The organism is Anabaena sp. UHCC 0187, from assembly GCF_009712035.1.
GTDB lineage: Bacteria > Cyanobacteriota > Cyanobacteriia > Cyanobacteriales > Nostocaceae > Dolichospermum.
In genome coordinates this window covers 744,294-800,837 of the sequence record NZ_VILB01000011.1, presented here as the reverse complement: position 1 = coordinate 800,837, position 56,544 = coordinate 744,294, and the positions used below count along the sequence as shown (strand labels likewise).

At 38.4% G+C, this 56,544-nt stretch carries 47 protein-coding genes, 1 tRNA gene and 1 pseudogene (1 of these 49 cut by a window edge); 29 read left to right on the top strand and 20 right to left on the bottom strand.

Features of this window, described 5'->3' with window-relative positions; translation table 11 throughout:
- Positions 1 to 243: 243 nt before the first annotated feature.
- From FJR11_RS12715 to FJR11_RS12705, 3 genes are all read left to right on the top strand, one after another.
- On the top strand, positions 244 to 1,554 hold the full coding sequence (locus tag FJR11_RS12715) for a hemolysin family protein (protein WP_168504123.1): 1,311 nt from the start codon (positions 244 to 246) through the stop codon (positions 1,552 to 1,554).
- 171 nt (positions 1,555 to 1,725) lie between these two features.
- Complete coding sequence (gene dxs, locus FJR11_RS12710) at positions 1,726 to 3,633, top strand: 1-deoxy-D-xylulose-5-phosphate synthase (RefSeq protein WP_168504121.1); 1,908 nt, start codon at positions 1,726 to 1,728, stop codon at positions 3,631 to 3,633.
- Positions 3,634 to 3,841: 208 nt separating this feature from the next.
- A complete protein-coding gene (locus tag FJR11_RS12705) occupies positions 3,842 to 5,695 on the top strand; it encodes a serine/threonine-protein kinase (protein WP_168504119.1) in 1,854 nt (617 codons plus the stop codon).
- 111 nt (positions 5,696 to 5,806) lie between these two features.
- On the opposite strand, the gene FJR11_RS12700 is transcribed toward FJR11_RS12705, so the two are convergent.
- Positions 5,807 to 5,880: transfer RNA gene (locus FJR11_RS12700), tRNA-Arg, on the bottom strand.
- 356 nt (positions 5,881 to 6,236) lie between these two features.
- Here FJR11_RS12700 and FJR11_RS12695 point away from each other — a divergent pair.
- The 3 genes from FJR11_RS12695 (at position 6,237) to FJR11_RS12685 (ending at position 8,922) form a co-directional block, all read left to right on the top strand.
- Complete coding sequence (locus FJR11_RS12695; protein ID WP_168504117.1) at positions 6,237 to 6,899, top strand: Npun_F0813 family protein; 663 nt, start codon at positions 6,237 to 6,239, stop codon at positions 6,897 to 6,899.
- A gap of 142 nt (positions 6,900 to 7,041) precedes the next feature.
- The gene (locus FJR11_RS12690) at positions 7,042 to 7,893 is read left to right on the top strand and encodes a hypothetical protein (protein WP_168504115.1); all 852 of its coding nucleotides are present in this window, start codon (positions 7,042 to 7,044) and stop codon (positions 7,891 to 7,893) included.
- Between the two features lie 18 nt (positions 7,894 to 7,911).
- A complete protein-coding gene (locus FJR11_RS12685) occupies positions 7,912 to 8,922 on the top strand; it encodes a transposase (RefSeq protein ID WP_371417518.1) in 1,011 nt (336 codons plus the stop codon).
- 52 nt (positions 8,923 to 8,974) lie between these two features.
- Here FJR11_RS12685 and FJR11_RS12680 read toward each other — a convergent pair whose 3' ends face one another.
- Positions 8,975 to 9,910 (bottom strand): ADP-ribosylglycohydrolase family protein, encoded by a 936-nt coding sequence (locus tag FJR11_RS12680; protein WP_168504113.1) that lies wholly within the window; start codon positions 9,908 to 9,910, stop codon positions 8,975 to 8,977.
- 194 nt (positions 9,911 to 10,104) lie between these two features.
- Here FJR11_RS12680 and sir point away from each other — a divergent pair, with 194 nt between their 5' ends.
- Positions 10,105 to 12,018 carry a sulfite reductase, ferredoxin dependent gene (sir, locus tag FJR11_RS12670; protein ID WP_168504111.1) on the top strand — a complete coding sequence of 638 codons (1,914 nt, stop codon included), beginning with the start codon at positions 10,105 to 10,107 and terminating at the stop codon, positions 12,016 to 12,018.
- Positions 12,019 to 12,083: 65 nt separating this feature from the next.
- Positions 12,084 to 12,578 carry a DUF427 domain-containing protein gene (locus tag FJR11_RS12665; RefSeq protein ID WP_168504109.1) on the top strand — a complete coding sequence of 165 codons (495 nt, stop codon included), beginning with the start codon at positions 12,084 to 12,086 and terminating at the stop codon, positions 12,576 to 12,578.
- 83 nt (positions 12,579 to 12,661) lie between these two features.
- Here the strand turns inward: FJR11_RS12665 and FJR11_RS12660 are convergent, their stop codons facing one another.
- Both FJR11_RS12660 and FJR11_RS12655 read right to left on the bottom strand, forming a co-directional pair.
- Positions 12,662 to 14,191, bottom strand: a complete 1,530-nt coding sequence (locus FJR11_RS12660) for a glycine betaine ABC transporter substrate-binding protein (RefSeq protein ID WP_168504107.1) — start codon at positions 14,189 to 14,191, stop codon at positions 12,662 to 12,664.
- 32 nt (positions 14,192 to 14,223) lie between these two features.
- A complete protein-coding gene (locus tag FJR11_RS12655) occupies positions 14,224 to 14,982 on the bottom strand; it encodes an ATP-binding cassette domain-containing protein (RefSeq protein ID WP_168504105.1) in 759 nt (252 codons plus the stop codon).
- A 349-nt stretch (positions 14,983 to 15,331) separates the two neighbouring features.
- On the opposite strand from FJR11_RS12655, the gene FJR11_RS12650 reads away from it, so the two are divergent.
- Positions 15,332 to 17,593, top strand: a complete 2,262-nt coding sequence (locus tag FJR11_RS12650; protein ID WP_168504103.1) for an amylo-alpha-1,6-glucosidase — start codon at positions 15,332 to 15,334, stop codon at positions 17,591 to 17,593.
- A 168-nt stretch (positions 17,594 to 17,761) separates the two neighbouring features.
- On the opposite strand, the gene FJR11_RS12645 is transcribed toward FJR11_RS12650, so the two are convergent.
- From FJR11_RS12645 to gndA, 4 genes are all read right to left on the bottom strand, one after another.
- Entirely contained in the window at positions 17,762 to 18,319 is a 558-nt protein-coding gene (locus FJR11_RS12645) for a Uma2 family endonuclease (protein WP_168504101.1), read from the bottom strand.
- A 123-nt stretch (positions 18,320 to 18,442) separates the two neighbouring features.
- Positions 18,443 to 18,685, bottom strand: coding sequence for a hypothetical protein (locus FJR11_RS12640; protein ID WP_039203610.1), 243 nt, complete (start codon positions 18,683 to 18,685; stop codon positions 18,443 to 18,445).
- Positions 18,686 to 18,729: 44 nt separating this feature from the next.
- Positions 18,730 to 18,912, bottom strand: a complete 183-nt coding sequence (locus FJR11_RS12635; RefSeq protein WP_168504099.1) for a pyridoxine 5'-phosphate synthase — start codon at positions 18,910 to 18,912, stop codon at positions 18,730 to 18,732.
- Between the two features lie 276 nt (positions 18,913 to 19,188).
- Positions 19,189 to 20,619, bottom strand: coding sequence for an NADP-dependent phosphogluconate dehydrogenase (gene gndA, locus FJR11_RS12630; protein WP_168504097.1), 1,431 nt, complete (start codon positions 20,617 to 20,619; stop codon positions 19,189 to 19,191).
- 315 nt (positions 20,620 to 20,934) lie between these two features.
- On the opposite strand from gndA, the gene FJR11_RS23890 reads away from it, so the two are divergent.
- Complete coding sequence (locus FJR11_RS23890) at positions 20,935 to 22,008, top strand: Ycf66 family protein (protein ID WP_168504095.1); 1,074 nt, start codon at positions 20,935 to 20,937, stop codon at positions 22,006 to 22,008.
- 50 nt (positions 22,009 to 22,058) lie between these two features.
- Here the strand turns inward: FJR11_RS23890 and FJR11_RS12620 are convergent, their stop codons facing one another.
- Positions 22,059 to 23,153, bottom strand: coding sequence for a phosphotransacetylase family protein (locus FJR11_RS12620; RefSeq protein ID WP_168504093.1), 1,095 nt, complete (start codon positions 23,151 to 23,153; stop codon positions 22,059 to 22,061).
- 383 nt (positions 23,154 to 23,536) lie between these two features.
- Between FJR11_RS12620 and FJR11_RS12615 the strand changes: the two genes are divergently transcribed.
- From FJR11_RS12615 to FJR11_RS12590, 6 genes are all read left to right on the top strand, one after another.
- Positions 23,537 to 24,865, top strand: a complete 1,329-nt coding sequence (locus FJR11_RS12615) for an adenylosuccinate synthase (protein ID WP_168504091.1) — start codon at positions 23,537 to 23,539, stop codon at positions 24,863 to 24,865.
- 69 nt (positions 24,866 to 24,934) lie between these two features.
- Entirely contained in the window at positions 24,935 to 25,234 is a 300-nt protein-coding gene (gene rplY, locus FJR11_RS12610) for a 50S ribosomal protein L25 (protein ID WP_168504089.1), read from the top strand.
- Positions 25,235 to 25,471: 237 nt separating this feature from the next.
- Positions 25,472 to 27,010: an AAA family ATPase gene (locus tag FJR11_RS12605; protein WP_168504087.1), complete on the top strand. Its 1,539-nt coding sequence runs from the start codon at positions 25,472 to 25,474 to the stop codon at positions 27,008 to 27,010.
- A gap of 150 nt (positions 27,011 to 27,160) precedes the next feature.
- Entirely contained in the window at positions 27,161 to 27,670 is a 510-nt protein-coding gene (locus tag FJR11_RS12600) for a hypothetical protein (RefSeq protein WP_168504085.1), read from the top strand.
- Positions 27,671 to 27,896: 226 nt separating this feature from the next.
- The gene (locus FJR11_RS12595; protein WP_168504083.1) at positions 27,897 to 28,688 is read left to right on the top strand and encodes a YdcF family protein; all 792 of its coding nucleotides are present in this window, start codon (positions 27,897 to 27,899) and stop codon (positions 28,686 to 28,688) included.
- A gap of 50 nt (positions 28,689 to 28,738) precedes the next feature.
- A complete protein-coding gene (locus FJR11_RS12590; RefSeq protein ID WP_168504081.1) occupies positions 28,739 to 28,960 on the top strand; it encodes a hypothetical protein in 222 nt (73 codons plus the stop codon).
- 8 nt (positions 28,961 to 28,968) lie between these two features.
- Here the strand turns inward: FJR11_RS12590 and FJR11_RS12585 are convergent, their stop codons facing one another.
- Positions 28,969 to 29,190: a ferredoxin-thioredoxin reductase variable chain gene (locus tag FJR11_RS12585; protein WP_168504079.1), complete on the bottom strand. Its 222-nt coding sequence runs from the start codon at positions 29,188 to 29,190 to the stop codon at positions 28,969 to 28,971.
- A 129-nt stretch (positions 29,191 to 29,319) separates the two neighbouring features.
- On the bottom strand, positions 29,320 to 31,251 hold the full coding sequence (locus FJR11_RS12580) for a protein phosphatase 2C domain-containing protein (RefSeq protein ID WP_168504077.1): 1,932 nt from the start codon (positions 31,249 to 31,251) through the stop codon (positions 29,320 to 29,322).
- Positions 31,252 to 31,472: 221 nt separating this feature from the next.
- Here FJR11_RS12580 and FJR11_RS12575 point away from each other — a divergent pair, with 221 nt between their 5' ends.
- Together FJR11_RS12575 and FJR11_RS12570 are read left to right on the top strand one after the other, a co-directional pair.
- Positions 31,473 to 31,904, top strand: a complete 432-nt coding sequence (locus FJR11_RS12575; RefSeq protein ID WP_168504075.1) for an NfeD family protein — start codon at positions 31,473 to 31,475, stop codon at positions 31,902 to 31,904.
- A gap of 40 nt (positions 31,905 to 31,944) precedes the next feature.
- Positions 31,945 to 32,922, top strand: a complete 978-nt coding sequence (locus FJR11_RS12570; protein WP_168504073.1) for an SPFH domain-containing protein — start codon at positions 31,945 to 31,947, stop codon at positions 32,920 to 32,922.
- A gap of 33 nt (positions 32,923 to 32,955) precedes the next feature.
- On the opposite strand, the gene FJR11_RS12565 is transcribed toward FJR11_RS12570, so the two are convergent.
- Complete coding sequence (locus FJR11_RS12565; RefSeq protein WP_168504071.1) at positions 32,956 to 33,342, bottom strand: Fur family transcriptional regulator; 387 nt, start codon at positions 33,340 to 33,342, stop codon at positions 32,956 to 32,958.
- 135 nt (positions 33,343 to 33,477) lie between these two features.
- On the opposite strand from FJR11_RS12565, the gene purS reads away from it, so the two are divergent.
- From purS to FJR11_RS12545, 4 genes are all read left to right on the top strand, one after another.
- Positions 33,478 to 33,756 (top strand): phosphoribosylformylglycinamidine synthase subunit PurS, encoded by a 279-nt coding sequence (gene purS, locus FJR11_RS12560; protein ID WP_168504069.1) that lies wholly within the window; start codon positions 33,478 to 33,480, stop codon positions 33,754 to 33,756.
- A 112-nt stretch (positions 33,757 to 33,868) separates the two neighbouring features.
- Positions 33,869 to 34,540, top strand: coding sequence for a phosphoribosylformylglycinamidine synthase subunit PurQ (gene purQ, locus FJR11_RS12555; RefSeq protein ID WP_168504067.1), 672 nt, complete (start codon positions 33,869 to 33,871; stop codon positions 34,538 to 34,540).
- Between the two features lie 120 nt (positions 34,541 to 34,660).
- Positions 34,661 to 37,675: a hypothetical protein gene (locus tag FJR11_RS12550; protein ID WP_168504065.1), complete on the top strand. Its 3,015-nt coding sequence runs from the start codon at positions 34,661 to 34,663 to the stop codon at positions 37,673 to 37,675.
- A gap of 70 nt (positions 37,676 to 37,745) precedes the next feature.
- On the top strand, positions 37,746 to 41,351 hold the full coding sequence (locus FJR11_RS12545; RefSeq protein WP_168504063.1) for a helicase-related protein: 3,606 nt from the start codon (positions 37,746 to 37,748) through the stop codon (positions 41,349 to 41,351).
- 247 nt (positions 41,352 to 41,598) lie between these two features.
- Here the strand turns inward: FJR11_RS12545 and trpE are convergent, their stop codons facing one another.
- From trpE to cysH, 6 genes and pseudogenes are all read right to left on the bottom strand, one after another.
- Complete coding sequence (gene trpE / locus FJR11_RS12540; RefSeq protein ID WP_168504061.1) at positions 41,599 to 43,110, bottom strand: anthranilate synthase component I; 1,512 nt, start codon at positions 43,108 to 43,110, stop codon at positions 41,599 to 41,601.
- A 121-nt stretch (positions 43,111 to 43,231) separates the two neighbouring features.
- A complete protein-coding gene (locus FJR11_RS12535) occupies positions 43,232 to 43,648 on the bottom strand; it encodes a photosystem I reaction center subunit II PsaD (RefSeq protein ID WP_168504059.1) in 417 nt (138 codons plus the stop codon).
- 112 nt (positions 43,649 to 43,760) lie between these two features.
- Positions 43,761 to 45,749 (bottom strand): DICT sensory domain-containing protein, encoded by a 1,989-nt coding sequence (locus FJR11_RS12530; RefSeq protein WP_168504057.1) that lies wholly within the window; start codon positions 45,747 to 45,749, stop codon positions 43,761 to 43,763.
- Positions 45,750 to 46,044: 295 nt separating this feature from the next.
- A complete protein-coding gene (gene sbcD / locus FJR11_RS12525) occupies positions 46,045 to 47,304 on the bottom strand; it encodes an exonuclease SbcCD subunit D (RefSeq protein ID WP_168504225.1) in 1,260 nt (419 codons plus the stop codon).
- 10 nt (positions 47,305 to 47,314) lie between these two features.
- Positions 47,315 to 47,515 (bottom strand): annotated as a pseudogene (locus tag FJR11_RS23565) (four helix bundle protein); the annotation flags it as partial.
- 54 nt (positions 47,516 to 47,569) lie between these two features.
- The gene (cysH, locus tag FJR11_RS12515) at positions 47,570 to 48,274 is read right to left on the bottom strand and encodes a phosphoadenosine phosphosulfate reductase (RefSeq protein ID WP_168504055.1); all 705 of its coding nucleotides are present in this window, start codon (positions 48,272 to 48,274) and stop codon (positions 47,570 to 47,572) included.
- Between the two features lie 202 nt (positions 48,275 to 48,476).
- On the opposite strand from cysH, the gene psb32 reads away from it, so the two are divergent.
- From psb32 to FJR11_RS12490, 5 genes are all read left to right on the top strand, one after another.
- The gene (gene psb32, locus FJR11_RS12510; protein WP_168504053.1) at positions 48,477 to 49,220 is read left to right on the top strand and encodes a photosystem II repair protein Psb32; all 744 of its coding nucleotides are present in this window, start codon (positions 48,477 to 48,479) and stop codon (positions 49,218 to 49,220) included.
- 267 nt (positions 49,221 to 49,487) lie between these two features.
- Positions 49,488 to 50,342: a DUF4388 domain-containing protein gene (locus tag FJR11_RS12505; RefSeq protein ID WP_168504052.1), complete on the top strand. Its 855-nt coding sequence runs from the start codon at positions 49,488 to 49,490 to the stop codon at positions 50,340 to 50,342.
- Between the two features lie 246 nt (positions 50,343 to 50,588).
- A complete protein-coding gene (locus tag FJR11_RS12500; RefSeq protein WP_168504050.1) occupies positions 50,589 to 51,053 on the top strand; it encodes a hydrocarbon-binding protein in 465 nt (154 codons plus the stop codon).
- Between the two features lie 98 nt (positions 51,054 to 51,151).
- On the top strand, positions 51,152 to 51,523 hold the full coding sequence (locus tag FJR11_RS12495; protein WP_168504048.1) for a roadblock/LC7 domain-containing protein: 372 nt from the start codon (positions 51,152 to 51,154) through the stop codon (positions 51,521 to 51,523).
- A gap of 323 nt (positions 51,524 to 51,846) precedes the next feature.
- A complete protein-coding gene (locus FJR11_RS12490; protein WP_174763011.1) occupies positions 51,847 to 53,046 on the top strand; it encodes a response regulator in 1,200 nt (399 codons plus the stop codon).
- 5 nt (positions 53,047 to 53,051) lie between these two features.
- Here the strand turns inward: FJR11_RS12490 and FJR11_RS12485 are convergent, their stop codons facing one another.
- Positions 53,052 to 54,206 carry a hybrid sensor histidine kinase/response regulator gene (locus FJR11_RS12485; protein ID WP_168504046.1) on the bottom strand — a complete coding sequence of 385 codons (1,155 nt, stop codon included), beginning with the start codon at positions 54,204 to 54,206 and terminating at the stop codon, positions 53,052 to 53,054.
- 60 nt (positions 54,207 to 54,266) lie between these two features.
- Positions 54,267 to 55,772, bottom strand: a complete 1,506-nt coding sequence (locus FJR11_RS12480; RefSeq protein WP_168504044.1) for a response regulator — start codon at positions 55,770 to 55,772, stop codon at positions 54,267 to 54,269.
- 164 nt (positions 55,773 to 55,936) lie between these two features.
- Between FJR11_RS12480 and FJR11_RS12475 the strand changes: the two genes are divergently transcribed.
- Both FJR11_RS12475 and FJR11_RS12470 read left to right on the top strand, forming a co-directional pair.
- Positions 55,937 to 56,317, top strand: a complete 381-nt coding sequence (locus FJR11_RS12475) for a response regulator (protein ID WP_168504042.1) — start codon at positions 55,937 to 55,939, stop codon at positions 56,315 to 56,317.
- Between the two features lie 57 nt (positions 56,318 to 56,374).
- Positions 56,375 to 56,544, top strand: the 5' portion of a protein-coding gene (locus FJR11_RS12470; RefSeq protein WP_168504040.1) for a response regulator. 3,247 nt of this gene lie beyond the right edge of the window; the window shows 170 of its 3,417 coding nt (coding positions 1-170); it begins with the start codon at positions 56,375 to 56,377; its stop codon lies off the right edge, out of view.

Sequence of the window (56,544 nt, the reverse complement as noted above, 5' to 3'; positions counted from 1 at the left end):
GGAGATAAGAATTAGAAGGAGATAAGAATTAGAAGGAGATAAGAATTAGAAGGAGATAAGAATTAGAAGGAGATAAGTAATGGGACAGAATTAATTACACAATTGATTTTTCTGTTCCCTGTTCCCTGTTCCCTCTCCCAACGAGTGAATTTAATTTTGTCCGACTACTTATCAGCAAGCCCTAAATAAACTGGATTTCTCATCCCGTGTATACTTTTACTCTTTATACCAGCAATTTTAAAAATGTCTTCCTTCACGTTTGAAATTTTAACGATTTTAGTCCTAATTTTCGCCAACGGTGTCTTTTCCATGTCGGAAATGGCTGTAGTTTCAGCCCGAAAAGTCAGACTACAGCAATTAGCCAATCAAGGAGATATCAACGCCAGGGCTGCATTAAAACTCGCAGAATCGCCTAACCATTTTTTGTCTATTGTCCAGGTGGGGATTACACTCATCAATATTCTCAATGGTGTTTTCGGTGGTGCTACCATTGCTAAAAGACTGGAAGACTATATCAAGCTAGTCCCAATTTTAGCAAATTATAGTAATGCGATCGCCTTTGGAGTAGTAGTCCTACTCATTACGTACTTTTCCCTGATTGTCGGTGAACTTGTCCCCAAGCGCCTGGCTTTAAATAACCCCGAAAAAATTGCCGCTTCAGTAGCTATACCCATGGGGGCTTTAGCAAGAATAGCCTCACCCATAGTTTATCTTTTGAGTGCATCAACTGATTTAGTATTGCGAATATTGGGAATTACACCTTCTGCTGAACCGCAAGTTACAGAAGAAGAAATTAAAATTCTCATAGAACAAGGGACAGAAGCAGGGACATTTGAAGAAGCCGAACAGGATATGGTAGAAAGAGTTTTCCGGTTAGGCGATCGCACCGTCACCTCTTTCATGACACCCCGTCCTGATATAGTTTGGTTAGACTTAGACGACTCTCCTGAAGAAAACCGCCACAAAATGGTGGAAAGCGGCTATTCTCGCTATCCAATTTGTCAAGAAGGATTAGATAATGTCTTGGGGATTATTCCTGTCACCGACTTATTAGCGAGAAGTTTACGCAATGAACCCTTAGACTTAACTATAGGATTACGTCAACCCGTATTTGTCCCTGAAAGTACCCGTGGGTTAAAAGTTTTGGAATTATTTAAACAAACCGTCACACACATGGCCTTAGTCGTAGATGAATATGGCGTAATTCAAGGCTTAGTCACCCTTAATGACATCATGAGTGAAATCGTCGGTGATGTTCCCGCAGAACCAGGACAAGAAGAACCCCAAGCAGTACAACGGGAAGATGGTTCTTGGTTAGTAGATGGAATGTTAGGAATAGAAGAGTTTTTAGAACTATTTGATCTCGAAGAATTGGAACATGAAGAAAGAGGAAATTATCAAACATTAGGCGGTTTTGTCATCACCCATTTAGGACGAATTCCCGCAGCCGCAGATCATTTTGAAAGGGATGGTATGCGATTTGAAGTCATGGATATGGATGGAAATCGTGTTGATAAGGTGCTAGTTGTACCTAGGGTAATGGGTAATGGGTAAAAATTTTGTTCCCTATTGCCTATTGGGTAAATATAGATACATAGCTACTAAAAAGCCACAAAAGTTATAGTTATACAACAACAATTAATAACAGTCAGATTTTAGAAGGCCACTGAAGTGGGAAAATCAAATCATGGCAAAAAAAGACTTAACAGAGGAAAAGCTGATCATATGCACTTGAGTGAAATTACCCATCCTAACCAGTTGCATGGTTTGTCAATTCGGCAGTTGGAACAAATTGCCCGGCAAATTCGTGAGAAGCACTTACAAACCGTAGCAGCCTTTGGAGGGCATTTGGGTCCTGGTTTGGGCGTTGTCGAATTAACCCTAGGGCTTTACCAAACCTTAGATTTAGATCGGGATAAAGTCACATGGGATGTTGGACATCAAGCCTATCCTCACAAATTAATTACCGGACGCTACAGTAACTTCGACACTCTCCGCCAAAAAGACGGCGTTGCAGGTTATCTCAAACGCGGCGAGAACAAATTTGATCATTTTGGTGCGGGACACGCTTCCACGAGCATTTCCGCCGCCCTGGGAATGGCTTTAGCCCGCGACTTAAAAGGGGAAAAATTCAAAACCGTTGCTGTCATTGGTGATGGGGCTTTAACTGGGGGTATGGCGCTAGAAGCTATTAACCATGCTGGACACCTGCCTAAAACTAATCTGCTGGTGGTTCTCAATGACAATGAGATGTCCATTTCTCCCAATGTGGGGGCGATTCCTCGTTATCTCAATAAAATGCGGTTGAGTCCGCCGGTGCAGTTTCTCTCCGATGGAATTGAGGAACAGTTAAAACATCTTCCTTTTGTGGGTGAATCAATTTCCCCAGAACTGGAACGCATCAAAGAAGGTATGAAGCGGTTAGCAGTTCCCAAAGTCGGGGCTGTTTTTGAAGAATTGGGCTTTACCTACATGGGGCCAGTTGATGGGCATAATCTAGAAGAATTAATTGCCACATTCCAACAAGCACATCAAATTACTGGCCCTGTTTTGGTTCACGTCGTGACAACTAAGGGTAAAGGCTATGAAATAGCGGAAAAAGACCAAGTCGGCTACCATGCCCAAACTCCCTTTAATTTAACCACTGGTAAGGCGATTCCCTCCAGTAAACCCAAACCTCCATCCTACGCTAAGGTCTTTTCTCACACCTTGGTAACACTGGCGGAACAAAATCCCAAAATCGTCGGTATCACAGCCGCAATGGCTACTGGTACAGGCTTAGATAAACTACAAGCTAAACTCCCCAATCAGTATATTGATGTGGGAATTGCCGAACAACACGCTGTAACTTTAGCTGCTGGTTTGGCCTGCGAAGGTATGCGTCCTGTTGCTGCTATTTATTCCACTTTCTTACAACGCGCCTTTGACCAAATTATTCACGATGTTTGCATTCAAAATCTCCCTGTATTCTTCTGTTTAGATCGGGCAGGGATTGTTGGTGCTGATGGACCAACTCACCAAGGTATGTATGATATTGCTTACCTGCGCTTCATTCCGAATATGGTAGTAATGGCTCCCAAAGACGAAGCCGAATTACAACGGATGGTTGTGACTGGGATTAACTACACAGATGGTCCCATTTCTATGCGTTTCCCCCGTGGTAATGGTCACGGTGTCCCCTTAATGGAGGAAGGTTGGGAATCTCTGGAAATCGGTAAGGGGGAAATTCTCCGGCAAGGGGACGATGTCTTACTTCTGGGCTATGGTACGATGGTTTACCCAGCAATGCAAGCGGCGGAAATTCTCAGCGAATATGGGATTGAAGCCACTGTAATTAATGCCCGTTTTGTTAAGCCTTTGGATACTGACTTGATTTTACCTTTGGCTAAACAAATTGGCCGGGTTGTCACGTTGGAAGAAGGTTGTTTAATGGGTGGTTTCGGTTCTGCGGTGGCTGAAGCTTTACTTGATGCTGATATTGTTGTCCCTGTGAAGCGGATTGGTGTTCCTGATATTCTGGTAGATCATGCTACCCCTGATCAATCTTTTGCTGAGTTAGGTTTGACTAGTCCTCAAATTGCAGAAACTGTTTTACAAGCTTTCTTTAAAAAGGAATTAGCTGCTGTTAAATAGTTTTTATTGTCAGAATCAGGATTTTCAGGATTTAAGGATTTTCAGGATTAAATGATTTTTTCTTATCCTGTTTATCCTGGTTCTTAAGATTTCCAGAATTATGGAACGCAGATAAACGCAGATAGACGCAGATAAATACGGATGATGATTTTTCTGTGCAGTCTCATATAAAGTTGGTATTAAATATATTAGTAATTTTTCATAAATTATGACGTTGCTAAACAATCGTTATCAGGTTATTCAGGTTTTAGGTGCTGGGGGTTTTGGTGAAACTTTTCTCGCTGAAGATACCTATATGCCTTCTCGTCGTCGTTGTGTGATTAAACAACTTAAACCTATCAGCAATGATCCTCAAATTTATCAAATAATTCAACAACGGTTTGAGAGGGAAGCAGCGACGTTAGAGTATTTGGGGGAAGCTAATGACCAAATTCCCAAACTTTATGCTTATTTCTCGGAAAATGGCCTATTTTATCTGGTGCAAGAATGGGTTCATGGTCAAACTTTGACTCATGTGATTCAATCTCAAGGACAATTACAGGACAATACTGTTAGAGAAATTCTTTTAAGTTTGCTGTCTGTGTTGGATTATGTTCACAGTAAAGGGATTATTCATCGAGATATTAAACCAGATAATATTATTTTGCGGGAGATAGATAATAAACCAGTTTTAATTGATTTCGGTGCGGTTAAGGAAACTATTCGGACTACTATTAATGCTGCTGGAAATCCTACTCAGTCTCTAGTGATTGGGACTCCTGGTTTTATGCCTAGTGAACAAGCTATTGGTCGTCCGGTTTATGCTACTGATATTTATAGTTTGGGTTTAACTGTAATTTATTTACTTACGGGTAAATATCCTCAAGAATTAGAAACTCATCCTCACACGGGACAGGTTATTTGGCAACAATTTGCAGGGGGGATTTCTCCCCAATTAGTAATGCTACTAACTCAAGCGATTGAACCTCGTCCAGGCGATCGCTTTACTACTGCTAATAAAATGCTATATGCTTTAAAATCTGACACTTCTATTCCCTCACAGGTTAATCATATTCCTCCCACAGCAGCTACAATTCGTCTCACTCCTGCTGCACCAAATCAACCTCTATCTTCACCTTCTCAAAATCCTGTAATTAAAACCTCCAATAATCATCAAATTTGGCAAAAACCAGCGTTTATTATTGGTAGCGTGATGGTGGGAAGTTTAATGGGTGCGATAGCTATTTCTAGCATAAACCAACCACAAACTGCAAATTCTATTGCCACTAATTCTAACGTCACGGAAACACCAACCCCAACCCCAATAATTACAAATACTCCTATTTCTGAAGCAACTTTATCTCCCACTCCTTCAATATTATCTGAACCTACAGAGTCAATTCCTGAAAATACTCCGATTCCTTCAATAGAATCAACTCCACAACCAGAAATAAAAAATGAACAGGAACAAACATCTGTAGTTCCCACACCAGAACCGTCTTCAGATGTTAAAGAAACACTAGATAAAATAAAAAATGAACAGGAACAAACATCTGTAGTTCCCACCACAGAAGCATCTCCATATGTTAAAGAAAAACCAGCTAAAAAAAGCAAAGAAAGACGTGATCAAGTAGTTACTAATATTAGGCAAAGTGTACCAGCTTTTCCTACAGGTACATCAAGAAGTAGTGTAGAAGCAACGCTAGGTAAAAAGAAAGATTTAAGGGGATTGTGGAATAATACCCGCGCAGTTACTTATAAAGTTGTCCCTAATAAAATTGATTTAGGCTACTTGTTTGATAAGAAAACTGGAACGCTAAAACAAACGGAGGCAGCTTTTGCATCATCTGTAGAACCTGAAGTTATGCAGACAACTCTGAATGGTTTATTGAATGGAGAAGCTACAGCAGAAATTAAACAAGGACTGGAACAAGTTCAACAACGACAAACAGATAATTTCATTTTTAGGAAGGGTGGGGTAAAAGGTCAAATAGTTCGACAAAATTGTGATTTTATCTATATTAGTATTTGGGATGCTGATTTACATGATTTTGTGAATCCAGCAGATGCAAAACAGTGTTAATAGCGAAACAATATACGGATTTAAAGTATCCTTGTTAACAACCCACCGACGGCTCTTTTTATGTTGGCTTATGGATGTGAAATTGCAACCATTTAGCGTGATCTAGCAAAATGGGTACGACAGGACTCGAACCTGTGACCGTCCGCTTAGAAGGCGGATGCTCTATCCAACTGAGCTACGTACCCATCAAAAGAATTTGGTTTTTTGAACTGAAACCTTTACCATTATAGCTGATAATTATCGAAATAGGCAATAGAAAATTAAAAATTTCCTAATTTCAGTAATAAAGTTCAAGTCATTGGTGAGTCGAGGTACACTAAGAAGCAAAATAGATCCGATATTCAGATATATTTGTGATGTCAAGGAGTAGTTGCCCATGAATATGGATACCTACCCAGATTCCTATATTAGTCAAGTATCCAGTCAATGCCAAATGCTCTTTACCAGCTTATTAAGTAATTATACTCTATCGTAATGCTACTGAAGACCATTGCATATTCTTTATCAACAAGGCCCATGTGAGGAGTTATTTGCTAGTGCTATGTTTATTCTCAAACGGCAGGATGTTGAAATTTCGATGATTCAGCACCCGAAAAAAGAAGATCGGCAAGTGCCGATTCTCTATTATCAGGGGCAGACTTTTCGATTGATTACGGTTTTTAAGGCTAGTGAAGAAGAAGAAGCTAAAACTTTTTGGAAATCGCTCACCGATAACCGAGGTAAAGCTTGTGTCTTATTAGAAGAACCAGAACGCTATACTATCTGGGGAAAGGTTAAGCTGGATCAGATCAGTGATGATACTGGCAATCATAGTAAAACTGATGTTTTAACATTAGGTGCTATTACACTATTACAAGCCGTTTATCTGGATATCGAAGATTTATTAGGTAATCGTCAAGCAACTCTATTTGCCAAAGATATCACCGGGATATTACAGCAAAAACAATTTCCCGATATATCTTCCGCAGATGCAGTAAAATCTTTCCTAACAGAAGATTTGTTACAAATGAGCCAAATGCCAACCTGGCAAGAAACTCATGTGATTCTTCTTTTAGAAGAACTGCACAAATTAGGAAAAACATATTTTGGTGACACCAACTTTGCTCATCAACTAGATGAGCGATTGCAAGATATGCCAGAAGAAGAGCAAGAACTATTTATCAGTTGGTTAAAAAAATCTCCACTTAATAAGCTTTGGCATTAGCGTGGATATTGACTAAAAACAACTATTAATTGATACTTGCTGTTCCCTGGCACTTGTGTGTCACAACAGTGTAAAAACTGTTAAATATACGATTCAACGTCCAAAAAATATTACTTTCAGAGCATTTACCTAGTTAATCCCTATGAGTAAATCTTACGACAATTCATCTAGTCCTAAGTCCCTGCTAACTACTCAAAACATTGTTTTTGCCTGCCTTAGCTGGTCTGTTTTAGCATTGTTATACTTTTTGCTGTTTAGTGCTAAAATCCCCGTCGCTGGCACGGAAGTCCGCGCCCAGTGGTATGTGATTGGCACAAATATTTTTGAAGCTATAGCTTATTTGGGTGCAAGTCTCTTATGCTTAAGGAACTGGCGGAGTACCCAAATGGTTAGTAGTCGAAAAGTCTGGCTCTCAATCGGGTTAGGAATGTTTGCCTATTTTATAGGTGGACTAATTTTCGGCTACATGGAAATCATCTTAAAACAAGATCCAGATGTATCTATAGCTGATGTATTTTTCGTCCTGACATATTTATGTCTGGGTACAGGTATGGCCTTAGCTTTATTTTCTCGCCGAATTAACCTAGAAGCATGGCAATGGCTAATTGTGGTAGTAGTTGGAGGATTAGGCAGTTTGTTGGCTTGGTTAATTACTCAAAAACAGCAAGCATCAACTGAGCAAATAGCCTTGATTCTCAATTTATTTTACGTAGTTAGTGATGTGGTGTTACTAATTATTGCCACAACTATGCTACTGGCTTTTTGGGGAGGGAAAGTTTCCCTCTCTTGGCGAATGATTGCCGCAGCCGCATTTTCGCTCTACATTGCAGATATGTGGTTTCAATTCGCTCAACAGGGGGAAAATTATCAAAGTGGGGACATACTAGAAGTATTCTGGGTGTTTAGTGGAGTGTTATTCGGTATGGGTGCTGTTCTAGAATACGACGCATCCTTAAGCCTGAAACGCCGAGACCGTGGACGCAAACGAACTTAACAAATTTTGGTGTCTACCGTGAGAAAATTAACAGATTCTGACAAACAAGAAATTCTCAAGTTATATCGAGAAACTGCCCAAACAACCTCGACTTTAGCAGAACGCTATGGTGTGAGCAATTCCACCATTAGCCGACTACTCAAAAGTACCTTACCAGAAGAAGAGTATGAATTTCTCGTCTCTTTAAAACGCGCTGCTAGAACCCCTGAAGGCAGAGCGCAGGTAAGCTATGAGCAGTTACCGCTGTTGAATCAACCACTATTAGAAGTTGAAGTTTCCAACCCTGTCAGCAGTGGTGAGGAGCTATCACCGCTAGAACTAGAACAGCCTGAGATAGCAGCAGAACCAGATTATGAGCCTGATTTTGTCCAACCGATTCCGGCTAATAGACGGGTGAAAACACGCTCCTCAGCAGTGGAACAACCCAAGCTTCCCGTTATTAAAGAAACTCCGGTTGTCAAAGAATTAGAAATTGTCAGACACAAGCCAACAGAAATACCAATTATCCCCAAACCCAAGTTAGAGGTAGAAACTCGGCATTCACAGCCGAATTTGTTTGCGGAAATCTTGGATGAAGATTTGTTAGACGAACCTGATGATTTAGACGATGACGATTTGGATGATGATTTGTATGAAGATGAGGAAGACTTTGAGGACGAAGACTATGAAGCGCCCAAACCCCTAGTTACTAGACGGGGAAATGGGGAAGCATCTGTTCAAGTTTTACCATTGTCAGTTGCTCATTTACCGAAAACCTGTTACTTGGTAATTGATCGCTCTGCGGAGTTAATTACCCGGCCACTCAAGGATTTTGGCGATTTAGGTCTCATTCCTAGTCTGGAAAATCAACAGAAAACTCTGCCGATTTTTGATAACCACCGTGTAGCTAAACGCTTTTCTACCAAGCGCGATCGCGTCATCAAAGTTCCCGATAGTCAAATGCTCCATAAAGCTAGTAGCCATTTACAAGCTAAAGGCATTACGCGACTGTTAATTGATGGTCAAGTCTACTCTTTGTCTTTAGTCTAAAGGCAATGCGGGTGTTTACTGGTTGGAGTAGTTCACTACTCTAACCGCCGCTTCATAAAATTGCTGCCAAACGATTAGATAAATCAATAATGTCCTGTTGGCGAGCAACTTTTTCAACCCACTCCGGGGGAATATTTTCCACACCATAATAAATTCCCGCTAACCCACCAGTCACCGCAGCCGTAGTATCCGTATCTCCCCCTAAATTAACAGCCTGGAGAACTGATTCAGCGTAAGATGAGCTATTCAATACACACCAAATAGATGCCTCCAGGGTGTCAATTACATAACCACCAGAATTAATTTTTTCTATGGTTAATTCAGCAATTTTACCGCTGAAAACCCGCTGAAAATGGGATTTTTCACCAATATATTCACTATCAGTATAAATTTCTTGAATTTTCTCTAACCCCTGTAAATACGCCGTTTGTAAATCAGCCCCTTTCAGTAATTCTACAGCGATACTAATATAAATCCCACAGGCCATTTGTGAACGGACATGGCCATGAGTAAGACAAGAAACTTCATGTACTTTTGTAATTAAATTGGGAAAAGTTAAAGTTTCATGTAAATAGGCCATGGGCAAAATTCGCATTAATGAACCATTACCATTGCTGTTTTCACCAGTACCACCTGCTTGTAAAGGGGGAATACCTTTTTCTAACCTGATAATAGCTTGGTATGTCGTATTGCCAATATCAAATACGTCACCATGAGCAGTCCAGTAATTTTCCCTGTACCAGCGACAGAATGATTTGGCTAGATCATCCACAGCATAGCCACTACATAGAGAATCTGCTAAACATAACATTAAAGAACTATCATCAGACCAAGTTCCGGGGGGTTGATTCCATGTTCCATAACCCAACATCTTTGTAACTGGTGACTTGATGCGTTCAGCACGACTGGAAAATTCCACAGGTACACCCAAGGCATCACCCACACATACACCCATTAAACCAGATTGTGTTTTAGCAGTAGTTAACATAATTAGATATTAATCTCAGTATCAACTAAAATGATCAGCTACATCATTAATAAAGCTGGCCTTTCATCATGTTAGAATTACAATAATATTCATAATTCCGACCGATTTTAAGTAGTTTAAATAGCCAAGTCAGTGCTATTAATTGCTTAACTTCAGTTTCATCTACCGTCTTATTCAGAAACGTATCTACCGTAATGGTTAACTCTGCTACTTCCCCCGCGACCAATCGTAAGCCTTCCAAAGTCGAAGGTATCAAAGAAAATAGTAATTTTTTGCGTGAACCTGTAGCCACAGAAATCCTCCAGGACACCACCCATTTTAGTGAAGACGCAATTCAGATTCTCAAGTTTCACGGTTCTTATCAACAGGATAACCGTGATAACCGCGTCAAGGGACAGGAAAAAGATTACCAAATGATGCTGCGGACAAAAAACCCCGGTGGGTTAGTACCCCCTGAGCTTTATTTGGCTTTGGATAAACTGGCTGATGAATATGGTAATCATACCCTTAGAGCTACTACTCGCCAAGGCTTTCAGTTACATGGTATCCTCAAAAAGAACCTCAAAGCGGCGATCGCTACAATTGTCCAAAATCTCGGTTCAACCTTGGGTGCTTGTGGTGACATTAACCGCAACGTCATGGCTCCCCCAGCCCCCTTTAAAAATCGCTCAGAATATCAGTATGCTTGGGAATATGCCCAAAATATCGCTGATTTACTTTCTCCCCAAACCGGTGCTTATTATGAAATTTGGTTAGATGGGGAAAAAGCCGTCAGCGCCCAAGAACATCCAGATGTCAAAGCAGCGCGACAAACTAACGGTAATGGTACTATTGTTCATGATTCCGTAGAACCCATCTATGGAACTCACTATATGCCCCGCAAATTTAAAGTTTGCGTCACAGTTCCCGGTGATAATTCCGTTGATCTGTATTCCCAAGATTTAACGTTGGTAGTAATTACCAATAAAAAAGGCGCATTAGCAGGATTTAATATTTTTGCTGGTGGTGGTTTGGGGAGAACCCATAATAAAGAAGAAACCTTTGCTAGAGCCGCTGATCCCATTGGTTATGTGGCTAAAGCTGATGTATATAATCTTGTGAAAGCTATAGTAGCGACACAACGAGATTATGGCGATCGCACCGACAGACGACACGCTAGGTTAAAATACTTAATTAATGATTGGGGTGTAGACAAATTCCGCACCCAAGTAGAAGAATACCTTGGCAAACCACTCGAACCTTTTAAACCCCTGATCCAGTTTAAATATAAAGACTTCCTGGGCTGGAATGAACAAGGCGATGGTAAACTCTTTTTGGGTATTTCCATTGATAACGGTCGTGTTAAAGATGACGGAACATTCCAACTAAAAACTGCTTTGCGGACAATTGTTGAGCAATTTAATCTTCCCATTCGCCTCACAGGTAATCAAAACCTGCTATTTTACGATATTGCACCGGAAGACAAAGAGGCAATTCAAGAGATTCTCGATAAATGCGGTGTTGTTGCTGATCCTGAGCAAATAGCAGCATTAACCCGCTACGCTATGGCTTGTCCGGCTTTACCTACCTGCGGTTTAGCAATCACAGAATCAGAACGAGCCATTCCCGGAATTTTAGAACGGATTCGGGCTTTATTAGATAAATTGGGGTTACAAAGTCAGCATTTTGTGGTGAGGATGACCGGTTGCCCTAACGGTTGCGCTCGTCCCTATATGGCAGAATTGGGTTTAGTAGGTAGTGCTGCGGAATCTTATCAAGTGTGGTTAGGTGGTTCACCACATCAAACCCGGTTAGCGCAACCTTTTGTGGAAAAACTGCACCACGATGAGATTGAAAGTTTCCTAGAACCGATTTTTGTCTTCTTTAAAAAGTCACGCACACCGAAAGAAAGTTTTGGGGATTTTTGCGACAGATTGGGTTTTGATGCGATTAGGGAATTTGTGGCTGACTACACCCCAGGAGATCCTACCAGTAGCGGTAAATCCCGTCATCGCGTCAGTCTGCGGGATGATTTTTACGCGCAACTCAAGGAAGCGGCTGAAAAGCAAGAACGGCCGATGACTGATTTGGTGCATGAGGCTTTAGAAACCTATTTTCAAGGTCTTTAAATAAAGACTTAATGTAGGGTGGGCAATGCCCACCTTATTTGCAAAGAAAGAGAAAATTATTAATCATGAAACCAAATCCTATTACTCCACAACCAGGACAAGAATCAGTTTGGGATTATCCCCGTCCAGCGATTTTAGAAGATACTAATAAACATCTGAAAATCATTTTTAACGGTATTGTTTTAGCCCAAACACATCAAGCTAAAAGAGTTTTAGAAACTAGCCATCCTCCTGGTTATTATATCCCCGCTGAAGATATTAAATTAGAATATTTAATAGCAACTCCTAAAAAAACTTGGTGTGAATGGAAAGGTTGGTGTCAATATTATGATATTTCAGTAGGAGATAAATATGTACATAATGCTGCTTGGCAATATATTCAGCCTAGTCCTAATTTTAGCTCAATTCAAGAATATTACAGCTTTTATGCCAGTTTAATGGATGGTTGCTATGTGAATGATGAGTTAGTTAAAGCGCAAACAGGTGATTTTTATGGAGGATGGATTACTACCGATATTGTAGGACCATTTAAAGGTGAACCAGGAACATGGGGATGGTAAATAATGAAATTAAACTTATCAACAACCTGATTGGATATTTAAGCAAATTAAGGAACAGTTGTAAAAAGCTAAGAATACAATAATTATAATTTTTCAGATTTTAACCACTCACTCACAACTTTTTCCACAGGTTGAGATTGATTATCTACTTGATAATTCATCTTTTGCATTTCTTGAGGGGAAATTAACCCAGCCAATTGATTCATGGTTTTTCGTAAATCTGGATACTTTTTCAGTATTTCTTGATTAAAAATAGGTACAGCTTCATAAGGAGGAAAGTATTTTTTATCATCTTCTAAAACAAACAGCTTGAAAGCGGAAATTAAGCCATCTGTAACGCCTCCGGCGATAAAATCTACTTTCTTTTCTTTTAAAGCTTGATACATCAATCCGTATTCCATTTGTAGGGGGCTTTTGGTAAATTTCAAGCCATAAGTCTTAATTAAACCCGGATAACCATCTTTGCGTTGCAGAAATTCATAACCAAATCCGGCTTGCATTTGAGGTGTATATTGAGCAACTTGGGAAAGAGTTTTAATTTGCCAACGTTCGGCATCTTCACCTCGGATAATCATAGCAAAGGTATTATTAAATCCCAAAGGCTGCATGACTTCTAATTGAAATTTTTGGTTGTATTCTTGTTTGACTTTATCATAGACGATTTGAAAATCACTAATTGGGTTATGTTTCAAAATAGAAGTCAATGATGTTCCCGTATATTCTACATAGGCATCAATTTTTCCAGATTTAACTGCTTCATGACAAATGTTAGTTCCCCCTAGATTAAATCGGCGATCAACTTTTAATTTAGTGTGAGATTCTATGTGTTGAGCTAGTATTTCTCCTAAAATAACTTGTTCCGTGAAATTTTTGGAGCCGATAATAATTGTTGGTGGTTTTTGTTGATAGTTAAATGTTATTAATCCAGCTATGATTAGGGTAATTATTCCTAAGACAATTCCCATTTGACGAGGGAATTTACCTTTTCTTTCTGTTTGCTGTGTGAGTCTTGTTTCTAATAAACCTAAGCCAAAATCTGCACCTAAAGCAATAAAAGCTGCGGGTATTGCACCTGCTAAAATTAATTCATTATTAACTGTAGCAATGCCACGAAAAATAAATATTCCTAAACCACCAGCACCAATAGCAGCAGCAATGGTAGCAATTCCTACGGAAATAACCGTTGCGACTCTAACACCAGCTAAAATTACACCTAAGGACAAAGGAATTTCAACTTGCAATAATAATTGTCTATCTGTCATTCCCATCCCTATTCCGGCTTCTTTAATAGCAGGATTAATGCCATTAATGCCAATATAGGTATTACGAATTATCGGTAATAAGGCATAAATAGTCAGGGCAAAGATGGCAGGATTTTTGCCAATTCCTCCTATAAAGGGAACGGAAATTAAAAAACCAAAGATAGCTAAACTAGGGATGGTTTGGACGGCGTTTGCTAAACCGAGAATAGGAGAAGCTAATTTTGGTTTACGAGTGATAAAAATGCCCACAGGAATACCAATAGAAATGGCTATTACCATGGCTATAGCTACTAATATTAAATGTTCTCCACTGCGGAGAATAATTTCTGGGGCGTATTGAAATAAAAACATAATTTTTTTAATTTTAATTTATTTTAATTACTTTATTCCCAATTATTTGTAGTATTTAAACAAGCAATAAAAGCCTGGGCTTCTGGATGTTGAGACTGAAGTAATTCTCTTTTCGTTCCTAGGAAAACTAAATTGCCTTCATACATTAAACCAATTCTAGATGCTAAAAAGAAAGCTTCTTGAATATCGTGGGTGACAAAAATCACGGTTTTTCCTAATTGTTGTTGTAAATATCGAAATTGTTGTTGTAATTCTAAACGAGTGATAGGATCAAGTGCGCCAAAAGGTTCATCCATTAATAGTATAGGTGGATCTGCGGCTAAAGCCCTAGCAACTCCCACTCGCTGACGTTGGCCTCCTGATAATTGATGGGGATAACGTTGGGCAAATTTTTCTGGTTCTAACCCTACTAAGTTTAACATTTCATAGACTCTATTTTGAATTTTCTGTGGTGGCCATTTTTCTAAAGATGGTACAAGTCCGATATTTTCAGCAATGGTAAAATGAGGAAATAAACCTGTATCTTGGATGACGTAACCTATTCTTCTTCTGAGTTTAATAGCATCCCATTTAGTTGTCGGGTAATCGCTTACTAAAACTTCTCCTTTGCTGGGTAAAAGTAAATGATTAATTAATTTTAAAGTTGTAGTTTTACCGCTACCACTACGCCCTAATAAAATTAATGCTTCCCCTTGATAAATACTTAGATTTAAGTTAGATAGTAGGGGACGGTGATTAATTTCAAAACTGACATTACGAAATTCAACGGCTGTTTCTGGTGTTGTAGACATAATGATTTAGCTAAATAAAATTAAGGTCGAATATGAATAATTTATTAAATTTTGATTTTTTTACCTGTAATCTGCTGCATTCAGTATATAACGCTCCTGGGGGTGGGTATTTTTTATCCACCTTTTTCTATTTTTCTAAAATTTTATGTCTGAGTAAGTATTCTCTACCTCTAGCACCTCTCAATGTTTAGCAAGGAATAAACTCTTGAAAAACAGCCAGTTTTCAGCCTTGACTTCTAATTCATAAGGTATACATTTATAGAAATTCATTGTTGTAGATTTAATTATTTTCCCGTTTCAACAGTATTGAATTGAGCAAATTTATACCTGTATAGGTAAGTGCAAGCTAATGACACCGGATACATTGATGACCCCAGAAACAATTGTCCTAGACGGCAGAACTTTTACTCCCGCAGATCAAAAAGAGATTTCCGAATGGCCTTGTGTTGTCAGTCAAAGACCACAACCAACCATTACAGTTAAAGATGATGATTTGTTCCTAGTGACAGATACGATAGGGAATATTTCCGGTTGTTACCTTCATGGTACCACTCCTAGCATGGGGATGTTTTGCCGTGATACGCGGTTTTTGAGTCGTTTAGAGTTACAAATCGAAGGGCGATCGCCTATATTATTGAGTAGCAACGCTGACAAAGGATTTGCCCTCTCGGTTTTATGTACTAATCCTGATTTAGAGAATCTTTTTAAGGCTGATACCGTAGGGATTCGTCGGGAAATAGTTCTCAATGGCGCACTATTTGAAGAAATAGAAATTGCTAATTACAACACCACCAGCATTAGTTTTGAACTCAGTCTGAGTTTTGATGCTGATTTTGTGGATTTATTTGAAGTCAGAGGTAATCAGCGACAAAAACGCGGCAGAGTTTTACATCTAGCTGAACCAACATCTGATGGTGTTGCATCTTCATCTCCTCAACCCCATAAAGAAGAATCTCTCACCCTGGCATATCAGGGTTTAGATGGTTCAATTATGGAGTCTCTAGTTCAATTTCAGCATCTACAACCAAATTATCTTCACGGTTACACAGCAGTTTGGCGGCTAGAATTGGCAGCCCACGAAACTAAAAAGCTAGGTTATCGGCTGAATATGTTCACGGATAAACAACCTAGTTCTACCATCAGTGCTGCTGCCACTTTATCACAAGCAAAAGCCGCTGAATTAATGGAGGAGCAAAATTGGTTACACCAAATTACCCGGATTAGTTCGGATAAAAGTATGTTCAATCGCGTGATTTCGCGGGCGGAACAGGATATATATTTGTTACTCCAGTCTTTTGGCAAGCATAAAACTGTTTCCGCTGGTGTCCCGTGGTTTTCCACTTTATTTGGCCGGGATTCCATTATTACTGCTTCCCAAACCTTGATGCTAAACTCCCAAATTGCTAAAGAAACACTGATGCTGTTAGCAGAGTATCAAGGTCAAATCGAAGATGAATGGCGAGAAGAAGAACCCGGCAAGATTTTACACGAACTGCGGTTAGGGGAAATGGCACGATGTCAAGAAATTCCCCATACACCCTACTACGGTACTGTTGATGCCACTCCTCTATGGTTAATGCTCTATGCTGAATACTATAGTTGGACTCATGACCAAGAAACCTTGGAACTACTGTGGCCAAATGCCTTAGCGGCTATGGGTTGGATTGATAAACAACTCCTTGAAACTGGCTATCTCAGTTATCATCGTAAATCTAAAGGTGGTTTGGTTAACCAAGGTTGGAAAGATTCTGGTGATTGTATTGTCAATCGCAAAGGGGAATTAGCTACTGGTTCAATTGCTTTGTGTGAGGTGCAAGCTTATGTTTATGCAGCGAAAAACCGCCTCTCAGAAATTGCGAAAATCCAACAACGCCCAGATTTAGCGGAACTTTGGCAAACAGAAGCGAGAAAACTCAGGGCTAAGTTTAACCAAGATTTTTGGTTAGAAGATGAAGATTTTTGTGCTTTAGCTTTAGATGGAGAGGGTAAACCAGTAGATAGTATTACCTCTAATCCTGGTCATTGTTTAAATTTGGGAATATTTACCTCTGCAAAAGCCTATAGTGTGGCGGAAAGGCTGCGAGCGCCTGATATGTTTAATGGTTGGGGAATTAGAACTTTGAGTAGTTTGTCACCGGCGTATAATCCCATGGGTTATCACATTGGCTCAGTTTGGCCTCATGATAATTCTATGATTGCTATGGGATTGCGATCGCTGGGTTTAATTGATCAATCTTTGGAACTATTTCAAGGGTTATTCAATATGACCAGTAAACAGTCCTATCAACGCCCTCCTGAACTATTTTGCGGCTATGAAATGAACGGTGATAATACTCCTGTCCAGTATCCCGTTGCTTGTAGTCCCCAAGCTTGGGCAACTGGGAGCATTTTTCAACTATTGCAAATGATGGTGAATTTAGTTCCAGACGCACAGAATAATTGTTTGCGAATTATTGACCCGGCTTTGCCAAAATCAATCAATCGTTTATCTTTTCACAATTTGCGGGTTGGAGGAACAATTTTAGATTTGGAATTTGAGCGCGTTGGTAACACTACCGCTTGTCGGGTTGCCAAAAAACGGGGTAATTTGCGGGTTGTTATTGAAGCATAAAAAAAGGCGGGATTTACCCGCCCATTCAAGGATAAAATCCTTGATATTTTAGTCAATAACTTGATAAATCTAATAGTTAAATATATCTTATTGATTAAAAACAATCAAGAAGATATAGAAGCAATGATAGAAAAAGCTTAGTAATTTTTGTATTTTTAATTTGTATTTTTAAAATATTTCACTCACATTAATACACACATCAGGAAAAGCTAAAATTGATAAAACTTGATTTTTTACTAACTTCTCTACATCTTGATAAATTCCCTGGAGAGGATTTCGATATACTTCTACAACCTCTTGATTAACATCTACTAACCAAACTTCAGGAATATTGGCTTCTGCATACAAAGGAATTTTTACTTCCCGATCATATTTTACAGTTGTATCAGCAACTTCTATTAATAAAAAGATATCTTCTGGTTGGGGATGTGAATTTCTATAAAAATCTGGACGTGGTTTTAATAATGCTATATCTGGTTGGGGTTCAGAAGTTTCATCCAATTCTAGAGGATTCTGTACATTAATTAACGCACGTCCTCCTAATAGCAAAATTAGTAAGTTACTTAAAAATAGAACACAACCTGCGTGTCTTGTCCCTATAGGTGACATATCAATCATTTCCCCCCGAATTAATTCTACTCGGTCATTTTCTGACAAAATACCAGATTCAGCCATTTGGTGAAATTGCTTAACTGTAAATTGGTGTCTGACTAATTGTAAAACCATTGTCACCTCTATTTGGATTTTAATTGAGATGGATAAAACTAGGGAATATATTAGATATTTTACATTTTTAAAGTTACAATTGCTTCTTGATCTAAAAACTTAGTATTAATCATAATTGTTGAATTAGTCATGGGTTTTTGACCACTCGGTTTCTCGCAGATTTCGTACCCAATTAGCATTAGCTAAGTCTTGACGATCTTGCCACATTCCGATAAACCCATCGTTGTTCAAATCAACATCCGGTGACACAGAGAGAGATTCAGTGTATATGTACTTTTGTTTCAAATAGGCGATCAGGCTGACTACTTGATTTTGCGCTTCCGTAGGCAGAGATAAAAATTCACCTAAAAACTCTTGATTTTTCATAATTATACCCTTTAAATTTGATTTCCTCTCGTCAGCCCAATCTTCTATCCTACAGGTATGTTATGGAAAGTGCGGGGTGGAGGAATCGAACCCCCAGCGTTGACTCTTCGATAGGAATTTCTTTCAGCTTCCACCACTGCTCTCAGTACATTTGGGTAGTCACCAGACCTCCGCAGCAACGCTACCCCGCATGAACCGACAATAACGTATATAACAGGTGCAATCATAAGACTATCCTTAATGTTCACGAAGAACGAGGACAACTCTTGCACTGTTGAACAGCCATTGAAAACTTCCAGAAGAACCCTTGTTACGAAGCTTTTGGGAAAGCATAGACACCTGCTATCCCCGCATGATATTTGTTCAGCGATTGTAGCATAACTTTTGAGCTAAATTTAATAGCATCTGAATCTTACAATTAAGGGCGGGGAAACCCCGCCCCTACAGGCAATTTTGCCGAAATAAATGGCAAGAATTAACTTGAAAGCTTAACCAGAAGTGTCTTACTTCTGAGATTCAGCAATCGGAACCCACTCAGTGTGGAAAGATCCTTCTTTGTCAGTCCGTTTGTAGGTGTGTGCGCCGAAGTAGTCGCGTTGTGCTTGAGTTAAGTTTTGTGGCAAGCGATCGCGGCGGTAACTATCGAAGTAATCTAAAGAAGCACTGAAAGCGGGAACAGGAATACCCAACTTAGCAGCGGTGACAATTACTTCGCGCCAAGCAGCTTGTCTATCCAGAATTGTTTGCTTAAATTCAGGCGCTAACAACAAGTTAGGTAAAGCGGGATTTTCGTCAAATGCTTTCTTAATCTTATTCAAGAAACCAGCGCGAATAATACAACCACCCTTCCAAATCCGCGCCATTTCGCCCAGATTTAAATCCCAATTGTAAGTTTTGGAAGCTGTAGATAACAGCGCCATACCTTGAGCATAGGAACAGATTTTGGAACAATAAAGAGCATCACGCACCATGTTCACAAAAGCGGCAATATCGCCACCATACTTCGCATTAGGGCCGGTGATTTGTTTAGAAGCAGCAATCCGTTCATCTCTAATCGAAGACATAATCCGGGCATTTACTGCCGCAGTAATTGTCGGAATTGCCACACCTATGTCTAAGGCAGTTTTTACAGTCCAAAGACCAGTTCCCTTTTGACCGGCTGCGTCAACAATCAAATCAACCAGAGGAATCTTGCTTTCTGGATCAACGTAGGGGAAAATATTGGCTGTAATCTCAATCAAAAATGAATCGAGTTCCTCAGTTGTATTCCATTGGGAAAACACTTCGTGGAGTTGTGCTGCACTTAAACCACCTACATTTTTCAGCAAGTCGTAGGCTTCTGCAATTAATTGCATATCGCCATACTCAATGCCGTTGTGAACCATTTTTACATAGTGTCCAGAACCACCAGGACCAATGTAGGTTACACAAGGGCCATCATCAACTTGAGCCGCGATTTTGTTGAAAATGGGGGATAGGTACTCATAGGAGCTTTTTGTACCACCGGGCATGAGAGAAGGACCATTTAACGCGCCTTCTTCACCACCACTCACACCCATACCGATATAGCGTAAGCCGGTGGGTTCTAATTCTTGAGTGCGTCTTTCGGTGTCTTCAAACCAAGAGTTACCACCGTCAATAATAATATCACCTTCTTGGAGCAAAGGCTTAAGCTGTTGAATTACCGCATCAACAGGCTTACCAGCTTGTACCATCACCAAAATTTTGCGGGGACGTTCCAATGAGGCGACAAATTGTTCGAGGCTAAAAGCAGCTTTTACGTTCCGTCCTGGGGCGCGGTGCGCCATGAAGGCATCGGTTTTTTCACGAGAGCGGTTGTAAACTGCAATTGGGAAGCCATTTCTTTCTACGTTAAGAGCGATATTTTCGCCCATAACTGCTAATCCAATCACACCGAAGCTTTGTAGTGTCATAGTTCAGTTTAAATCTTTTGTTTGGGTTCGGCTCTTTCTCTTGCAGATCCTTTCTCTTTAAGGGTAGTCTGAGATTTTGGCTTCACTCCTAAAGAAGATATTAAGAGTTTTTCCAGAATTTCAAAAATTTACAACTAATATCAATAATTAATTTTAATTTGTATCGAAGTCCACAATTTAGAGACAAAATTTGCAAAATTAAAATACATATAGCAGGAATCAGGAGTCAGGAGTCAGGAGTCAGGAGAAGAAAGAAGAAAATCCACCCTGTTCCCTGTTCCCTGTTCTCTTCCAAATAACAAGGAGTATTAAAAAATGCTGGCTTATCTTATAGCGTTGGTAGTCGGTTTTGGCAGTCTCGCCATTTATTTATCCGCCTTCTTTTTTCCAGAAATCCATCGCAAGAATGATTTTATCTGGAGTGGTGTTGGGCTATTCTACGCTTTGATACTCTGGATTTTTGCACCTCGGATTACTGGAGGGCTGTTACTGGGTCATATAGCTAGTGTGGCACTATTGGTCTGGTTTGGCTGGCAAACTCTCTCCTTACGGCGACAACTTGCCCCTGAAGGACAACAAACGCCTCTCCCCAGTTCTGAGCTAATTAAGATTAGTCTCCAATCACAAATGTCAAAGTTTTCTGTGAAAGAGAAATTTGGACAATTAGTCGGCTTCGTTGGTAGTGTGTTTGGTGGTGCTAAAGCGAAGCTACAGCAGACTGTGAATAAAAAGCCAGTTACTACAACTGCTGAAAAGACTTTGCAAACAACTACCACTGAAGCAACGCCACCGTCAGAATTAGCAGATGGTTTGGTAACTATTATCTCCGTAAATGAAGCTGAAACGAAAACGGAAGGTTTGTCACAGGAGACTGTTTCTCAATCTTCTGTTTTGGAAATGGTGGAACTAGCACCAACTCCACCCTCTGTGAGTGAGGAGGAACAAGAACAGGTAATTCCGCCAATAGCAGCGGAAACTGAAACTTTAGTAGAGGTAACTCAAATTGAGGTTATTGTTTCCGAGTCATCTATAGAAGCTGAAACTGAAACTCTGGTAGAGATAACTCAAACTGAGATAGTTATTTCAGAAACTCCTACGGAAGCGGAAACTCTGGTAGAGATAACTCAAACTGAGATGGTTATTTCAGAAACTCCTACGGAAGCGGAAACTGAAACTGTAGTAGAGATAACTCAAACTGAGGTAGTTGTTGGAGTAGAAGAAACTAGCGAAATTGCAAGTTTGCCAGAAGTAATTTCCCCAAATTCAGTAACATCAGAGTCATTAGCCACAGAAGCAGCCGAAAAACCTGATATGACTGTTGAGGAAGTTAAACCAGTTGAGGAAGCAGTGCCAGAACAGATACCTTTAAATAAGCCAGTTGAGGAGTAATTAAGAGGATTTACGCTGCTAATTCCAATAAATCACAGGAATCTGGGTAATTATGATATTGCTGCCGCTGGATTAAGTCCCAATTGGGATAATAAACGGTCAATATCAAAATGCTCGGACATAAGAGAGCGAATGCACTCTATTTTAATTGGTTCATGGACACGAACTTGACCAAAGGTACGATCAATGATTTCCACTGTGGTGAGAGTGTCGAGATCCACGGATAAAATCGGGATTTCTAACTCTTCGGCCCGGTTGAGGATAAAGGCAGGAGGTGGTAGTTGTCCAGTCAGAATGAGACATTGAGTAGATGTTTCTAAGGCTGCTTGTTGAATTTCAACGCGATCGCCTCCTGTTACTACTGCCATATTTCGGCGTTTGCGGAAGTATTTGACGGCGGAGTTGACGTTCATCGCCCCAATGGCCAGACTTTCGACTAATAAATCTAGGCGATCGCTCCGACAAAGAACTTCAGCGTTTAACTGCTTGACTAATTCTCCTACACTCACACTGCGGAGGACATCACTTTTGGGCAATGTTGCTAGTACGGGAATACCCTGTTTTTCTAGGAATGGGCGTAAGAGTGTGTGAACTAACTCTAATTTTTCGTGAGGTACTTCATTAATTACCACACCCATTAACCGTTTACCCAATTGCTGTTTAGCAAATAATAAAGCTTCAACAGAAGTTAGTGATTGATAACGGCTAATTAACAGTACAGGAGCATCTAATTTTTCTGCTAATTCCAGTAAGGATAATCCAAATAAATTTCCTTCTGATAAGTTAGCAGGCCCTTCTAAGATTACCAAATTACTCTTTGGTATTTGTGAATACTTCTGTACTAATAACTGTTGATAGTTAGTTGTATCTTCTCCCTGTAAGCGTTTTTGGACAGTAACTTCATCCAAAGATAATAAGGTGGGAGCAATGCGGTTGTCTGGCAGGTTAAGGTTATGAGTAATGAACTGGACATCTTCTTCAACTACAGGACCGGCTGATGTCTTGACAAAATTACCCAAAGGTTTGCCATAGGCAATATCCAAACCTTTTTGTTTTAGCTGATGAGACAAACCTAAAACTGTTGCAGATTTGCCACTGTAAGCTTCAACTGATCCAACCAGCAAATATTTAGCAAGTGTTGGCACGTATGCACTCCTAATTTCAAAAGTTTGTACAACTCAGCTAGGTGTCTACTAATTTTAGTGCAATAGGCGGAAGGTAAATAGCTATAGCAATCCTAATCGCCTAAAAATTCCCAAGAAAATGTCAATAAGTTTAGCTGTGGTAGCTATTGTAGCGATTTTCATTGGGATAAAAATATCTGTTAAAACCAATCTATTGCACTTATTGACGGACAAAGGCAATGATGTTTCACAACCCAGATATCACTTGTAACCATATCATCACCAAGGTTTTGTCTAGGATTCTCAAAGTTGGTAATGATGACCAATTACCAATTTCTTGACAAAAGATATGAAATCTGCTAATAATTGTAATTTGTGGAAACTTTACCCTTTAATATAATCTCTTGGCTAACGTCATTGTCATAGGTGCCCAGTGGGGCGATGAAGGAAAAGGTAAAATAACTGACTTACTCAGCCGCTCCGCAGACGTGGTAGTACGTTATCAAGGGGGAGTGAACGCTGGGCATACAATCGTAGTCCAAGGTCAGACGTTTAAGCTGCACTTAATCCCCTCTGGTATTTTGTATCCAAAAACCGAGTGTATTATCGGCTGTGGAACAGTCATAGATCCACAGGTTTTGATAAAAGAACTCGAACAACTAGAAGAATTAAATATTTCCACGGCTAATCTGCTGATATCGCAGACAGCTCATGTCACCATGCCCTATCATCGCATGATTGACAAGGCATCAGAAGAAGTCCGGGGAAATCATAAAATCGGGACGACAGGTAGAGGTATTGGTCCTACCTACGCCGATAAATCTGAGCGGATCGGCATCAGGATGTTAGACTTGATGGACACCGATGGACTCCGTGAGCAATTAGAGTGGACGATAAACTATAAAAATACCATTTTAGAAAAGCTGTATAATCTACCGCCCCTGAATGCACAAGAGGTGATTGAGGAGTATTTAGGTTATGCAGAACGCTTGCGTCCTTTTGTCGTTGATACATCGTTGAAAATTTACGATGCAGTTTTACGACGACGGAATATTTTGTTTGAAGGCGCACAAGGGACACTGCTTGACCTAGATCACGGAACTTATCCCTATGTCACGTCCTCGAACCCAGTCGCTGGGGGGGCTTGCGTTGGCAGTGGACTAGGCCCGACAATGATAGACCGGGTAATTGGCGTATCCAAAGCCTACACTACAAGAGTCGGTGAAGGTCCATTTCCCACGGAGCTAAATAGTAAAATTGGCGACTTGTTAGGCGATCGCGGTGCAGAATTTGGCACAACCACAGGGCGAAAACGTCGCTGTGGTTGGTTTGATGCGGTCATTGGTCGTTATGCAGTTCGCATTAATGGCATGGATTGTATTGCTATTACCAAACTTGATGTTCTCGATGAACTTGAGGAAATCAATGTTTGCGTAGCTTATGAAATTGATGGTGAACGTTGCGAACACTTCCCCACTAGCGCCCGTCAATTCGCCCGTTGTCGTCCTATCTACAAAACCGTACCAGGATGGCAAGTACCAACAAGTCACTGTCGTACCCTGGAAGAGTTACCAAAGCAAGCACTGGACTATCTCAAATTCTTAGCAGAATTGATGGAAGTTCCGGTAGCAATTGTTTCTTTGGGAGCAAGTCGTGATCAAACCATCATTGTAGAAGACCCTATTCACGGTCCCAAACGCGCACTGTTGCATCCCAATGGTACACCAGTTTAGTCATTGGTCATTGGTCAGTGGCAAAATAACTGACGACTAACAATTAACAACTAACAACTGACAACTTATATGGCAATCGCACTCGAATCTAAAACCCGTCCCGAAGGTAGCAAACCCAGAGCTTTACGCCGTTCTGGCTTAATTCCCGCCAACTTATATGGTCATAAAGGAATTGAATCAATTTCTCTAGTTCTTGACGCTAAAGTTGTAGAACGTTTGCTCAGACAAGTTACTGCTAACAAAACCGAAATAGAACTCAGTATTCCTGAATTAGAGTGGACTGGTACAACCGTAATCCGCGAAATTCAGATTCACCCAGCCAAAGGCACACCTTATCACCTAAGTTTTTTTGCTGGTGCTAAAGGCTAAAATTCAGGTAATACAGCAGGAGTCAGGAGTCAGGAGTCAGGAGTCAGGAGTAAAACTGGCTTGGTTTGTAGGTTTCGATTTAGATTTTGTACCTCCTAACTACGCAACCTGCTGTAATAACGAAGAGAACCAGGGTTAGCCCTGGTTTTTTTGTGGAAAAATTATCTATAGTAGGGAACGGAGAACAGGAAACAGTTCAGAAATTTCCCCATTACCAATTACCAATCACCAATAAAAATGACAGAAACAAATCTTCCCAGCTTCATCCAACAAATGTTACAGCCAGGATTTTATCCTCATCCCGTAACAGAACCAATTCAATTAATTCAAACTCATATTTCTTATGTCCTCCTCACAGGGGATTATGCTTACAAGCTCAAAAAACCAGCCAACTTTGGTTTTTTAGACTTTTCCACCTTAGAAAAACGACAACATTTTTGTGAAGAAGAATTGCGCTTAAATCAACGAGGTGCAGGTGAATTATATTTGGAAGTTTTACCTTTAACTTTAGTAGGTGAAAAATACCATTTAGGGGGAACAGGTGAAGCTGTAGAATATACAGTCAAGATGCGTCAATTTCCCCAATCATCCCTGTTTAGTGAACTTTTTGCCAGTGGAAATTTACAGGAAAGTCACTTAGAAGAATTGGGACGAGTTGTAGCTCAATACCATGCTGAAGCAGTAACAAATGATTATATTCGCAGTTTTGGGGAAGTCTCCCAAGTGCGGTTAGCAATTGATGAGAATTATCAGCAAGCTCAAAACTATATTGGTGGCCCCCAAACAAAAGACCAGTTTGAGGAAACAAAACAATATACAGATAATTTCTTTGTCCAACATCCAGAATTATTTAAAAGCAGAATTGACCATAACTATATTTGTGAATGTCACGGTGATTTACACCTAAGAAATATTGCTCTTTGGCATGACAAAATTATGCTATTTGATTGCATAGAATTCAATGAGCCTTTTCGCTTCGTTGATGTTATGTATGATGTGGCTTTTACAGTCATGGATATTGAAGCCAGAGGACGGAAAGATTTAGGAAATGCCTTTTTAAATGCCTACGTGGAACAAACTGGAGATTGGGAAGGTTTACAGGTATTACCTTTATATTTAAGTCGTCAAGCTTATGTACGGGCGAAGGTGAATTCCTTTTTATTAGATGATCCTAATATCCCGGCTGCGGTGAAAGAAGAGGCAGCAAAAACAGCTTCCGCATATTATCGTCAAGCGTGGGAATATACTAAACCTCAACAGGGAAAACTGATTGTGATGTCGGGATTGTCTGGTGCAGGTAAAAGTACCACAGCGAAACATTTAGCGCGGAAACTCAACGCAGTCCATCTGCGTTCCGATGCTGTGCGTAAGCATTTAGCGGGAATTCCCCTATTAGAAAGAGGTGGGGATGAAATCTATACACCGGAAATGACGCAAAAAACCTATAGCCGATTGTTAGCATTAGGAATTATACTGGCTAATCAAGGTTGGTCTGTGATTTTAGATGCTAAATATGATCGTCAGGATTTACGGGCAGAAGCTATTTCTCAAGCTACACAGCATCAATTACCGATACATATTATCAATTGCACCGCACCCCTAGAAGTTTTAAAAGAGCGCCTGCTGAACCGCACTGGTGATATTGCTGATGCGACTGCTGATTTATTAGCATCGCAAATCAAGCAATCTGAACCATTTACAGATCAAGAACAATCTTATATAACGGTTGTAGATACAACTCAGCCGCTAGATACACAATTACCAGGATTAATTTAATTTTTGTCTAGTAAGTCAGGGTAAAGCGCAATGCGCTAAACCCCTACACCATTAAAATTAAAAATTTCTAACCAGCTTGTTTAATCATTCCTTTTTCTTTCTTCTTCCTGACTCCTGACTCCTGACTCCTGACTCCTGACTCCCAATATTATGGCACCCAAAAATAATCTCCTAGGCGATATTTTTTCTTCTTCACCTAACTTCTTTTCTCAACTACTATTTGGGCTATTTATATTCATTATCTCCAGAATTGCTGGGGCTTCATTTCCTCTCAGTTTGTTTCTGGGTGTGATGGGTGGTGTCACAGTGGGGGTGATTACAACTGCCAATGACAATCACCCCGAATCTACCATACTAACCTCCAATGATGGCATTGATGCTGGATTGAAATACTGGTTGGTATTTATGTTAGGTTGTCTTTTTTTAGGTTATTCAGCACCCACAAGTATTTTGTTTGGTGGGATTGCGGGGATTGGTGGTGGCTGGATTATTTCTTGGTGGCGAAGTCAGGAAACCTCACAAACACAATTATCAGAGGATGTTTTAGAAGAAGAGACAGAACAACCCAGTGAAAGAAGTGCTAAAAGACGCAAAAGAATTCCGGCTAGGCGTTTTCGTCGCGGTTCTTCAACTTTCAATTTTCGCTTTTGGCAAAAGTAATTAGGGTTTGCTGATAGCGAAGCGTGGCGTAAGCCATAAAAGTTATCTGTGAAGGCTAGGAGTAAGGAGTCAGGAGTCAGGAGGAAGAATTAGAAGAAGAGAAGAATAGTCTTGAATCTGGTCAAGTGATAGGTTTTTGCTAATTTCAATCCTTATTCCTTGCACCTTTTTCACCTTCAAACTCTTGATATATCTAAGTTTTAGCTTTATTAAGCAAGCCCTACTTATGTTCTTATATCTATCTAAATTACTACCACTATTTTTTTACCCTTTAGGATTGGCAAGTGTGAGTTTAATAGTGGCTTTAGTGACTTTGCCCAAACGTCCCCGCATTGCGACTATAGCTATTTCTCTATCGTTAGCTGTATTACTGCTTTCTAGTAATGCTTGGGTGGCAAAATACATGATCCGTAGCCTAGAATGGCAAAATATTCCTACTGCCCAAATCCCCAATGCAGAAGCTATAGTTGTCTTAGGTGGGGCAACTAAATCAGGAATTTGGCCACGTCCAACTGTGGATTTAAGTGAAGCAGGCGATCGCGTAATTTATGCCGCTCAACTCTATTTTCAGAAAAAAGCCCCTATAATTATCCTGAGTGGTGGCCGGATTGATTGGCGCGGTAGTGGTTCACCTGAGTCAGCAGATATGGCAACTATCCTCACATCTATTGGTGTTCCATCAGCAGCAATTATCCAAGAACCTAATTCTTTCAATACCCATGATAATGCTGTTAATGTCAGCAAAATTTTGGCAGAACGTCAGATTAAAAAAGTATTATTAATAACTTCGGCAATGCACACACCGCGATCCTTGAAAATTTTTCACCGTCAAGGTATTGATGTTATTCCCACACCCACTGATTTTCTCGTTAGTCAAGGTGAACTTGAAGAACTTGTCAGCAGTCCTAAAGCCGCTATTCTCAACTTACTACCTGATACTGATAACTTACACCAATTCACAGGTGCTTTAAAAGAATATCTGGGTACTTTTATTTATTGGTTACGCGGATGGATTTAACAATTCAAAATTCAAAATTCCTGGAAACTCCTAGCATTGATTAATTACCAATGAGTCAAGAACTACCATATATTGTCCCAGTCCCTCAGCCCGAAGTCGAAGAAGTTTTTGGTGTTCATCAAACAGCCCAGAAATTTTACCAGGAAGTTAACGCCCGTTCAGAGTTTAAACAGCACTGTGAGTGGTATTACACAACCGCAGCCCAAAACCGTCGAGACTTAGCAAAAATGCGCGGCGAACTCAATATTATGTCCTGGTTTTGTCGCCGCTAATTGGTGATTTAGATGGTTTCTATTTCAAAATCGCGTAAATGGGCTTTAAATTTTTTACTAAACTGGATTAAAAAAGGAAAGTTAGCACTTACAGGTCTATCATGCCATTGGGTAACAATAGCCGCTATTTCTCCTTCTGTACCGTTGATGTCAAAAGCCTGACCGCGATGTTCAGGATGATGATAAACTACGACTGATTCTTTAACACGCACGCGATCGCCTACTTTCATAATATCTTATGTATCTAACTTTTGTTTTTCCCAAACCATCTCCACAGCTATTTTGACGGAACTATAGATGGCTACTGCAAAATCCAGCATGATTTAATGGCAAACCCAATTTTACAACACATCGCGTTATTATTCCCGGACTGGGCAGAATTGTCGGACCTTTTGGGGAAGTTGCCGACAAACTTGTGAGAAAGATTGGGGATATAATTGCCACCAAGCAAATAAACCGACAGTGGTACTTCCCAGCAATAAAACTAATAACCCGGCAAATAGCGCCCATCCTTTACCCCTAGATGGTGTTATCGGTGCAGCAGTGGGTTCTTCCGTCAGATTTAAATCTAGAAGGGCTTGAGAACTTTCTGCTAAGGTTTCTTCTATGGGTGTAGCTATAATTAGGGCTTCTGCATCGGGAACAGCTAAAGGTTGGGGGGGAATAATTTCCGCCGGAGGTGCGGGGATAATTGCCATGGAGGATGGTTGGGTAACACGGCAAAGAGTTAGCACTACAGATATATTATCTTGGCCGTTCTTTTCATTAGCCAGTTTAATTAATTCCTGAGTAGCATCTTCTATTCTTAAATCACCTGTAAGTACAGGAATTGCATAATCTTGCCAAGATTGTTCGACTAAATTGCGATCGCTTAAACCATCGGAACAAAGCAATAAAATTCCATCTTCTTCTATTATAAATCGTTGAATTGAAAAGTTGAGAAATTCGGCTTCTTTTGTGCCTAATGCTTGAGTGAGGGCTTTAGCTTCCGGGATTTGCAATGCTTGACGATATAAGCTTTTTCCTAAGCCTACTTCCCGTTTTACCATATCATCATCTACCGTCAGGAGTTGACAATAATTCTGGGTGATCCAATAAGCGCGACTATCCCCAACATGGGCTAAATAAAGTTCGTGAGAATTTTCTAACTCTTCTCCTCTTTGGGGTATCTGCAATGACATGACTAAGGTTGTGGCCATGCGTTCCTTTCCCTGACGTTTTTGCTCATCATTGCGTGACCAAACAACATTATTCACAACTCGCAAACAAGACTCTATTTGTTGATATAACAAATCTGGGATTAACAGTTCTGTTTGTTGTCCTATTTCTGTCAATAAAGCCCGCATTTGCAATTTGAGAGACTGCAAAGCTAATTGACTGGCAACTTCACCACCTTCATGGCCACCAATACCATCGCAAATAATTGCTAGTCGTGGTTGTAATTGATCATCTATGTCTCTAGGATGACTGGGATAACAGGCATCTTCGTTATGCTTAATAACGGGGCCTGAATCTGTAGCCCCGGCTATGGTTAAATATAAAGGTAAATCTGCGGCTGTTGTCAGTAATAGTTCATTGAGTTGAGTATTGATGATCTGTAAATCAATTTCTGGTTGACGCATTAAGTCAACTATGAGTTGTAATTTCTCGGCAATTGTAGTTTTTGCTATTGTCGCCCAAGGCTGCCAAGAATTACCTAAATCTTGTAAAGTCGGGTTTTCTGGATTTTGGTGCAGTTCTAATAAGCGAATACACCAACCTTGCACACATAAATTATCTGCTAATAGCAAACTTTGGGCAACTCCCAATTCGGATAAGGGTGTCCACAATTGGAGAATTTGCCATAACCAGTAAACTTGTCTGACAGGAGATGCTTGTTCCCACGCGTCGCTAATAGTGGGGTAAATACAGCCTGTTTCATCTATGGGGGCATTTTCTAGTAAAAGAATATCACCTTCTACTTCAGCTAAGGATGTAAAACCATAGGCTTGGGGTATATGCAAATGCTCTGAATATAAGCGCAGGTAGGGAATAACAATATTTGGTAGTTCTGCGGGGATATCTGGTAATAGTGCGGGTTGGGTATCTAGCCAAATTTGCGGTTTGATGACTTCATATCTGTCTGCTACCTTTGTTCCTGGGGGAATTTGTGCGGCTTGGTTGCCAGTTGCCCGGAGATAGCGGTAAATTAGGGGAGTTTCACAGCGATCGCAAGTAGTGTCACCCACAGAGTTAATTGGTTGATCACATTCTGAATTTGGGCAATTAATTGCCCGTTGGGTAGAAAACATAATTAAAATCAGGATTAGTTTTTTCTGTAAATATTCACTGTATTGGTGTATTTAAAATACCAAATTAAAATGAAACAGGAGGGAATAAGGTTTTAAGAATATTTGACCGCAGATAAACGCAGATAAACGCAAATAAGGATGGATGAATTAATGGATTTCATGATTCTGTTCAGCCTCACATAATATTGGTATGAGTAAATTCATTGTAAGGGAAAAGCGTTATGCCAAGTTTTAGTTTAATTTGGCTGTTAGCGGGTTCGGTTCTGTGTTTAACGGAACTTTTTTTACCATCGGCTTTTGTTGCTTTCATGATGGGCATTAGTGCTTTGATGGTGGGACTTTTATCTTACCTGGGTCTGAGTAATTTGTGGATACAAGTTGCAGCTTGGTTGTTATTATCCACAATTCTAATTATCCTTTCCCGTCGGTTTTTGCAACCACGACGACGGAAATCAAAAATTCAAGATGCAGTCATCGGGGAAACTTTAACGGAAATTTTACCAGGTCACGTGGGCAGGGTACTATACGAGGGTAACTCTTGGCGAGCAAAATGTGATGATGACAAAATCACTTTACCACCTCAGCAAATTGTTTATGTGGTGCGAAGGGAGGGAACAACTTTAATTGTCATGCCAGATCATTTTTTGAGTTAGTTGTTATTGGTGAATATCTGCAAATAAGGAGAAAATTATTATGGAACAGTTTTTTTTACTCATCGTTTTAGCACTTGGTGGCTCTGCTGTTGCTGGATCTGTGCGTGTTGTCAATCAGGGAAATGAAGCTTTGGTGGAAAGGCTGGGTAGTTATAACAAGAAAATGCAGCCAGGGCTAAATTTTGTGATTCCCTTTGTTGATAAAGTTATCTATGAAGAAACTATTCGGGAAAAGGTTTTGGATATTCCTCCTCAAAAGTGTATCACCCGCGATAATGTCGGCATTGAGGTAGATGCTGTGGTTTACTGGCGGATTGTAGATATGGAAAAAGCCCGCTATAAGGTGGAGAATCTGCAATCAGCTATGGTGAATTTGGTGTTGACTCAAATTCGCTCGGAAATGGGACAATTGGAGTTAGATCAAACTTTTACTGCCCGAACTCAAATTAATGAATTGTTATTACAGGAATTGGATGTTTCTACTGATCCTTGGGGTGTAAAGGTAACGAGGGTTGAGTTAAGAGATATTATTCCTTCTCAAGCGGTGCGGGAGTCAATGGAATTGCAAATGTCAGCGGAACGACGCAAACGCGCATCTATTTTAACTTCGGAAGGCGATAGAGAATCGGCTGTGAATAGTGCTAGGGGTAAGGCAGATGCCCAAATTTTGGACGCAGAAGCCCGACAAAAATCGGTAATTATGCAGGCAGAAGCTGAACAAAAATCAATCGTGCTTAGGGCGCAAGCAGAACGCCAACAACAGGTTTTAAAGGCGCAAGCGATCGCTGAATCAGCAGAAATTATTGCCCAAAAAATCAAAGCTAACCCTGATGCTCAAAAAGCTGTGGAAGTGCTGTTGGCTTTGAGTTATCTGGATATGGGGACTACTATTGGTAAAAGCGATAGCAGCAAGGTCATGTTCATGGACCCCCGGAATATTCCCGCTACTTTAGAAGGTATTCGTTCTATTGTTTCAGATCATGCTCCTGATCCCAAGCCTCTATTTCCCAAAAATTAAATAGTTTCTTCTTCCTTATTCCTACTTTCTACCTCAAGCCTTAACTTGACATTTTGTACATAGTCCAAAAAACTCTAAGGTGTGATAAAAAACTTTAAATTGATGGCTGGTTTGTAATTGGTTTTCGAGTTCATGGACAGGACATTGATGAATAGGAATGGAAATACCGCATTGTAGGCAAGTTAGATGATGTTTGTCCTGCTGTATTAAGCTATACAGGGCTTCTCCATTGGCCAAAGTTCTTACCTGCACTAAGCCTTCTAATTTGAGAGCATCCAAGGAACGGTAAACTGTTGCTAAACCCATGCTTTGTTTGAGATTACGTAATTCTACGTAAATATCTTGGGCAGAAATACCTTGTTTAAGATTTTGTAACAGGTTTAAAATCCGTTCTTGACTACGGGTGTGTATGGCTCTCATAAATATTTGTTAAATTTGTATCTATGGTAGGGGTAATTCATGAATTACTCCTACATTGCTAAATCCTAATTATATTTTCACTCAGTTGGAACATAAAGTTATAGTATAGCGATCGCAGCATTCAGCAAAAAGCCTGTGCAAATAAAATATTTAGCTAAAATTTTCGTGACACTTCGGACTTCAGTTTTAGATCCTGCTGGTGTGGCTGTACAATCTGGCCTCAAACAAATGGGATACGACAACGTGGAACAGGTGAGAATTGGTAAGTACATTGAGTTAACTATTGTCGCACCTGATGAGATGAAAGCGCGTCGAGATTTAAATCAAATCTGTGACCAAATGTTATCAAATCCGGTAATTGAAAATTATCGCTTTGATTTGATTGAGGTAGAATCACAAACTGGCGTATTTTGAAATTGGTAATTGGTAATTGGTGATTGGTAATTGGTAAGAGGGAAAACTCTTGCCTTTTGCCTACTCCCTGTTCTTCCACAACCGACAACCGACAACTGACAACTGACAAACAATGAAATTTGGTATTTTAGTTTTTCCAGGTTCTAATTGTGATCGTGATGTTGCCTATGTGACTAGGGACTTGCTAGGACAACCAACGCGCATGATTTGGCATCAAGAGACGGATATTAGTGATATAGATGTGGTGATTGTCCCTGGTGGCTTTAGTTACGGGGATTATTTGCGTTGTGGAGCGATCGCTCGCTTCTCTCCTGTGATGCAGCAAGTCATTAACCATGCACAACAAGGTAAATTTGTCATCGGTATTTGCAACGGGTTTCAGGTATTAACTGAAGCTGGTTTATTACCTGGGGCATTGGCTAGAAATCAAGATTTGCACTTTATTTGCGATCGCTCTCCCTTGAAAGTTGAGCGTAATAATTTACCTTGGACTCATGGTTATGCTGAAGGGGAAATCATCACTTTACCCATTGCTCACGGAGAGGGGCGATTCTACAGTGACGAATCCACTTTAGCAGAAATCGAAGCCAACGGACAAGTTTTATTTCGTTATCAAGAAAATCCCAACGGTTCACTCAACAACATTGCGGGGATTTGCAATCTTCAAGGTAATGTTTTGGGGATGATGCCACATCCAGAAAGAGCAGCAGATTCCGCGTTAGGTAATAGCGACGGTTTGCGCTTGTTTGAGGGGTTGCTGGGGAAGGTAGCAGCTTTGGTGTAATAGATTCCCGACTTCTTCGAGAGGTCGGGTATTTTTATTATTATTTTATCTTGACTTGTCAAGACGCAAAGCCTTATTATTCATAGTAAGTAATTTTAGAGACAACTATTAAGGGTGCAAATGAACAAAATAACAATAAATCCAGACTTAGCCAATGTGGATTATACTGATTTATTAAATAAAGTCTTACAAGTCTTAAAGCAAAAGCAACTATTTACCATCTCTAAAGACAATCAACGGGTATTGGTTAATGTTAATCAAGTAGTTAATGAAGTTATTAATTTACAACCATATAATCCTTTAGGAAATGAGAGATCAGTACGTGCTGCTACTCTAAATTTTAGTTCCGGTTCTCAAGAGACATTTGTTAAACAAATTAAAGAAATTAGTGCTTGTATTCAGGGATATTTAACAGCGGCTATTTCTCAAAATCAATCAATAGATAGATTTCAATTTATTCAACAACTAATTACCGATTTACAGACATTAAAAATTTCCAACCAACCATCTAAATTAGACTTTAGTTATAACTTTCCAGAATATCAAAAACTACAAAAGCAACGGTTAACTGTTAAAAAAAGCGATAGCAAACAAAAACAACTACTAAAAGCCCATAAAGTTAAAATCTCCGTAGAGAAACCCCGTGATTTTCCTGCTGTATTATTAACAGGAATTAATAATTTTATTGATACAAAATTTACTAACTCTAGAGATATAGAAGATTTAGAAGATATTTTAGATAATTTAACAGAAAATCCCAACTCTGATATTTATCGGTTACAAAACCTAGTTAACCAAGAAACATTAGGGAAACTGAAAAAACTCGCAAAAATTAAATATTTAGAATTTCTCTCAGAAAACATTGATGAAAAAGCCAGTGATGATAACTCTAAAGGTAAGATATATTTAGAAGATTTAATCAGAAGATTGAAAATATTAGATGATTATATCAATGATACCAATCAAGCAGATGGTGAATATATAGTTAATTATGGGGGAATACAAGTTAATTACCAAACCATGTTTTCTCGCAGTGAAGCTTATGATATGTTACCGATTATTCCCATCATTGAAGGTTATTTAGGAGAAACAGAAGATCAAAATCGAGAAAAAATAGAATTTATATTTGGTTTAAAGTTAAAGTTTGATGGAAAAGTGCAAAATGATGGAGGTAAAAGTGTTTTTGATTATAATCTCAATCTGTTGAATCCAGATAGCAAAGAACATCAAACAGAAATTGCAGATGAATCAAGAAAATTTACCTTTGTGAATAAAGTTCTTAAACTCGCATTTTTGTATTATTTTCTATTCGCATCTAATCAAAATCCTCAAGCAGAAAATTACAATATTCAAGATGAGTTAGGATATGAACCTATTCATAAATTCAAAGAAAGCGTATTACCAATATTGAAAGGTAATGATGATGAAGCTAAGAAAAAATTATTTAGAAATTTATTAAAAGGTTTTACATTATATAATGTTCAACAAAAAATAGATGTACTTAAAAAAGTTTTAACAAACCTCATTAAAAGAGAAACACCATTTCCTAGTAGAGAATATCCTCTACATATCTCCGTCAAGAATAGTATTTTAGAAACCGATATGAATACTATTAACGATAGAGACACATTATTTAAATCAGTTTTGCGAGAAAATTTCAAAGATTGTTTAAAATATATCAATTTGGGAAACGCAAACGCACAGACAAACTACCTTGTCAGTCTCAAAGCAAATATGAAAATCAGCGAAATTCATTTTTTAGAGACTGAAGATAAAGAAACCTTTAGCATGGAATATGATATTCCCAATGGTATTGGAGTTTTACCCGTGGTATTTTTACCAATGGAAGATAAAAAATGCAGTGAATTTTATAGCACAAATTTACAAAATCGTAACTTGATAATTTTTCCCTATCGGTTAGAAACTCAAAAACTAGAAACACATCAAGAACTGATTTACAAAATTACCTATAGCTTACTTGCGTATATTTGTTTGTACGTCTTATTCGAGAAACAGACAAAATTATTTATTCCTATTTTGAGAGTACATCTGAAAGAGAAAACCGATAACGCACCAATAGAAAAGTTTATAGTTTCGCTAACTGCGGTATTATCTCACTTATTTAATGACGGATATCGTAGTAATGAACAGGGAATAGTTATTAGCGACTTTGCAAAAAAAGCTAAATTTAAAATTCCTAATGTTCTCAGTTCCTTATATTCAGTTGTTCCCAAAAAATTCAAGTTACTAAAACCTGATAAATTTAAATTTCAGGAACTTGATAAACTTGCAATTATCGTAGTTTCCAGTCGAGAAAGTGATAGCAAATGGGGAACAAAAGTCAAAAAATCTAACCTCATGGGGGAAATTGTGACTTTACAGATAGAATCGCAAAGTGTGAGATTTCAGCTTTTTAAAACTTTCTCAGAAAACTATAATGATCATGAGGAGATGTTTGAATACCCCACAGTGGTAGTTGATAACGTAGACAAATTATACAAGCAAGGATATAGACACTTTATTTATATAGCAAAAGTTCCCTACAGCAGCACATTACATATTACCCAAACAGCAAAAGATGATGAACTATTTTTTATGTCGAAAAGCGTAATTACCGCATTGAAAAAAGAAAGACATGACATCAAAATTTATCCCATGTTCTTTGAGAAATACTACGCAGTTAAACTCACATCATTTACATCAACATCATTATATATTCAAGATACCATTGAACTGACTGAATTAGCGGAAGATCCTAATAAACAATCTGTAGTCTTTTTCAACTTATTTAATGGAATCGCACTTTCCAAAGAGAATAATTATAACGGAGTCATGTCTTACGCAACACTATTAAACATTTACGATGGTATTTTAGATGACGAAGATATCAGAAAAGGACTAATTTCTAATCAAAGTGATTTAAAAAATGAAATTCTTCAATGTTTAACCTTATTTCATTTTTCTCGCTATGAAAAATCGAGAGACATTCAACTTAAATTAGATCCATATCAAAATCTAATTGGAGATGAATCAGTTAGTCAACTTGCGTTATTCAAACATAGCAGAGTCAAAGCTGATTTTAACTCCTTAGCATTTTTAACTTATATCAAAGAAATACTCGCAAAACCAGAATAGTCCGTAGTGAGGACTTCAGTCCTCAAACTTATTAAAATCAGGACTAAAGTCCTGACTACAGGGAAAAAAGATGTCAGCAAAAATAGCGGATGATTTAGGAAGATTATTTGAGGTAGGATTTAATATTGGAGTCTTATCTTATCTTCACAAAAACCAAATCAAAAATAATTTTGGTAACTTATATCATGATGAACTTGAAAATCTCAAATTTTCGGAAATCAGAAAAACCATAGTTAGGAAAGTTGTCAGCAAATTAGAAAGAGAGATAGCTGATACTTGGTGTCAATTTTTTGTTCAAAAAGGTTTTTTATGTGGTTTAAATTTCTTTCAGGAATATCTCAAATCTATTGGATGTGATCAAAAGGAAAATTTCCGACATTTAGAAATTATATATTATCAATGTTGTTTCAATGGAGATAACAGCATCGGTACTCATGAAGTTAATCATAAACAATGGTTCAAAGATGTTCTTTCCCAGCTTCAAAATTTAGAAAATGTTTCTGATCATATTGACATATATAAAAGTAAAGGAGATTTTCTCAACGCAGATACTTTGATTTTGCTCAAATACCGACGTAAATATCGGGTTTTATGTCTTGATTTATCGGTATTTTCTATCCACACTGATGAAGATATGGAAAATATTGATTATGTGGAAATTATTCGCCGGTTATTAATGCGAGATGTTAATTATATTCGTTCTAAAAGTGTGTTTTCTAGTTTGCGAATTGATACCGAATCTTTGGGTTTAGATTTTTCTCCCAGTTTAAAGGAATATTTTACAGCTTTTAAATCTAAAGATAAGGAAAGCGCGAAATTAATTCAAGCTGCTGGTTATATTTATAGCTTTTGTCAGTTTCTCGAAAAAACCGCAATTATCCCCAATATATCACAGTTGGTATGTAATGCAGTTGGATATAGCGATCGCTCATTCAATACTATTTCCATTCAAGCAGAAAATCTCGATATTTTCCAAACCTGTTATCAAATCTATAAATATGATAGCAGTTCTGAAGAAATTACCAGCGCCCGTAAAAAAGTTCTCGATAGAATTAAACGTGCTGCTTTTACTAGCTTTAATCAAGGAAAGGAACTTGTTAACTCACTTCTAGAAATTACTCCCAATACCATCAATATCTTACCAGCTTACACAGAACAAATTACTGATTTTTATAACTCCGTCGCTATAGTACCTCCAGAGTTAATATCTACTTTAAATTTAACCGGAAATCCCAACTTCCGACAAGCGCATAATCAACTAATTAAAAAATATCTCCTTTCCGAAAATACCTATATCTTCCTAACTGGAAATCCGGGAATTGGAAAAACTACCGCTATTGTAGATTTTTTCAAAGAATATAAAGATGATGGTTTTCTTTTATTTTATGTCAGTCCCCGCAAACAAGTCAATCTTGACATCATTGAAAAATTCAAAGATCAGGAAAATGGGAAATTAATTGATGACAGAATTTTCGCTATCAATACTCACAGTAATTTAATTCAAGATAATTTTGGTAAATGTTCCGTCGCATATACCTCAAACCAACATAAAGATGATTTTAATTTAGGAGGAGTTCACTTTCTTAATAGTGAAAATGTGGAAAGAAAAGCCAGACGTAAAGACAGACTTGAACATATTACCGAAGATACATTTCAAGATATTGGACAAAAAACCAAAGGAGTATTAAATAGTATTTGTGAAGGTTTATATAATCTGATTAGCTGTGAAAAATATAACCAGATTATTGCTACCGCTTCCACACAGTCATTGAAAAAAACAGACTATGGGGATACTTTAAAACATCTCACTAAAATCTTTCGTGACGCATATAATGAAAGAGAAAGTAAAGTTTTTCCAGCAAAAATGCAAAATATTTCTCGTCGCATTAAACATCTATTTATTATGATAGATGAAATTACTGGAGATGAAGGAGGAGTAGAATTTTTAGATGGAATTCAAAAAATCGTTAAGCGTTACGAGTTAACAAAACCTGAAAATGGTTTTAACACTAAAATCATTGTTGCTGATGCTTCTATAGTTGATAAAAATGTCATCCGTCAACATTTAGAAGATACTACCCCCGAACCGAATAAAGTCTTTTTTCGTCAAGCAGAAGCAAATATCCAACCTTTGTCAGTAGAACCTTTCACATTTAACAATTTACCCGCTATTATCATTAATACTAATACCTACCCAGCTAAAAGTTTAACTATCAATTATCAAATTATTATTGAATCTTGTAAATTTACTGATAAAGCAAAAATTAGAGATAAATCTAATTTAGAAAAAAAAGTCCAAGAACAAATTCTCAAAGATATTGAAAATCTCTTTCAAAAATCCGAAGTTGAACAATTGATAGTTTATATCCAAAATAAACCCAAATTAGCAGAACTCATTGATAAAATTCAACTAAAATTAGGGAAAGACAACTTTACCAAAAATATCCATTACTTAGAAATACACGCAAATATATCTGAACAAGAAAAACAAGAAATCAAAAAATATCAAGAAATTGTCAAAGTCATTTTTATGACTGCTTCAGGAAGTCGCGGTTTATCTTTCCCTAAAGCCAAACACATCTTGGTAGAAATACCCAAGTTTGAAATTGAAAAAAACCTCATGGAAATAATTCAAGTAATTTATAGAGGAAGGGGAAATGATATCATAGATAGTCAAGATAAATATCTAACTTTCTATTTAGCTGAACGTTCAATTTATTATCAAGATGACTCTCAACTCTCTGTACAAGAAAGTGTTTTGAGTTTATTAAATATCCTCCTAATTCTCAAAGCATCAATTATGACGAGAATTCAAGGTTATGGAATAATTGGGAGGAAAAAATATCTGTTAATTCCCATTGGAGGAAAATCTGTTTTAGCTGCGGGAGAAACCTTTTCTAGTCAAATCGCAAACCTGATTAACCAACTCAAAAAAGAATATAATATCCACAAAAGTCATCAATCACTAAAACACGCTTATATTAATTTAGAAAAAATCATGGGAGATGGTGATTTTGTGGTACAAAAAACTACAGAAGAAAGTTATTTATCTCTGAGGGAAAATTTCAATAACAAATTTTTAGAAGTTGCGAAAACCTTCGATAAATTACTCGATTTTAAACCACTAGAATTAGGTTATATTAGCGGTGGTTTATTAATAATACCCAGTAAAAATATTGAAGAATTTTATCAAATGCGATTATTAAATATTGAAAAATATGCAAATAAAGAATTATGGGAGAATCTCAAAACCATTAGTAGAAGCAAAATTTATCCAGAAAGCCTCACTTATGCAGTTAAAAATGCGATAGAATTAGTTGAAAGACTTAGAAACGCACCACCAAAAACCCAGAACTTTATCCAGAAAAGTCAACACAATGATCAATATTACGCTTTACCATTATTTGCGTTTATTAGTGGTAAAGTGATGAAAGAATACTTTGAAAGTGACATTGAAGAACCAGAAGATCAACGGTTTAAAGATATTTTATCCACTTACATTCGGTCATTATATCCTGTCGGTAACGTTTTACCAATAGGTCATAATTATCAAGAATTCCCCTTTGTGGTATTTAGGAGTTATAGCTTAGAAGAAATCAGAAACAAAGTTTTTACAGAAAAGTACCTATTAAACTCTCATGAATTAAACGTATTAAATTTAATTCTTTCCATATAAACTTAGTTAAAAAAAATATTTTCGCATTTTAAGAGTTAAACCTATTGACAGACACCGAAAAATCCGGTATAGTTATAATTGACGAGGAAGAACTATCTCTATTGCATAAGCGATATTAAGCAAACCATTAATTCCTCTACGAGAGAGAAAAAATGGCTACACCACGCAAACTATCAAACTCTTAAACTTTGCGTCTTTGCTCCTTTGCGCCTACCCTTCGGGATCTCTAAGAGAGATTGCGCGAAACTCATCTTAAACAACGAATAGCTTCCAACAAACCTCTAGCCTTATTCAGAGTTTCCTCATATTCCTTTTCCGGGTCAGAATCAGCCACCAAACCTGCACCAGCTTGGACAGTAACCGTCTGATTATGTAATACCATAGTTCTGATGGCGATCGCACTATTCAATTGTCCTTCAAAATCATAATATCCATACACACCAGAATATACACCCCGGCGACTTGGTTCTATTTCATTAATTATTTCCATCGCCCTGATTTTAGGCGCACCGCTGACAGTCCCCGCAGGAAAGCACGCTTTAAGTAAATCCCATGCAGTTTTACCAGGTGCTAACTTACCCACCACATTACTCACAATGTGCATTACATGAGAGTAGCGTTCAACAATCATTAATTCATCAACCTTCACACTACCGCTACTGCACACCCGCCCCAAATCATTGCGTCCTAAATCTACTAACATGACGTGTTCGGCGATTTCCTTGGGGTCTTGGAGTAAATCAGCGGCTAAAGCTGCATCTTCCTTTGTAGTTTTTCCTCTGGGTCGAGTTCCCGCAATGGGACGGACTGTAGCGATAATTTCCCCTTCATCATTGCATTCAGCTTTGACCATGACTTCGGGACTAGAACCGATAATTTGCCAGTCTTGGAAGTTAAAATAAGCCATGTAAGGCGAAGGATTGATTTGCCGCAAAGAACGATACAGGGCGAAGGGATTACCTGTATATTCTGTGGATAAGCGTTGAGAAATGACAACTTGGAAAATGTCACCAGCTTTGATATGTGCTTTAGCTTTTTCCACACTGGCGCAAAATTCTGGGCGGGTAAAGTTGCTGATATAGTCCTCTATTCCCGCTTTAGGCTTGTTTCCGGGGGCTTTCCAAGCTAATTTGGTGTTTTCTGGTGCTAGGGGTAAAGATAGCTTCCTGACCATTTCCTGAATGCGATCGCTCGCCTTTTGATATGCTACCTCTAACCCGGCTGTATCCCGTAAATCTGCGTAGGCGATCGCCCAAATTTTCCGTTTTACCTGGTCAAAAACTAATAATTGGTCTACCTGCATCCATAACCCATCAGGGATATTTCGCTCATCTTGAGGATGAATTGGTACACGCGGCTCAATCCAATTAATTAATTCATAGCCCCAAAACCCGAATAAACCGCCAATTCCTGAAGGTAATTCTGGTAATTTTACTGGGTGATAAGGTGCTAAACATTCAGATAAAACTGTAAACGGATCACCTGTAAAAACTTGTTGATCACCATCTCGATGGGTTTGGGTAGTTTTATCCCCCCTGGCTTCCAAAATCCACAAAGGATCACAACCCAATAAACTATAACGTCCTAACTTTTCTCCGCCTTCCACCGATTCCAGCAAAAAGCTATAAGGTTGATCTGCACAAACTTTATACCAAGCAGATACAGGTGTATCCAGGTCGGCTATCCATTCCTGATACACTGGCACAAAATTACCTTGAACAGCAAGCTTTTGAAACTGGTTGAAATCGGGGAAAATCATAAATAATTAAAAATTAACACTTAAAAATTAAGAACAAGTTTTTTGTCATGGGTAAGGGGGCAAAGTTTGTCCTTTTTCCCCATTACCCATTACCCATTACCCATTAACTACTATTTAACGATTAAGCGTCGTGAGTAGCTTTACCGCTGAATTTGATTTGTGCAGGATTGGGGTTTTGACCGATTCTGCGGGGTACGTGACGCACCATAGAACGTCCAGCATTTACCTTTTCAGGGAATACGCCATCAGCAGGGTGAATCATGGTGGTTTCGCCGCCGGGGAGAATGCGGTAAACTTTGTAATCGGTGATTTTGAATTTGCGAAGTTGTGCGCCTAAAGCAATACCGTACTCTTTGCGAGCAATGTAAAGTAGGTTTTCGCCTTTTACCATTTTAGCCGCGCCACCAGTGGGCATTTCAAACACTTGCTCTTTGGGACTAGTCCAGGTGATAGCGTACTTTTCTTCTACATCAGCTTTGCTGAGTAGTCCGCCAGTGCTGCCACCAAAGATTGGGGTTTTTCCAGTCAAAGTTGCCATAAACTGTCTCTTGGAGGTTTTTAGGGCATACTAACATTGGAACTGGATTTATGTTGCGATCGCGTTATAGACTGTAACAGTTTTTAGTAATTAGTTGGTTGTTAGTTGTCAATTAATTATTTTCCTGGCTGCCATGCACAATGGGAATTGTAAAATGGAACTGACTGCCTTGATCTTTACCTGTAGACTCAGCCCAAATTTTTCCGTCCCAGCCATTGACAATTTGCCGGCAAATTGCTAAACCCAATCCAGTACCTCCGGTTGTTCGCCGTAATGCCCCTTCTTCTTGGTAAAAGCGGTCAAAAACGATTTCTAGGCGATTGGGTTCAATTCCTCGCCCTGTGTCGGATACGGTGACTTCTAGCATCTCCTGACCATTGGTAATGGCTTTAATAGTAATCTCTCCTGAAGAGGGAGTAAATTTACAAGCATTATCGACAAGTTTGGCTAATACCTCCACTAACCAATCACCATCAGCCCTGACTAAGGGTAAGTTTGCGGAAATTTGAGTTTTGATTTTAGGGATCTTTTCTTGGCTAGAACGTGTCCGTAAGCGACTGAGGGATAAATCTATACATTCTTGGATGGTTAATGATTCAGGATGCCATTCTACCCGGCCACTTTCTAAGTTAGAAAGGGTTAAAAAGTCTTGTACCAGTTTCCGCATTCTTTCGGAGTCGGAAAGGGCTGTACTCAGCATTACCTGTTGCAATTCCCAAGGCATATCCGGTTCAGTAGCCAAGCTTTCTAAACAAACTTGAATGGTGGATAGAGGGGTGCGGAGTTCATGGCCAGTAATGGCAATTAAGTTACTCCGGGTGCGGTCTAAAGCTTCTAGTTGCTGATTTAATTCTTCTAAATTGGCAAAAGATTCCGCTTGAATCAGGGCTGCACCAATTTGGGTGGCGATCGCTTTTACTAAGTCTAACTCCCCAGATTGCCATTCATGAGTGGGAAAATAGCAATAATGTAACTCCACAATTCCCAGTAGTCGCCCTTGATATAATACAGGTTCGATTAACCAAGAACGCACACCAAACTGCTTCACAATTGACGATAAGGCTGGTGATTTCTTGACCTTATAGTCTACCAGGGTATCGTCTACACATACCCCCTCAAGCTGTTTTAGTACCTGCTGAAATAGCGGATTATTTTCTAACTCCCAACTTTGCCCCAGTACAGATGTGACATGAGAGTTCAAAAATTCATGTTCAATGATGGCTTTCGCATCTGTAGCTTGGGCGCGATAAATCAGACACCGACAGGCTTCTAAATGTTCTCCTAACTCCTGAGCCGCAACTTGGAGAATTTCTCGTGGATCAAGCGATCGCCTAATTGCTGTACTAATGGAATTTACCAACCGTTCTTTCCGGGCTTGAGCCGTAATGGAACGATAGGCTTTATGCAGCTTATACTGACTAGCTTGCAGATATGTCACCAACCTCTGCACAAATGGGTCTGTATCAATATCACCAACATATTCATGACTAGAATTCACTCTTGACTTATTTATTGATTCCTCAATCTTAAATCGCTGCTTCACTTCAGCAACTTTACCCGCTAAATCTGGCCGATAAACATGAATTCTATCTAATAAAAGTTGTGCGGCTTTTAAGCATACCCCTTTTTCCGATGTCCAAATTCCCTCAAATCTTCGCGCTGTATCCATATCCAAACTAGGGATCATCTCTGGGATATGTTTATTTCTGGACAGAGAACTCAGGCTTTCTCGACATATCAAGCAAGTAGCATAATTTTCAGCTAATACTAGTAAATGCCATTCTTGAGTTAAAGCGTCATCAGGCTCAAAAGCGACTTTTTCATAGTATTCCGAGCTATTAGCAAACTCCGTTTCCGGTGCAGATAATACATATATTTGATTACTTTTTTCCGCAAGTCGTTGATAGCGATGGGCTTCTTGCCGATAAAATCGCTCCTTTTGGAAACTAGCAATGATCAGGGGACGGTCTAAGGTAGCCGCCAACACTTGATCTTCCATGGCATGGGAGAGCGCGGTTAGTGAAGCCTTAAAATATAACTGGGGTCGCAGATGGGGAAGTGACTTTAGTAAATCACTCAGCACGGAAGTGGAAATACTCATGAATATATATTTAAACGCCCAATCTAGACAAGATTCACGTCACAGTTGCATTGTACAATTTAAAACTGGTCAGTTGTCAGTTGTCTATTAAACACATCTTACCCATTCCCAGTAGAAAGCAAATTTTATCTATTTTCTTAACCTTAATATAGCTTTGGTAGCAACTAAAGCCAAAATACCAGAGCCGGGTGAATGGGCTTTGAGAACAATGATTTCGTTAAACCGCTGGGAAGTTGTACAGTTTGTGCAAAGAGAGTTTTAGCCTAAGATAAAAATATTAGTCTAATCTGCTATCTTAATTTTTGATTTTCTCCTGTAATACTAACAAAGTTTCTTGATCATCTGTTAATAAATTTTGGGCTGCTTCTAACATAGATGGGGCAATATCTATTAGATCTTCTCGATTATTTAAATAAGTTTTCAAAGCTGCCATGGGGTCAATACTGCTACTAGCTGTTAATTCAGGAATGCGGGGTTTGGCTAACTGACTAACTAGTTCGGCTTGAATGGTATAAGTGTGCGCTATGCTTAAAGTATGGTGGAGGGAGGAGTTATCAATTAAATCCAATTGTTCTGACCGCAATTTGTAAATCAATCGCACCACATTATCTTGAATATCATGTTTAGCGATCGCTTTTAATAATGCTTTTTGAGGATCATCCTGTTTAGATAAATCTACCTCAATTGTCCGAAATACCCGCACCGCTAAGGGACAAAATTCCCAATTCACTTTCCCCTTTTCCAATTCTATCATTACATAACCTTTGTCTTCTTTCTCCTCGCTAAAATCCACCCGTTCAATACTACCTGGATAAATCACTGGTGGATCATTGGATTTATTTAAATTTTGGTGTTTATGAACATGACCTAAAGCCACATAATCAAAGCATGATCGAGTTAATAAAGATAAAGGTAAAGTAAACCCTTTCCCCACTGCTAACAAACGTTCTGCTCCTAAAGTGGCATTATCAGCCATTAAATGGGCTAACAGCACCGTGGGTATCTCTGGATCAAGACGGCGAATTTCTCCTTCTATAACTATCTGTAAGCGTTCTGTTAGTAATTGATTAACTTCCGCTAGAGAAGAACCCTGCGTTTCTTGACGAGTCATCAAAGTGGAACGGGTTAACCAAGGGAGTGTAATTATTTGGATGTCTCCATTTCGGGTAGAGATGCGATGAGTAGTTAAGGTATCACCAACCACAAACCCTGGTACACCTAAAGTTCGATAAATATTTAAACTAGCACCTCCCCAACCTTGGGAATGCTGGTCATGATTTCCCACTAATAACACCGTGGGGATATCTGCATCAACTAAACGGCGAAATTGATTAGCAAAGGCTTCTTGCACATAAGGTGCAGGTGTGGCATTGGGAAAAGCATCACCACCAAATAAAACTAAATCTACATGATCGGCCAGCGCCCGGTCAATACACAAAGATAATGTCTTGATAAAATCTTCTAACCGGGTATTTAATCCTGTGGCTGGATTAATCCGTCCGTGACAAAAACCGCTACCAATATGGATATCTGAAAGATGGAGGATTTTCATAATTTGTCAGTTGTCAGTTGTCAGAGTTTTTTTGTGAAATATTGCCAATGGAGTTAAGATAGGCGTTTAACTTGGGAGAAAGTTCATCAATGATTGGTTTGAGCTTATTTACTTCTTTGCTGGTTAAAAGATTTCGTATATAAGCTCTTCGTAACTAATGTCTAGTTTCATTTAAAGAACCTCTCGCTATCCTAACGAAACGGCGATTATCCTGACTGACAAGTGACCATTAACAAGTGACCATTAACAACTGACCACTGACAACTAACTAAATGTGAATTCCACACTCGGTTTTTTCACTACCGCGCCAACGTCCAGCGCGTTCGTCTTCACCGTCAGCTACTTTGGTGGTAATGGGTTCGTCGCCAATGCTGGGATAACCTTGGTCATGGAGAGGGTTGTAAATTACTTTATGTTCGGCTACATAGGCCCAGCTTTGTTTGCGTGTCCAGGTAGCTAGGGGATTAATTTTTAATCTTCCCTTACCATCTAATTCAAATACAGGCATGGTAGCACGAGTCACGGCTTGATCACGACGGCGACCAGTAATCCAAGCGACGGTGTTGAGTTCGTCTAAACCTCGTAAAAGTGGTTCAATTTTGGTAATGTCGTGGAATTTAGCAATATCTGTATCCCAGAGGGCTTCACCGAATTTAGCAGCAAAGGCTTCACGGCTATCTACGTCTGGTGTTTTATAGGTTTGTAAATCTAGGTTATAGATTTCTTTGACTTTAGCAACCAATTCTAGGGTTTGGGGGAAGTGATAGAGGGTATCCAGGAAAATGACAGGAACAGGATGCTTGAGTTCGCTATAGAAAATGTGTGTCAAGATGATGTCATCAACGTTAAAGGCACTAGTTTGTACCAGTCCGGTGGGGATATTCTGAACAGACCAAGCTAAGATTTCTGTAGGACTTGCGGTTTCAAATTGCTGATTTAGTGCTACTAAGTCAAAGGCAGTAGAAGTTGTCATGATCTTTCTCTAAAACAAAGATTTTTTTACTTTTATTAAATTTCATATTATCGCATCAAGGCACATATCCCGCCCGATGATAGAGGAGATCCAACTAGGAAGTAAAGAAACTGATAATAATTCTTCCCTGTTCCCTGTTCTCTGTTCCCTGTTCCCTAATTCTGTAGTATTTTGATTGCAAGTCTGTTTAAGGATTCATCCCATGCAACAGTTACTCAAGCAATTATTTAGTAACCAAAGATACCTTATTCGTCTCATTTTACCTGTCTTGGTAATGATGATGGCGACTTCACTGTTTATTTTACCTGCTTCTGCTACTGGTGTATACCAAATACCCGGTCTGACGGCAGATACTTGGATTTTAGATCAAGCTGATGTGATTAGCCGATTGAATGAAGGTCAGATTAGTAAGGCTTTCAAGGATTTGGCTCAGGAAACTGGTAATGAAGCCAGAATTGTGACTATTCACCGTCTCGACTACGGGGAAACACCGGAAAGTTTTGCGAAGGGATTATTTAGTAAATGGTTTCCCACAGCAGCAGAGCAAGCTAACCAAGCATTATTACTGATTGACACTGTTAGTAATGGTACTGCTGTGATTAGTGGGGATAAAGTTAAGTCTCTGTTGACTGATTCTATCGCCCAAAGTGTGGCTGAAGAAACATTGGGTGCAGCCTTACGTGGTGGTAATAAATATAACCAAGGATTTTTGGATGTGAGCGATCGCTTGGTTGCTGTTTTGTCTGGTAAACCAGATCCAGGTCCACCACAGGTAATAGAAACGGTCAAGGTAGAAGGAACATTTACCAAAGCGGAAGAAACAGATCAAGGTAATGCTACGGCTTGGGTTGTCGGGCTGTTAATTGCGGCTACTGTAATCCCTATGGCAACATATTACATTTATCAAGTGTTTCAACAACCACCTTCTAAGGAGTCTGAGGAATAGAGAATAGGGGATTGGGGGGAGAATGTTTATGGAGATATTTTGGGTGCATCCCACTTGGGCAACCTGGTAAATACGATCTGATGTTAAGTCTTAAATTTCCAGCCTTTAGCCACTGAGTATAATTACTTGATGTCCAAACTGGGATGCACCCGATATTTTTTATTTAGAAGTTCTTAATGGTTTATACGTACGTAAGTATATATTTTGCACAAGTTTTCCACATTTAGTCTCTATATTTGAAATATGTTAATCACCAAAAGGTAAGCTATGGCTATTTCAGGATTTCTCTCTGAACTTTCCCTTGCAGAAATATTTCAACTACTTGAGCAAGGTAATAAAACTGGTCGGCTAACAATTAAATCACAACCACAGTATTCATCTCAACAAGAAAAAAATTTTTATATTTGGTTTAAACAAGGACGTATTGTTGCTGCGGCTAATAGGTTGAATGGACAAGAATTATTATCCATCATCCAACAAAGAGGTTGGCTGAGTATTGGGGCTGCAACTCGAATTACAAATGTTTGTGCAACTAATCAACCAGTAGGTTTGTGTCTCAAATCCCAAGGGGTATTGGAAGCAGAACAATTAAAAATGTTATTTAATTATCAAGTATTAAATCAAGTTTGCCAATTATTTGAGTTACAAGATGGAAGGTTTCATTTTGATAATACAACGCCTCTACCTATTTCAGAAATGACGGGTTTAGCTGCTATACCTAAAGAAGTTATACTCATGGGTCTAAGAGCTATGCGTAATTGGAAGATGCTTGAAGACAAATTACCAGATCCAACTTTTGCGTTAGTCAGCATAATTAATCACAAGCCTCAATTCCGATTAAATCAACTAGAATGGCAAGTTTGGGAATTTACTAAAGGGACAGTCTCAATTAGCGGGATTGCTGAACAGTTAGGAATACCTGTAGAAAAGATTCAACAAGTCGCATTTCGACTCATAGTTGTCGGGATATTAGCAGAAATTCCGATTATTTCAGAAGTGCCAAAACAGCTATATGAACTAGAATCCACAATGCTTGACATAGAATTTGCACCAAGCAAAAAAGAAGTCACTATCAGTAAGTCTTTTCTCCAAAGCCTAGTTGGTTTTCTGAAGAATAAATAGATAAGTTTTCAGTTAAAAATAACTGACCTGTAGGGCTAATTTTAGAACTACAAGACTCCTATTTGATTCTTTGATTTTTGGGGTAGTCTAAGCTTTGTGGTAAAAGATTCCGTATGCATCTACTTATCTATGCCAACCTAACTTATTTTCACAAGTTTTGCACAATTATTATATATATTTAAAGATACGTTCACTGTGATTATTTCAGTATCACTTTCCACAATCCTCTAACTAGAAGTTCAAACTATGTCAGAATTACGAAAAGAACTCGGCAATTTTAACAGTATTACTTGCTTCAAGGCAGCGATTACGGGCATGGAAGAAGCTTTGGGAGAAAAAGCTACAGCCATTGCGCTAACTACAGCCGGTCGTGCTAGGGGTAAAAAGTTAGCTGAGGAATTAGGTCTAGACGGAGCTTTAACTGTATTAGATGATGCAGTGGATAAATTAAGACAGGCTTTAGGTAAGGACGGCACACGTTTATGTATAATTGAGAAAATCGTTACTGAAGGAGACATCATTAAAGTCTATACTTCTGAAACCTTATGTTCTGCTGGTGAAGAACTAAATTCAACCCGAAAATGCACTTTTACTATGGGTGCAGTTTGGGGTGCGGTTGAGCAGGTAATTGGTAAGCGTTTAAGAGGCACACATACTGAATCAGTTCTCAGAGGTGGTACTCATGATGTGTTTGAATTCACTCCTTTCTAGTAACGAATATAAATATATATGTAAGTGAATCCAGCTTTGGGATTCAGGCTTTTATTCCAATTTTCAATTCGCACTGACAGTAATAGAGAATTATCAAAATGGCAATCAACACTGAAAAACTCAGCATGATTTTGCAAAACTTTGTAACTGCTACCTCTGATGTCCAGGGAGCAGCCCTTGTAACCCCTGATGGTTTGCCTTTAGGTGGGACTTTACCCGGTAATATGGATGAAGAAAGAGTATCAGCAATGTCAGCTTCCATGCTATCTTTAGGTGAACGCATTGGGATGGAACTGGCTAGAGGCACAATTGAGCGCATCTTTGTAGAAGGAAATAAGGGGTTTGGGATTTTGATGGGTTGTGGTGACGATGCCGTTCTATTAGTTTTAGCTAGTGAAACCGCTAAACAAGGAGTTTTGATGTTAGAAGTTAAGCGCGTCATATCCGAATTAAAACTGATTTTGATCTAATTGATAGTGAATTTAATTCAATATCAAATTTCGATAAAAAGTTCCCTGTATAGTAATCCGTTTTGATTTCTGTACCTCTTCCGGGAGACGTAGCCATATTTATTTGGGTATGCAGGGAACAGAATCTGTTTTATGCTTCCACCTTAGATAAACTGGGTTTTTGGGGTGAATGAATTAGTATTCTAATAATTTTTATATATTTATTTACAACATATTTTTCCAAAATCAAGTAATTTTAGATAAAAATTCTTCACAAGTTCTACACAATTTTTATCTAAAGTAAAACTGTAACGGTACGAAACAGATAATTTTTTAAATTAAGCATGAATAATCTAAAAATGGTAGAATTCAATGATCTATTTCATGAATTCAAGATTTGTAGACAATTGCGGTATAACCGCCAGTTAAAAGTTACGAATTTAGAGGGGAAAGAATGGACTTTCTATTATTGTCTGGGACAGATGGTTTGGGCAACAGGAGGAACTCATCCATTTCGTCGTTTACGCAGAAATATAACTCTATTTTGCCCCCAGATTAATATTGATAACTTACAGCCATTTTTAGCAAATACATCACTAGATTACTGGGATTATTATTTGCTAGAAAATTTATATCAAAACCTGAAAATTGAATCTCAACAAATTAACGCAATTATTAACAGTACAATATCAGAAATTTTCTTTGATTTAGCTCAAGAAGTAAATTTTAAATCTTTGAGTTATGAGTATGACGAAAAAGTCATCTTAGAAGCAATTATAACTTCCAGCACTAAAAATATATTTTTTCAGCAAACACAAGCATCTTGGAATAGTTGGTCAAAAGCAGGTTTAGAAGGTTTATCTCCTGACTTAGCACCAGTTATCATCAAACCTGAAATCATCCAACAAAGAGTTAGTCCAGGTGTTTATAAAAACCTTGAACGTTTAATCAATGGTAAATATACTCTGTGTGATTTGGCTGTGAAAATGAAGCAGAGTGTGTTATCAGTTTCTCGTTCATTGCTGCCTTATATTAAACAAGGAATTGTAGCATTAGTAGAAGTAGCTGATTTACCTTTAGTAAAGGCAAAAATTCAAAATAACTATAGCAGTATACCAAGAACAGAAAATCCTACCATTCCAGTTATAGCTTGTGTTGATGATAGCCCTCAAATCTGTCAAATGTTAGAGAAGATTATTACCTCAAATGGGATGAAATTCATCAAGATTGAAGATCCTCTAGAAGCTTTACCAATTTTAATAGAGAATAAGCCAGATTTAATTTTCTTGGATTTAATTATGCCGGGAATAAATGGTTATGAACTTTGTGCAAATTTAAGACATACTTCTGTTTTTGCTAAAACACCCATAGCGATATTGACAGCTAGTAATGGTAGTTTCGATAGAGTGCGGTGTAATATATTTGGAGCTACGGATTTTATCAACAAACCTGTAGCTACAGATAAAGTCATGAAGATAGTATATAAGTATGTGGAATTTAAAAAAACTGCTGATCATCCTTCTAACTTTACCTATTGTTATTAAATATCTCACAATCTTTGATGAGGATAACGAGGTAAGGATATAATAAATGTTGTGCCTAGCTTTTCTTTACTTACTAGAGAAATAGTTCCTTCATGGACTTCCACGCATTTTTTCACAATTGCTAATCCTAAACCTGTTCCCTTAATATTCCCAACATTACTACAACGATAGAAAGCTTCAAACAATTTTGATTGATTTTCTAATGGAATACCAATTCCTTGATCTTGGATTCGGAATGTAGCAATCTGATTGTGACATTCTAAATCAAAATAAATTTCTGATCCCGGTGGAGAATATTTAATTGAGTTCGAGAGTAAGTTAATCAGGATTCGTTGAAGTAGTGTAGAATCCATATCTGCGTCTGTAGGTTCTTCAGAGCAAGTAAAGCAAATCTGATGTTGATTATTTACACTATATTTGAGCGTATCAATAACTTCCTGACAAAATTCTTTCAAGTTGATATGCACAGATTCATACTGCATTTTAACTGCTTCCATATTCCCGATAATCAGTATTTCATCTAATAACAAAAGCAGTTGATCCACAGCGTTATTAATCTTGCCAATATAACGGTTAATTGTTTCAGGAGGAGGAATATTGCCACCACATTCAAGTAATCCGGCAAAACCCTGAATACTGGTCAGCGGATTGCGAAAATCATGGGAAATCATGGAAACAAACTCTGATTTTATCCGGTTGAGTTCTTGTTCTTGCTCTAAAGCTTTTAAAGCTTGATCTTTTGCTTCTTGCAGTTCTAATTGCATCCGTCGTAAGCTCAACTGATTTTCAATCCGAGCCAGAACTTCTTCTACTTGAAATGGTTTAGTGATGTAGTCTACACCACCAATGCGAAAAGCTTTAATTTTATCTATAGTTTCGCTTAATGCACTGAGAAAAATGACTGGGATTTCACAGGTATTGGGATCTAGTTTTAATCGCTCACAGACCTCATAGCCATTGATATTAGGCATATTAATATCTAAGAGAATAATATCTGGATGCTCTATTACTACTGCCTTAAGTGCGATTGTACCACTATTTGCACAGCGCACATCATATCCTTGCTCCTCCAACATATTGGAGAGTAAATGTAGATTGTTTGGTGTATCATCAACTATTAAAATATTACCTTTATATGGTTTAGATGGAATGTTATTCATAATTTAATTTACTTTAGTAGAACGTAAAAACCAAAATTTATATGCTGTTTAAAAATACTTCTAAATGTGAGTTCGGATTGTGCGAATGCGCTGGAGACGATTGATAATTCTAATTAATAGTTCTTGCGCCACAATGGGTTTAGTTAGATAATCATCCGCACCCATGACAAACGCTTTTTGTAACATTTCTACATCATTGCAGCTAGTCAAAAATAGAATTGGTAGCCAATTCCAATCATGATTTTGGCGGACAGCTAAACATAAATCTAAACCTTCTGTTCCACTAGGCATATTAATATCAAGAATCAGAAAATCTGGATGAATTGATTTTAATATCTCCCAGAAATTATCCTGATTTTCTAAACAAGTAAGCTCAACTCCTAAGGGTTCAAGTATGCTTTTGAGGATGATCAAAATTTGTGGATCATCATCAACTGCGATGATTTTGGCATTAATTTTTTCATTGGCTATAAACTTATCATTGATACTAGGTAAGGTACTTACTTCTTGAGCAGTCCGTTCTAATTGCTGACGTAAATTTCTCACCAACGGCTCTAATATTTGAGCAAATTTATATTGATGAATTTGTGTAACCTCTGATGGTAACTTAAATTCTGACTGAAATAAAACTTCTATTTTTCGAGCGAGAATAGTTCCCTCTTCAAAGCCAAACATACCCAAAGATCCTGCCAACTTATGAGCATTTTCAATAGCTTTTTGGCATAAATTCTCATCAAAAATACCTACTAATAAAGAAGATAGAACTTCTTCTATAGCAATTAATCGTTCAAAACTTAAGTTTTTTGTCTGTTTCCAGATTTTGGTAAGAGATACATCTAAAATTTCTTGTTTATTTGTATTGCTGAGATTTGAATTAGTTTTGGGTAAGGTAAAAGCAGGATTAATTCTGTATCCCTGTCCATAAACTGTTTCTAAAAAATCATCTGCCTTAACTGCTTTGAAAATTCGGCGCAGATTTTTAATATGGGATCTGACTGTAGATTCATGAGGTGGTTCAGCATCAAAAGACCACAGATGATCAACAATTTCGCTGGGACTATAAACCCGTTTTTGGTTACGAAGAAACAATTCGACTAGAAGGTACTCCTTCCGGCTAAGTTTCAGCACGTATGACTTATAACTTACCTCGTGCATATTTGGATCAAGTCTGATATCACCACATTCTAGAATAGTAGAAATAGATGTACTGCCACGACGGATTAAAGCCCGAATTCGAGCAGCTAGTTCCTGGAAATTAAATGGCTTCACCACATAATCATCTGCTCCGCTATCTAAGCCTATAAGTTTATCCGTGGTAGTATCACGACCAGTCAATAGCATGACTAACACTGGATTTTTTTGTTCTCTTAAGCGACGACAAAAGCTAATTCCATCTAGTTTGGGAAGTATCACATCTAATAGAATTAAATCATATTGAAAGCCTTCCACAAACTCCCAACCAACTTCACCATCTTTAGCAATATCAACAACATAGTTTTGTTTTAATAAAAGCTCTGTTAATACCTTTGCTATGGTTTCATCATCATCTACTATCAAAATTCTCATCAGCTTTAATATATTTTATTATTAAATAATACATGATAACTAAACTCCATCTCAGTAATAGAGAAGGATAAAGAACTGGGAGGATTAACAAGAGTTAAGTATGATAATTGACAGAGTAAGTCTTATAGTAATACATATACAGAACACTAAATAAAATTTAAGATATGAAAATTAAAAAAGTTTTAGTCATTGATGACGAAGATGATATTCGAGAAGTTGCTCAAATTAGTTTAGAAATCATGGCTGGATTCAAGGTAATTGTCGCGGCAACAAGTCAGGAAGGCATACAAAAAGCTGAAACCGAGCAACCAGATGCAATTTTGCTGGATGTGATGTTACCTGACATGGATGGCTTAATAACGTTTGAGCAACTTCAGTCCAATCCCAGGACAAAGCATATACCAGTAATTTTACTTACTGCTAAAATACAGTTATCAGATCAACGTCGCTTTGCAAGCTTGGGTATTAAAGCCGTCATTAGCAAACCCTTTAAGCCTGCTCAATTAGCTGAACAATTGTTAGTAGCGTTAGATTGGAGTGAATAATTTAGTTTCCAATCAATTACTAAATTAAGATTGTTTAAATTAATTTAAATAAAAAATATGAGCAAGATACAAAAATCACAATTACCTGCAAATATTTTAGTAGTTGATGATAATCAGGTAAATTTACTTTTGCTTTCCAAGGTACTTTCTAAATCAGGTTATCAAGTCTGCTCAACTATAGATGCTAATTCAGCATTAATATCAGTGGAAACTAATTTACCAGATCT

Bases quoted from the DNA above. Each gene is read 5' to 3' on its own strand.
- FJR11_RS12715 (WP_168504123.1), top strand. From the start codon at position 244: ATGTCTTCCTTCACGTTTGAAATTTTAACGATTTTAGTCCTAATTTTC.
- dxs (WP_168504121.1), top strand. From the start codon at position 1,726: ATGCACTTGAGTGAAATTACCCATCCTAACCAGTTGCATGGTTTGTCA.
- FJR11_RS12705 (WP_168504119.1), top strand. From the start codon at position 3,842: ATGACGTTGCTAAACAATCGTTATCAGGTTATTCAGGTTTTAGGTGCT.
- FJR11_RS12695 (WP_168504117.1), top strand. From the start codon at position 6,237: ATGTTTATTCTCAAACGGCAGGATGTTGAAATTTCGATGATTCAGCAC.
- FJR11_RS12690 (WP_168504115.1), top strand. From the start codon at position 7,042: ATGAGTAAATCTTACGACAATTCATCTAGTCCTAAGTCCCTGCTAACT.
- FJR11_RS12680 (WP_168504113.1), bottom strand. From the start codon at position 9,910: ATGTTAACTACTGCTAAAACACAATCTGGTTTAATGGGTGTATGTGTG.
- sir (WP_168504111.1), top strand. From the start codon at position 10,105: ATGGTTAACTCTGCTACTTCCCCCGCGACCAATCGTAAGCCTTCCAAA.
- FJR11_RS12665 (WP_168504109.1), top strand. From the start codon at position 12,084: ATGAAACCAAATCCTATTACTCCACAACCAGGACAAGAATCAGTTTGG.
- FJR11_RS12660 (WP_168504107.1), bottom strand. From the start codon at position 14,191: ATGTTTTTATTTCAATACGCCCCAGAAATTATTCTCCGCAGTGGAGAA.
- FJR11_RS12655 (WP_168504105.1), bottom strand. From the start codon at position 14,982: ATGTCTACAACACCAGAAACAGCCGTTGAATTTCGTAATGTCAGTTTT.
- FJR11_RS12650 (WP_168504103.1), top strand. From the start codon at position 15,332: ATGACACCGGATACATTGATGACCCCAGAAACAATTGTCCTAGACGGC.
- FJR11_RS12645 (WP_168504101.1), bottom strand. From the start codon at position 18,319: ATGGTTTTACAATTAGTCAGACACCAATTTACAGTTAAGCAATTTCAC.
- FJR11_RS12640 (WP_039203610.1), bottom strand. From the start codon at position 18,685: ATGAAAAATCAAGAGTTTTTAGGTGAATTTTTATCTCTGCCTACGGAA.
- FJR11_RS12635 (WP_168504099.1), bottom strand. From the start codon at position 18,912: ATGATTGCACCTGTTATATACGTTATTGTCGGTTCATGCGGGGTAGCG.
- gndA (WP_168504097.1), bottom strand. From the start codon at position 20,619: ATGACACTACAAAGCTTCGGTGTGATTGGATTAGCAGTTATGGGCGAA.
- FJR11_RS23890 (WP_168504095.1), top strand. From the start codon at position 20,935: ATGCTGGCTTATCTTATAGCGTTGGTAGTCGGTTTTGGCAGTCTCGCC.
- rplY (WP_168504089.1), top strand. From the start codon at position 24,935: ATGGCAATCGCACTCGAATCTAAAACCCGTCCCGAAGGTAGCAAACCC.
- FJR11_RS12605 (WP_168504087.1), top strand. From the start codon at position 25,472: ATGACAGAAACAAATCTTCCCAGCTTCATCCAACAAATGTTACAGCCA.
- FJR11_RS12600 (WP_168504085.1), top strand. From the start codon at position 27,161: ATGGCACCCAAAAATAATCTCCTAGGCGATATTTTTTCTTCTTCACCT.
- FJR11_RS12595 (WP_168504083.1), top strand. From the start codon at position 27,897: ATGTTCTTATATCTATCTAAATTACTACCACTATTTTTTTACCCTTTA.
- FJR11_RS12590 (WP_168504081.1), top strand. From the start codon at position 28,739: ATGAGTCAAGAACTACCATATATTGTCCCAGTCCCTCAGCCCGAAGTC.
- FJR11_RS12585 (WP_168504079.1), bottom strand. From the start codon at position 29,190: ATGAAAGTAGGCGATCGCGTGCGTGTTAAAGAATCAGTCGTAGTTTAT.
- FJR11_RS12580 (WP_168504077.1), bottom strand. From the start codon at position 31,251: ATGTTTTCTACCCAACGGGCAATTAATTGCCCAAATTCAGAATGTGAT.
- FJR11_RS12575 (WP_168504075.1), top strand. From the start codon at position 31,473: ATGCCAAGTTTTAGTTTAATTTGGCTGTTAGCGGGTTCGGTTCTGTGT.
- FJR11_RS12570 (WP_168504073.1), top strand. From the start codon at position 31,945: ATGGAACAGTTTTTTTTACTCATCGTTTTAGCACTTGGTGGCTCTGCT.
- FJR11_RS12565 (WP_168504071.1), bottom strand. From the start codon at position 33,342: ATGAGAGCCATACACACCCGTAGTCAAGAACGGATTTTAAACCTGTTA.
- purQ (WP_168504067.1), top strand. From the start codon at position 33,869: ATGAAATTTGGTATTTTAGTTTTTCCAGGTTCTAATTGTGATCGTGAT.
- FJR11_RS12550 (WP_168504065.1), top strand. From the start codon at position 34,661: ATGAACAAAATAACAATAAATCCAGACTTAGCCAATGTGGATTATACT.
- FJR11_RS12545 (WP_168504063.1), top strand. From the start codon at position 37,746: ATGTCAGCAAAAATAGCGGATGATTTAGGAAGATTATTTGAGGTAGGA.
- trpE (WP_168504061.1), bottom strand. From the start codon at position 43,110: ATGATTTTCCCCGATTTCAACCAGTTTCAAAAGCTTGCTGTTCAAGGT.
- FJR11_RS12535 (WP_168504059.1), bottom strand. From the start codon at position 43,648: ATGGCAACTTTGACTGGAAAAACCCCAATCTTTGGTGGCAGCACTGGC.
- FJR11_RS12530 (WP_168504057.1), bottom strand. From the start codon at position 45,749: ATGAGTATTTCCACTTCCGTGCTGAGTGATTTACTAAAGTCACTTCCC.
- cysH (WP_168504055.1), bottom strand. From the start codon at position 48,274: ATGACAACTTCTACTGCCTTTGACTTAGTAGCACTAAATCAGCAATTT.
- psb32 (WP_168504053.1), top strand. From the start codon at position 48,477: ATGCAACAGTTACTCAAGCAATTATTTAGTAACCAAAGATACCTTATT.
- FJR11_RS12505 (WP_168504052.1), top strand. From the start codon at position 49,488: ATGGCTATTTCAGGATTTCTCTCTGAACTTTCCCTTGCAGAAATATTT.
- FJR11_RS12500 (WP_168504050.1), top strand. From the start codon at position 50,589: ATGTCAGAATTACGAAAAGAACTCGGCAATTTTAACAGTATTACTTGC.
- FJR11_RS12495 (WP_168504048.1), top strand. From the start codon at position 51,152: ATGGCAATCAACACTGAAAAACTCAGCATGATTTTGCAAAACTTTGTA.
- FJR11_RS12490 (WP_174763011.1), top strand. From the start codon at position 51,847: ATGAATAATCTAAAAATGGTAGAATTCAATGATCTATTTCATGAATTC.
- FJR11_RS12485 (WP_168504046.1), bottom strand. From the start codon at position 54,206: ATGAATAACATTCCATCTAAACCATATAAAGGTAATATTTTAATAGTT.
- FJR11_RS12480 (WP_168504044.1), bottom strand. From the start codon at position 55,772: ATGAGAATTTTGATAGTAGATGATGATGAAACCATAGCAAAGGTATTA.
- FJR11_RS12475 (WP_168504042.1), top strand. From the start codon at position 55,937: ATGAAAATTAAAAAAGTTTTAGTCATTGATGACGAAGATGATATTCGA.